At 69.9% G+C, this 53,938-nt stretch carries 65 protein-coding genes and 1 pseudogene (2 of these 66 cut by a window edge); 43 read left to right on the top strand and 23 right to left on the bottom strand.

Annotated elements, in window-relative coordinates; genetic code table 11:
* A protein-coding gene (locus I4J89_RS35820) for a PI-PLC domain-containing protein (protein WP_196418606.1) crosses the window boundary here: on the bottom strand, positions 1-206 show its start. Its footprint begins 736 nt before the window's first position; only the first 206 of its 942 coding nucleotides appear in the window; its start codon is at positions 204-206; its stop codon lies beyond the left edge, outside the window.
* A 99-nt stretch (positions 207-305) separates the two neighbouring features.
* Here I4J89_RS35820 and sigJ point away from each other — a divergent pair, with 99 nt between their 5' ends.
* On the top strand, positions 306-1,190 hold the full coding sequence (sigJ, locus tag I4J89_RS35825) for an RNA polymerase sigma factor SigJ (protein ID WP_196418607.1): 885 nt from the start codon (positions 306-308) through the stop codon (positions 1,188-1,190).
* On the opposite strand, the gene I4J89_RS35830 is transcribed toward sigJ, so the two are convergent.
* A complete protein-coding gene (locus I4J89_RS35830) occupies positions 1,173-1,679 on the bottom strand; it encodes a ribonuclease FAU-1 family protein (protein ID WP_196418608.1) in 507 nt (168 codons plus the stop codon). The two genes, sigJ and I4J89_RS35830, sit on opposite strands and share 18 nt — an antisense overlap.
* Positions 1,680-1,735: 56 nt before the next feature.
* On the opposite strand from I4J89_RS35830, the gene I4J89_RS35835 reads away from it, so the two are divergent.
* From I4J89_RS35835 to I4J89_RS35855, 5 genes are all read left to right on the top strand, one after another.
* The gene (locus I4J89_RS35835; RefSeq protein WP_196418609.1) at positions 1,736-3,742 is read left to right on the top strand and encodes an ATP-dependent DNA helicase; all 2,007 of its coding nucleotides are present in this window, start codon (positions 1,736-1,738) and stop codon (positions 3,740-3,742) included.
* A gap of 271 nt (positions 3,743-4,013) precedes the next feature.
* Positions 4,014-4,433 (top strand): NUDIX hydrolase, encoded by a 420-nt coding sequence (locus I4J89_RS35840; protein WP_196418726.1) that lies wholly within the window; start codon positions 4,014-4,016, stop codon positions 4,431-4,433.
* Between the two features lie 65 nt (positions 4,434-4,498).
* Positions 4,499-4,717, top strand: coding sequence for a hypothetical protein (locus I4J89_RS35845; protein ID WP_196418610.1), 219 nt, complete (start codon positions 4,499-4,501; stop codon positions 4,715-4,717).
* On the top strand, positions 4,714-5,016 hold the full coding sequence (locus I4J89_RS35850; RefSeq protein WP_373688184.1) for a type II toxin-antitoxin system PemK/MazF family toxin: 303 nt from the start codon (positions 4,714-4,716) through the stop codon (positions 5,014-5,016). Before I4J89_RS35845 ends, I4J89_RS35850 begins: the two co-directional genes overlap by 4 nt.
* Before the next feature lie 24 nt (positions 5,017-5,040).
* Positions 5,041-5,994 carry a hypothetical protein gene (locus I4J89_RS35855; protein WP_309238610.1) on the top strand — a complete coding sequence of 318 codons (954 nt, stop codon included), beginning with the start codon at positions 5,041-5,043 and terminating at the stop codon, positions 5,992-5,994.
* 148 nt (positions 5,995-6,142) lie between these two features.
* On the opposite strand, the gene I4J89_RS35860 is transcribed toward I4J89_RS35855, so the two are convergent.
* Positions 6,143-6,517 carry a DsrE family protein gene (locus I4J89_RS35860; protein ID WP_196418612.1) on the bottom strand — a complete coding sequence of 125 codons (375 nt, stop codon included), beginning with the start codon at positions 6,515-6,517 and terminating at the stop codon, positions 6,143-6,145.
* A gap of 12 nt (positions 6,518-6,529) precedes the next feature.
* Between I4J89_RS35860 and mtfM the strand changes: the two genes are divergently transcribed.
* Together mtfM and I4J89_RS35865 are read left to right on the top strand one after the other, a co-directional pair.
* Entirely contained in the window at positions 6,530-6,634 is a 105-nt protein-coding gene (gene mtfM / locus I4J89_RS51315; RefSeq protein ID WP_304519540.1) for a small membrane protein MtfM, read from the top strand.
* Positions 6,631-7,230, top strand: a complete 600-nt coding sequence (locus I4J89_RS35865) for a heme-binding beta-barrel domain-containing protein (protein WP_196418613.1) — start codon at positions 6,631-6,633, stop codon at positions 7,228-7,230. Before mtfM ends, I4J89_RS35865 begins: the two co-directional genes overlap by 4 nt.
* Here the strand turns inward: I4J89_RS35865 and I4J89_RS35870 are convergent.
* Entirely contained in the window at positions 7,227-7,970 is a 744-nt protein-coding gene (locus I4J89_RS35870) for an aminotransferase class IV (RefSeq protein WP_196418614.1), read from the bottom strand. The two genes, I4J89_RS35865 and I4J89_RS35870, sit on opposite strands and share 4 nt — an antisense overlap.
* Before the next feature lie 31 nt (positions 7,971-8,001).
* On the opposite strand from I4J89_RS35870, the gene I4J89_RS35875 reads away from it, so the two are divergent.
* From I4J89_RS35875 to I4J89_RS35910, 8 genes and pseudogenes are all read left to right on the top strand, one after another.
* The gene (locus tag I4J89_RS35875) at positions 8,002-8,424 is read left to right on the top strand and encodes a Fur family transcriptional regulator (protein ID WP_196418615.1); all 423 of its coding nucleotides are present in this window, start codon (positions 8,002-8,004) and stop codon (positions 8,422-8,424) included.
* An 8-nt stretch (positions 8,425-8,432) separates the two neighbouring features.
* The gene (gene ygfZ / locus I4J89_RS35880) at positions 8,433-9,461 is read left to right on the top strand and encodes a CAF17-like 4Fe-4S cluster assembly/insertion protein YgfZ (RefSeq protein WP_196418728.1); all 1,029 of its coding nucleotides are present in this window, start codon (positions 8,433-8,435) and stop codon (positions 9,459-9,461) included.
* Between the two features lie 20 nt (positions 9,462-9,481).
* On the top strand, positions 9,482-10,357 hold the full coding sequence (locus I4J89_RS35885; protein ID WP_196418616.1) for a beta-keto acid cleavage family enzyme: 876 nt from the start codon (positions 9,482-9,484) through the stop codon (positions 10,355-10,357).
* Positions 10,354-11,262 (top strand): asparaginase, encoded by a 909-nt coding sequence (locus I4J89_RS35890; RefSeq protein WP_196418617.1) that lies wholly within the window; start codon positions 10,354-10,356, stop codon positions 11,260-11,262. The genes I4J89_RS35885 and I4J89_RS35890 overlap by 4 nt, the downstream gene beginning before the upstream one ends.
* Before the next feature lie 81 nt (positions 11,263-11,343).
* Positions 11,344-11,727: pseudogene (locus tag I4J89_RS35895) on the top strand (helix-turn-helix domain-containing protein); the annotation flags it as partial.
* 2 nt (positions 11,728-11,729) lie between these two features.
* The gene (locus tag I4J89_RS35900; protein ID WP_196418619.1) at positions 11,730-12,215 is read left to right on the top strand and encodes a hypothetical protein; all 486 of its coding nucleotides are present in this window, start codon (positions 11,730-11,732) and stop codon (positions 12,213-12,215) included.
* Between the two features lie 70 nt (positions 12,216-12,285).
* Positions 12,286-12,600 (top strand): DUF2516 family protein, encoded by a 315-nt coding sequence (locus I4J89_RS35905; protein WP_196418620.1) that lies wholly within the window; start codon positions 12,286-12,288, stop codon positions 12,598-12,600.
* 4 nt (positions 12,601-12,604) lie between these two features.
* Positions 12,605-13,492 (top strand): alpha/beta fold hydrolase, encoded by an 888-nt coding sequence (locus tag I4J89_RS35910; protein ID WP_196418621.1) that lies wholly within the window; start codon positions 12,605-12,607, stop codon positions 13,490-13,492.
* A gap of 245 nt (positions 13,493-13,737) precedes the next feature.
* On the opposite strand, the gene I4J89_RS51055 is transcribed toward I4J89_RS35910, so the two are convergent.
* Positions 13,738-13,968 carry a hypothetical protein gene (locus tag I4J89_RS51055; protein WP_196418622.1) on the bottom strand — a complete coding sequence of 77 codons (231 nt, stop codon included), beginning with the start codon at positions 13,966-13,968 and terminating at the stop codon, positions 13,738-13,740.
* 60 nt (positions 13,969-14,028) lie between these two features.
* Between I4J89_RS51055 and I4J89_RS35920 the strand changes: the two genes are divergently transcribed.
* A complete protein-coding gene (locus I4J89_RS35920; RefSeq protein WP_196418623.1) occupies positions 14,029-14,814 on the top strand; it encodes an EI24 domain-containing protein in 786 nt (261 codons plus the stop codon).
* A gap of 224 nt (positions 14,815-15,038) precedes the next feature.
* Here I4J89_RS35920 and I4J89_RS35925 read toward each other — a convergent pair whose 3' ends face one another.
* The 4 genes from I4J89_RS35925 to I4J89_RS35940 all read right to left on the bottom strand — a co-directional run bounded on the left by I4J89_RS35925 (position 15,039) and on the right by I4J89_RS35940 (position 18,991).
* Complete coding sequence (locus I4J89_RS35925) at positions 15,039-15,467, bottom strand: hypothetical protein (protein WP_196418624.1); 429 nt, start codon at positions 15,465-15,467, stop codon at positions 15,039-15,041.
* Between the two features lie 238 nt (positions 15,468-15,705).
* Positions 15,706-16,719 (bottom strand): LacI family DNA-binding transcriptional regulator, encoded by a 1,014-nt coding sequence (locus I4J89_RS35930; RefSeq protein ID WP_196418625.1) that lies wholly within the window; start codon positions 16,717-16,719, stop codon positions 15,706-15,708.
* Between the two features lie 16 nt (positions 16,720-16,735).
* Complete coding sequence (locus I4J89_RS35935; RefSeq protein ID WP_196418626.1) at positions 16,736-18,139, bottom strand: GH1 family beta-glucosidase; 1,404 nt, start codon at positions 18,137-18,139, stop codon at positions 16,736-16,738.
* A 90-nt stretch (positions 18,140-18,229) separates the two neighbouring features.
* Positions 18,230-18,991, bottom strand: coding sequence for a maleylpyruvate isomerase family mycothiol-dependent enzyme (locus I4J89_RS35940; RefSeq protein ID WP_196418627.1), 762 nt, complete (start codon positions 18,989-18,991; stop codon positions 18,230-18,232).
* Positions 18,992-19,059: 68 nt separating this feature from the next.
* Here I4J89_RS35940 and I4J89_RS35945 point away from each other — a divergent pair, with 68 nt between their 5' ends.
* Positions 19,060-20,124 carry a UDP-N-acetylmuramate dehydrogenase gene (locus I4J89_RS35945; RefSeq protein ID WP_309238611.1) on the top strand — a complete coding sequence of 355 codons (1,065 nt, stop codon included), beginning with the start codon at positions 19,060-19,062 and terminating at the stop codon, positions 20,122-20,124.
* On the opposite strand, the gene I4J89_RS35950 is transcribed toward I4J89_RS35945, so the two are convergent.
* Positions 20,121-20,735 (bottom strand): CAP domain-containing protein, encoded by a 615-nt coding sequence (locus tag I4J89_RS35950; RefSeq protein ID WP_196418628.1) that lies wholly within the window; start codon positions 20,733-20,735, stop codon positions 20,121-20,123. The genes I4J89_RS35945 and I4J89_RS35950 overlap by 4 nt on opposite strands.
* A gap of 404 nt (positions 20,736-21,139) precedes the next feature.
* On the opposite strand from I4J89_RS35950, the gene I4J89_RS35955 reads away from it, so the two are divergent.
* From I4J89_RS35955 to I4J89_RS36075, 25 genes are all read left to right on the top strand, one after another.
* Positions 21,140-21,838 (top strand): response regulator transcription factor, encoded by a 699-nt coding sequence (locus tag I4J89_RS35955; RefSeq protein ID WP_196418629.1) that lies wholly within the window; start codon positions 21,140-21,142, stop codon positions 21,836-21,838.
* Positions 21,839-21,904: 66 nt separating this feature from the next.
* Positions 21,905-24,259 carry a chemotaxis protein CheA gene (locus I4J89_RS51705; protein ID WP_196418630.1) on the top strand — a complete coding sequence of 785 codons (2,355 nt, stop codon included), beginning with the start codon at positions 21,905-21,907 and terminating at the stop codon, positions 24,257-24,259.
* 1 nt (position 24,260) lies between these two features.
* Complete coding sequence (locus I4J89_RS35965) at positions 24,261-24,698, top strand: chemotaxis protein CheW (RefSeq protein ID WP_196418631.1); 438 nt, start codon at positions 24,261-24,263, stop codon at positions 24,696-24,698.
* Complete coding sequence (locus tag I4J89_RS35970; RefSeq protein ID WP_196418632.1) at positions 24,698-25,570, top strand: hypothetical protein; 873 nt, start codon at positions 24,698-24,700, stop codon at positions 25,568-25,570. The genes I4J89_RS35965 and I4J89_RS35970 overlap by 1 nt, the downstream gene beginning before the upstream one ends.
* 11 nt (positions 25,571-25,581) lie before the next feature.
* On the top strand, positions 25,582-26,736 hold the full coding sequence (locus I4J89_RS35975) for a protein-glutamate methylesterase/protein-glutamine glutaminase (RefSeq protein ID WP_196418633.1): 1,155 nt from the start codon (positions 25,582-25,584) through the stop codon (positions 26,734-26,736).
* A complete protein-coding gene (locus tag I4J89_RS35980; RefSeq protein ID WP_196418634.1) occupies positions 26,733-27,578 on the top strand; it encodes a CheR family methyltransferase in 846 nt (281 codons plus the stop codon). Before I4J89_RS35975 ends, I4J89_RS35980 begins: the two co-directional genes overlap by 4 nt.
* 5 nt (positions 27,579-27,583) lie before the next feature.
* The gene (locus tag I4J89_RS35985; protein ID WP_196418635.1) at positions 27,584-27,970 is read left to right on the top strand and encodes a response regulator; all 387 of its coding nucleotides are present in this window, start codon (positions 27,584-27,586) and stop codon (positions 27,968-27,970) included.
* Positions 27,967-28,452: a chemotaxis protein CheX gene (locus tag I4J89_RS35990; protein ID WP_196418636.1), complete on the top strand. Its 486-nt coding sequence runs from the start codon at positions 27,967-27,969 to the stop codon at positions 28,450-28,452. Before I4J89_RS35985 ends, I4J89_RS35990 begins: the two co-directional genes overlap by 4 nt.
* Positions 28,449-28,811 carry a response regulator gene (locus I4J89_RS35995; protein WP_196418637.1) on the top strand — a complete coding sequence of 121 codons (363 nt, stop codon included), beginning with the start codon at positions 28,449-28,451 and terminating at the stop codon, positions 28,809-28,811. The genes I4J89_RS35990 and I4J89_RS35995 overlap by 4 nt, the downstream gene beginning before the upstream one ends.
* A 7-nt stretch (positions 28,812-28,818) precedes the next feature.
* Positions 28,819-29,307 carry a hypothetical protein gene (locus I4J89_RS36000; RefSeq protein WP_196418638.1) on the top strand — a complete coding sequence of 163 codons (489 nt, stop codon included), beginning with the start codon at positions 28,819-28,821 and terminating at the stop codon, positions 29,305-29,307.
* A gap of 185 nt (positions 29,308-29,492) precedes the next feature.
* Positions 29,493-29,912, top strand: a complete 420-nt coding sequence (locus I4J89_RS36005; RefSeq protein ID WP_196418639.1) for a flagellar hook assembly protein FlgD — start codon at positions 29,493-29,495, stop codon at positions 29,910-29,912.
* Between the two features lie 74 nt (positions 29,913-29,986).
* On the top strand, positions 29,987-31,276 hold the full coding sequence (locus I4J89_RS36010) for a flagellar hook protein FlgE (protein WP_196418640.1): 1,290 nt from the start codon (positions 29,987-29,989) through the stop codon (positions 31,274-31,276).
* A gap of 186 nt (positions 31,277-31,462) precedes the next feature.
* The gene (locus I4J89_RS36015; RefSeq protein WP_196418641.1) at positions 31,463-31,744 is read left to right on the top strand and encodes a flagellar FlbD family protein; all 282 of its coding nucleotides are present in this window, start codon (positions 31,463-31,465) and stop codon (positions 31,742-31,744) included.
* Positions 31,744-32,535, top strand: coding sequence for a motility protein A (locus tag I4J89_RS36020; protein ID WP_196418642.1), 792 nt, complete (start codon positions 31,744-31,746; stop codon positions 32,533-32,535). The genes I4J89_RS36015 and I4J89_RS36020 overlap by 1 nt, the downstream gene beginning before the upstream one ends.
* A gap of 4 nt (positions 32,536-32,539) precedes the next feature.
* A complete protein-coding gene (locus tag I4J89_RS36025) occupies positions 32,540-33,559 on the top strand; it encodes a flagellar motor protein MotB (protein ID WP_196418643.1) in 1,020 nt (339 codons plus the stop codon).
* A 16-nt stretch (positions 33,560-33,575) separates the two neighbouring features.
* A complete protein-coding gene (locus I4J89_RS36030; protein WP_196418644.1) occupies positions 33,576-34,034 on the top strand; it encodes a flagellar basal body-associated FliL family protein in 459 nt (152 codons plus the stop codon).
* A gap of 116 nt (positions 34,035-34,150) precedes the next feature.
* Complete coding sequence (locus I4J89_RS51710) at positions 34,151-35,101, top strand: flagellar motor switch protein FliM (RefSeq protein ID WP_196418645.1); 951 nt, start codon at positions 34,151-34,153, stop codon at positions 35,099-35,101.
* On the top strand, positions 35,098-35,844 hold the full coding sequence (fliN, locus tag I4J89_RS36040; protein WP_196418646.1) for a flagellar motor switch protein FliN: 747 nt from the start codon (positions 35,098-35,100) through the stop codon (positions 35,842-35,844). The genes I4J89_RS51710 and fliN overlap by 4 nt, the downstream gene beginning before the upstream one ends.
* Before the next feature lie 11 nt (positions 35,845-35,855).
* A complete protein-coding gene (locus I4J89_RS36045; RefSeq protein WP_196418647.1) occupies positions 35,856-36,266 on the top strand; it encodes a FliO/MopB family protein in 411 nt (136 codons plus the stop codon).
* Positions 36,263-37,099: a flagellar type III secretion system pore protein FliP gene (gene fliP / locus I4J89_RS36050; protein WP_196418648.1), complete on the top strand. Its 837-nt coding sequence runs from the start codon at positions 36,263-36,265 to the stop codon at positions 37,097-37,099. Before I4J89_RS36045 ends, fliP begins: the two co-directional genes overlap by 4 nt.
* Positions 37,100-37,103: 4 nt before the next feature.
* Positions 37,104-37,868, top strand: coding sequence for a flagellar biosynthetic protein FliR (gene fliR, locus I4J89_RS36055; RefSeq protein WP_196418649.1), 765 nt, complete (start codon positions 37,104-37,106; stop codon positions 37,866-37,868).
* Between the two features lie 36 nt (positions 37,869-37,904).
* On the top strand, positions 37,905-38,996 hold the full coding sequence (locus I4J89_RS36060; RefSeq protein ID WP_196418650.1) for an EscU/YscU/HrcU family type III secretion system export apparatus switch protein: 1,092 nt from the start codon (positions 37,905-37,907) through the stop codon (positions 38,994-38,996).
* Between the two features lie 170 nt (positions 38,997-39,166).
* A complete protein-coding gene (gene flhA / locus I4J89_RS36065; RefSeq protein ID WP_196418651.1) occupies positions 39,167-41,212 on the top strand; it encodes a flagellar biosynthesis protein FlhA in 2,046 nt (681 codons plus the stop codon).
* Entirely contained in the window at positions 41,202-42,695 is a 1,494-nt protein-coding gene (locus I4J89_RS36070) for a hypothetical protein (RefSeq protein ID WP_196418652.1), read from the top strand. The genes flhA and I4J89_RS36070 overlap by 11 nt, the downstream gene beginning before the upstream one ends.
* The gene (locus I4J89_RS36075; protein ID WP_196418653.1) at positions 42,692-42,934 is read left to right on the top strand and encodes a hypothetical protein; all 243 of its coding nucleotides are present in this window, start codon (positions 42,692-42,694) and stop codon (positions 42,932-42,934) included. Before I4J89_RS36070 ends, I4J89_RS36075 begins: the two co-directional genes overlap by 4 nt.
* Before the next feature lie 51 nt (positions 42,935-42,985).
* Here the strand turns inward: I4J89_RS36075 and I4J89_RS51715 are convergent, their stop codons facing one another.
* From I4J89_RS51715 to fliS, 13 genes are all read right to left on the bottom strand, one after another.
* Complete coding sequence (locus I4J89_RS51715; protein WP_196418654.1) at positions 42,986-44,851, bottom strand: flagellar hook-length control protein FliK; 1,866 nt, start codon at positions 44,849-44,851, stop codon at positions 42,986-42,988.
* Positions 44,852-44,859: 8 nt separating this feature from the next.
* Complete coding sequence (locus I4J89_RS36085) at positions 44,860-45,132, bottom strand: hypothetical protein (protein ID WP_196418655.1); 273 nt, start codon at positions 45,130-45,132, stop codon at positions 44,860-44,862.
* A 195-nt stretch (positions 45,133-45,327) separates the two neighbouring features.
* The gene (locus I4J89_RS36090; protein WP_196418656.1) at positions 45,328-46,296 is read right to left on the bottom strand and encodes a transglycosylase SLT domain-containing protein; all 969 of its coding nucleotides are present in this window, start codon (positions 46,294-46,296) and stop codon (positions 45,328-45,330) included.
* Positions 46,293-46,751, bottom strand: a complete 459-nt coding sequence (locus I4J89_RS36095; protein WP_196418657.1) for a flagellar FliJ family protein — start codon at positions 46,749-46,751, stop codon at positions 46,293-46,295. The genes I4J89_RS36090 and I4J89_RS36095 overlap by 4 nt, the downstream gene beginning before the upstream one ends.
* Positions 46,752-47,414: 663 nt before the next feature.
* Entirely contained in the window at positions 47,415-48,722 is a 1,308-nt protein-coding gene (locus I4J89_RS36100; RefSeq protein WP_196418658.1) for a FliI/YscN family ATPase, read from the bottom strand.
* 22 nt (positions 48,723-48,744) lie between these two features.
* Entirely contained in the window at positions 48,745-49,416 is a 672-nt protein-coding gene (locus tag I4J89_RS36105) for a FliH/SctL family protein (RefSeq protein WP_230860149.1), read from the bottom strand.
* Positions 49,400-50,425 (bottom strand): flagellar motor switch protein FliG, encoded by a 1,026-nt coding sequence (gene fliG, locus I4J89_RS36110; RefSeq protein ID WP_196418659.1) that lies wholly within the window; start codon positions 50,423-50,425, stop codon positions 49,400-49,402. The genes I4J89_RS36105 and fliG overlap by 17 nt, the downstream gene beginning before the upstream one ends.
* A 49-nt stretch (positions 50,426-50,474) precedes the next feature.
* Entirely contained in the window at positions 50,475-52,088 is a 1,614-nt protein-coding gene (fliF, locus tag I4J89_RS36115; protein ID WP_196418660.1) for a flagellar basal-body MS-ring/collar protein FliF, read from the bottom strand.
* Position 52,089: 1 nt separating this feature from the next.
* Complete coding sequence (fliE, locus tag I4J89_RS36120) at positions 52,090-52,437, bottom strand: flagellar hook-basal body complex protein FliE (protein WP_196418731.1); 348 nt, start codon at positions 52,435-52,437, stop codon at positions 52,090-52,092.
* Between the two features lie 5 nt (positions 52,438-52,442).
* Entirely contained in the window at positions 52,443-52,835 is a 393-nt protein-coding gene (locus I4J89_RS36125; protein ID WP_196418661.1) for a flagellar basal body rod protein FlgC, read from the bottom strand.
* Between the two features lie 2 nt (positions 52,836-52,837).
* Complete coding sequence (flgB, locus tag I4J89_RS36130; RefSeq protein ID WP_196418662.1) at positions 52,838-53,185, bottom strand: flagellar basal body rod protein FlgB; 348 nt, start codon at positions 53,183-53,185, stop codon at positions 52,838-52,840.
* 185 nt (positions 53,186-53,370) lie between these two features.
* On the bottom strand, positions 53,371-53,706 hold the full coding sequence (locus I4J89_RS36135) for a hypothetical protein (RefSeq protein ID WP_196418663.1): 336 nt from the start codon (positions 53,704-53,706) through the stop codon (positions 53,371-53,373).
* A protein-coding gene (fliS, locus tag I4J89_RS36140) for a flagellar export chaperone FliS (protein ID WP_196418664.1) crosses the window boundary here: on the bottom strand, positions 53,703-53,938 show its 3' portion. It continues 139 nt past the right edge of the window; only the last 236 of its 375 coding nucleotides appear in the window; the start codon falls outside the window, past its right edge; it ends in the stop codon at positions 53,703-53,705. The genes I4J89_RS36135 and fliS overlap by 4 nt, the downstream gene beginning before the upstream one ends.

Consider the following 53,938-nt stretch of genomic DNA (forward strand, 5'->3'; position numbering starts at 1 on the left):
AAGAGCTCACCATGTGGTCCGGGGACCACCGGCACGGTCATCCCGCCCAGCCCGAGCCGGAGCACTCCCGGCAGCGGATCGACGATCTCGCCACCGACGAGGGCGTGACCGGCGGCAACGCACGGGCGGGAGCGGCGCAGCATCGCGACCGAGACCGCACCACCGGCCCCGGCGAGCCCGGCCAGACTGCCCGCGAGAGTCGCCATGTCCTGCACGACGCACCATCCGATTCGTACTTTATAGGTGTTTCATACTGTGGCACAGGTGATACCCGCCGCCGGGCAATCTCGCGCAGAATTCCCCCTATGCCGTCCCTGACCACAACCGAGTTCGAGGCCCAGCGTCCCTACCTGATGGCCGTGGCGTACCGGATGCTGGGCAGCCGGGCCGAGGCCGAGGACGCCGTGCAGGAAGCCTGGCTGCGCTACGCGCAGCATCGGGACGAGATCCGGGATGCGCGCGGGTGGCTCACCACGGTCACCGCGCGCATCTGCCTGGACCAGCTCAATTCGGCACGGGTACGCCGAGCCGCGTACCCGGGGCAGTGGCTGCCCGCGTACGTCGTCGACCCGGACGCCGACCCGGCCGACCACGCCGAGCGGGCCGACCAGGTCAGCGTGGCGCTGCTCGTCGTGCTCGAGCGGCTCACCCCGGAGCAGCGGGTCGCCTTCGTCCTGCACGACGCGTTCGGTGTGCCGTTCGACGAGGTGGCCGAGGTGCTCGACACCACGCCGGCCGCGGCCCGGCAGCACGCGTCCCGGGCCCGGCGTGCGGTCTCGGCCGGCGACATTAGGCACACCGCGGGGTTGGCCGAGCAGCGCAAGGTGCTGACGGCGTTTCTCAGCGCGGCACAGAGCGGGGACATGCGTACGCTCGCCGCGGTCCTCGCGCCCGACGTGGTCACCATCGGTGACGGGGGTGGTGTGGTGCGTACCGCGCTGAACCAGGTCACCGGCGCCGAAAAGGTGGCCCGGTTCTGGGTCGGTCTGCTGCGGAACAAGATGGCCGACGTCGTCGAGGCCGAGGTCGAGCCGGTGCTCGTCAACGGTTCCGCCGCGGTGATGCTGCGCGGTGTCCGCTCGGACGGGGAGCAGGTGCTCGCGGTCCTCGCCGTCGCGGTGGACGGCGGCCGGATCACCGGGCTGTTCAACCAGCAGAACCCGGAGAAGGTGTTAGTGGGTGACCTCTAGCAGGTGCTTGCGGTAGTGCGTGGCGAACGGCTCGGTGCCGTCGCCGAGCGACGCCAGCAGCTGCCGGGCCGCCGCCTGGGCGTTGCCGACCACGTCCTCCGGGTACCCGAAGGCCTTCCGGTGCTCCTCGAACTCGTCCTCGTCGCGCAGCTCGACCACCCCGGTCTCGCGGCGCCGCACCGCGTCCAGATCCAGGTCGACGATGTGCACGGTGTCGCCCTCCCAGCGGGCCGGCGTGGTGATGTCGCAGTACACCTCGCTGGTCCGCGGTGGTGGGTTGAACATCCCGGTCCACCAGGCGTGGTGCGGGATGAGCAGGACGAACGGGATCTGCTCGACCGACGGGCGGCCGTGGTAGACCGAGGCCGTTCCGCGAGTCACGCCGACCCAGATGCCGAGGTCGTCCTCGGCCAGACGGCGGGCCGGGTAGTCACGATGCGCCGAACCGTCGTACTTCGTGTAGATGACCCGGACCATCTCGCTCGGCATGAGGTGCACCCTAGCGGTGGGCCGGTTCTGTCGGTGGTGGCGGGTACGGTTCCTCCGTGCCCGCAGCTACCAAGAAGAAGGCCACCGCCGAGAAGCTCCTCGCCGCCGCAGTCGGAGCCGTCCCCGGAGGGTCCGCCCGCCCGGGTCAGCAGGCCATGGTCGAGGCCATCGAGAAGGCGATCAAGGACCGCGAGCACCTGCTCGTCCAGGCCGGGACGGGCACCGGCAAGAGCCTGGGCTACCTGACGCCGGCACTGCTCGTGGAGGGTCCGGTGGTGGTCTCCACGGCCACCCTGGCCCTGCAGAACCAGTTGGTCGAGCACGACCTGCCGCGCCTGGCCACGGCGGTCGAGCCGGTGCTCGGGCGCAAACCGACCTTCGCCGTGCTGAAAGGCCGGCACCACTACCTCTGCGTGGCGAAACTCGAGCACGCCGACGAGGAGACGCCCACCGACACGCTCTTCGACGACGCGCCCGCGCCCAAGTCCGGGCAGTGGCTGGGCGAGGCGGGCCGGCTCGGCAAGCAGATCCTGCGGATCCGCTCCTGGGCGGAGAAGACCGAGACCGGCGACCGCGACGAGCTGGACCCCGGGGTGGACGACACGGCGTGGCGGCAGGTCTCCATGCCGGCCCGGGACTGCGTCGGTGCCGGCCGCTGTCCGTACGGGCAGGAGTGCTTCGCCGATGCCTCCCGGGTCCGGGCGCGGGAGGCCGACATCGTGGTCACCAACCACAGCCTGCTCGCCGTCGACATGATCGCCGGCCGGCAGATCGTGCCGCCGCACAAACTGCTCGTCGTCGACGAGGCGCACGAGCTGGCCGACCGGGTCTCCTCGGCGTCCCAGGCCGAGATCACCCCGGAGGCCGTCGAGCGGGCCGGCCGCCGAGCACGCACCCTGATCCCGCCCTCCGCCGCCGAGGCGCTGGCCGCCGCGGCGGACGCGCTCACCGTGGGCCTCGCCGACGTTCCCGCGGGGCGGCTCACCACCGGCCTGCCGGACGGTCTGCGTCTGGCCGTGACCCAGCTGGAGTCGGCGACCCGGGCCGCGCTCACCGCCATCGGTGACGTCAAGGCCGACGACCCGGACCCGGTCGGCAAGCAGGCCGCCAAGGCCGTCCTGGACGAGCTCTCCAAGACCGCGCAGCGGCTCCTCGAGGAGGAGGAGTCCGACGTCGCCTGGGTGGAGAAATCCGACCTCGGCCACGGGCGGCGGGCCCTCGTGGTCGCACCGCTCTCGGTCGCCGGCACCCTCTCCCAAAGCCTGTACTCGGATCGCACCGTCGTGGTCACCTCGGCGACGCTGACCCTGGGCGGCCGCTTCGACACGGTGGCCCGGTCGCTCGGCCTCCCGGTGGCCGCACCCGGGCCGGACGGCGCCCCGGCCTCCGGGGACGGCTGGACCTCGCTGGACGTCGGCTCGCCGTTCGACTACGGCAAGCAGGGGATTCTGTATGTGGCGGCGCATCTGCCCCGGCCCGCCATGTCCGGGCTGCCCGACGCGGCGGGAGCGGAGCTGCTCCGGCTGGTGGAGGCGCTCGGCGGGCGTACGCTCGGGCTCTTCTCCTCCCGCAAGGCCGCCACCCAGGCGGCCGAGCTGTTGCGTGCCAAGACCGACCTGCCGATCCTGCTCCAGGGTGACGAGACGCTGCCGATCCTGGTCCGCAAGTTCCGGGAGGACAAGGCGAGCTGCCTCTTCGGGGTGATGTCGCTGTGGCAGGGCGTGGACGTGCCCGGCGACGCCTGCCAGCTCGTGGTGATCGACCGGCTGCCGTTCCCGCGCCCCGACGAGCCGCTGGCCGCGGCCCGCTCGGCCGCGGTCGACGCGAGCGGCGGCTCCGGCTTCGCGGCGGTGAGCGTGCCGATAGCGGCGGTCCGGCTGGCCCAGGGCGTCGGCCGGCTGATCCGCTCAACCGGCGACAAGGGCGTGGTGGCGGTCCTCGACTCACGCCTGGAGACCGCAAGGGGCTACGGCGCCTTCCTGCGCAAGTCACTGCCCCCGTTCTGGTACACGACACGCTCCGAGGTGGCGCTGGGTGCGCTCACCCGCTTGGCCAAGAGCTGACCGTCGTGCTGGCCCATCCACAAGGCCGCGTTGTTGCTCCGTGGCCGCCTGGCCGGGAGCCGGCGGTGTTGCCTGCGCTCGCCGTTTTGCGGACAGCCGGCCGCGTTGTTGCTCGCTCGTCGCCTGGCCGTGAGCCGGCCGCCTTGTTGCCCGCGCCTGCCGCTTTGCGGCCAGTCGTTGTTGCTCGTTCGTCGCCGCACCCGCCTGGCCGGGATCCGGCGGTGTTGCTCGCTCGTTCCATGCCCGTCCCGGCCCGGAGGCGCCCGTGCTGATGATTGCCTGCACCTTGCTCGTCGACTCGGACGGCGCGCTGCTGCTCCAGTTGCGCGACGACAAGGCGCCCTACTACCCGAATGTCTGGGGCCTGCCCGGCGGCACGGTCGAGGCCGGGGAGACCCCGGTGGAGGGCGCCGCCCGCGAGCTGTGGGAGGAGTCCCGGCTCCGTCCGGTCGCGCCGCTGCGGCTCTTCGTCCGCCAGGAGCTGCCCGAGCAGGGGCGGGTGAAGCACTACTTCCACGGCACGACGACGGCCCGGCAGGCGGACGTCGTGCTCGGTGAGGGCGCCGCCATGCTCTTCATCCCGGCGGCCGAGGTTCTGGATCGCCCGTTCACCCCGGGCAGCGCCGAAGTCATCGAGCGATTTCTCTCGTCGCCGGAGTATTCAGCGGCGCTCAGATATAGTCATGAGTAAGCTGTCGCAAGTAAACTAGTCACATGCCAAACGCAGTTGCCCGGCCATGCCCTACCGTTGGAGGCATGCCGACCGAGCGGATCACTCTCGACCTCGACGCGACCGCCCTGTATGCAGCCCGGATCGCAGCCGAGACGCGGGATGTGCCGCTGTCGGACTGGATCTCGAAAGTCTTACGTGAGCGTGCGATCGCGGAGGCGATGGAGTCCCACGTTGTACGCGAAGCTCCACCGGGCTGGGAGGAGGAGACGCTGGAGCGAATCTTCGGGATCGATGACAAGTGAGGCGCGGGGAAGTCTGGACCGTGGTTCGGCTAGGTCACGAACGCAAGGTCATCATCGTGGGACACGACGGCGTGACGGCACGGCGATCGGGCGCCTTGGTCGTGCCGATCTCCGATGTCGCGCCATCCGAGATCGTCGAGCCGGTTGTTGCCGACACCGACGGAGTCACGCTGGGCGTGGCTCAAGTGCCGAGAGTCGGCGAGGTGCACAAGGACTATCTCAAGTCGCGGGCCGGCGCTCTGGCTCCGGCGAGCGCTGAGATCGTGGACATGGCGCTTCGGGTGGCACTTGCCCTTTGAGGGCGGCATGTCACCATGGCTGCCGTGACGGGGCCGGGGTATGGGTATCCGCCGCCGGCTCGGCCGGTGCGGCGGCGACGGTGGCTGGTGTGGGCGGTCGGCGCCTGGATCGTGGTGCTGCTGGCGGCCGTGTTCTGGTCGGTGCGCAACGACGCGGCGACGGTGCAGGAGCAGCGGGACATCGGTCATGCCGTGCCGGAGCTGCGGCGAGCCACCGGGGCGCTGGTCACCGCGGCTCAGGACGAGCGGTGGGCGATCCGGTTGGGTGAGTTGCGGGTCGACGACTGCTCGCTCAACCCGGCATGGACCGGCCGGCGAGTCAGCCGCGACCTGACCGTCTACGTGCCGGAGGGCGACGCCCAGGCCGCGCTGGACGGGATCACTGCGGGGCTGCCGGACACTTACGGCGCCAGCGTGGTCGCTGCTCGTGGCGGTACTCAGCTTTCGCTGTTCGCGGACGCCGGCGGGTTCATCGCGATCGACGCCGAGGCGCGGTCGAGCGATCAGGTGCTCACCGTCCGGGTGGATTCCGGCTGCCGGCCACCGACCGGGAAGGTCGACGAGTCCGACCCGGTGGCGGGCCCGGCACCGGAACTCTTCGCCGGCACGCTGGCCGCCCTCACCGCGACCGGCGATCAGCGCGAGCCGAGCGCCGAGGGCACGCCCGGCCCGGGAGGCGAGTCCGGGGCCACGCCCGGCTCGGGAAGCGAGCCGGGTGCTGGAGGCGCGACGGGCAGTAAGGCTGGCCCCAGGGTCAGGGCGGTGACGTGCCCGACGGGTGGGACCGCGGCCACCTTCGAGGCGGACGCTGGAACGGCCGATCCGGACGATGCGCCGCGCGGGGTTCCGGACGGGCTGACTCCGGTGTGGTCAGAGCCGGGCGGGTGGGCGTACCGGATCGGGGCGGAATCGGTCGTGGTCACGAACCAGGGTGGGCGGCTTGTGGTGAGCGTCACTACCGGCTGCCGGGCCGGCTGAAAGCCGATCCGGCGAGCCGTTCCGGCCGGTCCGGCGAACGCAGCCGGCGGCTAACCCGGCTAACCCGGCTAACCCGGCTAGCCCGGCGAATGGAGCCGGCAGCAAGCCGGCGGCCGGGACCGGGACCGGCTAGTAAAGCCGGGACCAACTAGTAAACGACCGCCTGAGCGCCGTCCGACATGATCTCCTCGACGAAGACCGCGGCACCGGCGATGCGGATGCCGGGCAGGACGTCGTCAGGCCCGATGTCGCGGCGGGCGGCGCACTGCGTGCAGGCCGTCACGCGACCGGCGGCGAGCAGGGCGTCCAGCAGGTCGGGCAGCGGCGCGGCGTGCGGCAGCTCGAATTCGGCCGCCCGGCCGGGCAGGGCGAACCAGGTGGACTCCCCGGTCAGCCAGAACGACACGTCCACGCCGGACGCGACGGCCGTGCTCGCCACGGTGAAAGCCTGCGAACAACGCTCCGGAGCGTCCGCTCCGGCGGTGGCCTTGACGACCAGCAAACGTGCCATACCGGCCAGCATAAGATGGGCGCGATGGTTACCGAGATCGGGTTCGTGAGTCTGCTGGTGGCCGCCCTCGGCGGGCTGGCCGGCGGCTTCGGTTATCTGGCAGTGCGTATTTCGAGGGGGCGTTGGTGAGCAGCGAGACGGAAAACCCACTGGGACCGCCGCCGTGGCTCCACGCGCCGCCCGTCGACGCGTACCCGTATGAGGACACGCACGACCTGCGCGTCGGCCCGGATCTGCACCCGTCGCTGCTGGGTCTGCTGCCGTTCGTGGGTCTGTGGCGTGGGCGCGGGCAGGGCGGGTTCCCGCAGGAGGACGACTACAACTTCGCCCAGGAGGTCCGGATCAGCCATGACGGCCGGGCCTTCCTGCGGTACGAGTCGCGGGCCTGGCTGCTCGACGACGAGTCGGCGCCGATCGGGCAGGCGCTCGTCGAGTCCGGGTTCTGGCGGCCGGTGCTGGTCGACGGCCGGCCCGGCGACGAGATGGAAGCCACGATGATCCGGCCGGACGGGATCGCCGAGCTGTACCTCGGTAAGGCCGCGACCACCCGGCTGGAGATGGCGGCGGACGCGGTGGCGCACACGCCGTCGGGTCTGCACGTGACCGGTGGGCACCGGCTGTTCGGCATCGTCGAGGGCGCTCTGCTCTACGCCCACGAGATCGCGGTCGGCAACAGCGGGTTGAAGCCGCACATGTCGGCGCGGCTGTTGCGGGTCGGGGGTTAGAAGCCGAGAAGTTCCAGCAGGCGGGGAGTCCAGGGCGACCGGGCCCGGGACACCCCGTCGAGGCTGATCACCTCGGCCAGCCCGCGCACCGAGGACGCCAGCCAGATCGCGTCGGCCGCGGCCAGCTCCGGCAGGGTCACCATGCGTTCGACGGCGTGCAGGCCCACCGACGGCGCCACCGACAGCAGGTGTGCCGCGGTGATGCCGGGCAGGATCGCGGCAGACGACGGCGGGACTGTGCACAACGTGTCACCGGTGAGCCAGACCACGGACGCGGTGGGCGCTTCCAGGGCGTACCCCTCGGTGGAAAGCCAGATCAGGTCGTCGGCGCCCTGGCGCGCCGCCCAGCGCCGGGCCGCGAAATTGCTCGCGTAGGAGAGCGACTTGGCCGCCGAGATGTCCCACGGCGGACGCCGGCCGGCGGATACGCCGAGGCCGGCGCTGATCACCCGGATGCCGTCCCGGCGTTCGCGCAGCACAGCCGGGGGGATTGCGGAGACGCTGGCGTGCAGCAGACCGCTGCGGGTGTAGATGATCCGCATCGCACCCGTGCCGACCGCCGCCTCGGTGACGCGGTCGCGGGCGGCGACCGGTGCCGGCATCTCCAGCAGCGCGGCCGAGCGGGCGAGCCGGAGAAGGTGCGCGTCGAGCAGCCAGGGCCCGTCCGGGCGCAGGTGCATGGTCTCGAAGACGCCGTCGCCGAGCAGATCGCCCGGCGATACCGGCATGCGGTCGGTCACCCGTTCGAAACTAGCGAACTATGCTCATAGCGTGTCCGCCACTTCGCTTGCCGCCATGCTCCGTGAGCGTGGCCTGCGGCTCACCCCACAGCGTCAGCTGATCCTGGAAGCGGTGCACGAGCTCGGGCATGCGACGCCGGAGTCGGTGCACAACGCGGTCCGTGAGCGGGCCGCCGGCGTCAACATCACCACGGTGTATCGGACCTTGGAGCTTCTCGAAGAGCTCGGTCTGGTCAACCACACCCACCTGTCGCACGGTTCGCCGACCTATCACGCGGCCGGCGAGGACCAGCACGTCCACCTGGTCTGCCGGTCCTGCGGCTCGATCGACGAGATGGACCCGGCGGTGATGTCGCCGGTCACCGACCGGCTCCGCGCGGAGCGGGACTTCCGGGTCGACGTGGGCCATGTCTCACTCTTCGGCGTCTGCGGTAACTGCAAGGAGAACGAGTGACCACTGTGATGGTCGAAGACCTCGACCCGAATTCGGCTGACGCGGGCGTGCCGGCCCACTTCGGCGACCCGATGCGGGAGCAGCGCCTGCTGGAGACGGCGGTCGGCGTCGTCGACCGGTCGAACCGGGATGTGCTGGCGGTGCCGGGCGAGGAGCGGGCGAGCTGGCTGCACACGCTCACCACCCAGCACCTGTCCGGTCTGTCAGCGGGGGAGAGCACGGAACTCCTCGTCCTCTCCCCGCACGGACACGTCGAGCAGCATGCGTTCGTCACCGAGGACGGCACGACCGCCTGGCTGGACACCGAGCCCGGCGCGGGCGCCGGCCTGCTCAAATACCTGGAGATGATGCGGTTCTTCACCAAGGTGGAGCCGCGCGACGCGGGCAAGGAGCTGGCGGTGCTGTCGCTGGTCGGCCCGGGCGCGGCCGATCTCGTCTCCGGCCTGGGCGAGCCCCGGGTGGGCGAGGTGCCGGGTCCGAAGTTCGCCGCCGGGTCCGTTCCACCCGAGCCGACAAGCCTCTATTCGGTACGCGAATTCGAAGGCGGCCTAGCCCGTCGGGTGCCGCTCGGGGTGGACCTGCTGATCCCGAGGGAAGCCAAGACGGCGGTCATCGAGAAGCTGGGCGTGCCGCGGGCCGGCCTGTGGGCGTACGAGGCGATTCGGGTGGCCGCCCGGTTCCCGCGACTGGGCTGGGAGACCGACCACCGGACCATCCCGGCCGAGGCCGGCTTCCTGGCCGCCGGGGTGCACCTGGACAAGGGCTGTTACCGCGGCCAGGAGACGATCGCCCGGGTGCACCACCTGGGCCGCCCGCCGCGCCGCCTGGTCCTGCTGCACCTGGACGGGGTCGCCAGCGATCACCCGCCGGCCCGGGGCACCGCTGTCGAGCTGGACGGCCGGGCTGTCGGTTTCGTCGGCACCGCGGTACGCCATCACGAGCTGGGGATGATCGCCTTGGCCGTGGTGAAGCGCAACGTCGCCGATGACGCCAGGTTGACCGTCGGGGAGTCGGCAGCCGCCATCGACGCCGGGTGAGCCATGGCAGTATGCGAGGCATGACCGGGACCTTGATCACCGTCGCCCCGACCGGCGCGGAGAGCAGCAAGGCGGACGTGCCGGCTCTGCCAGTGACCCTGGACGAGCTCGTGGCCACCGCCAAGGAGTGCGAGGCGCTGGGCGCTTCGATAATTCACGTGCACATCCGGGACGCTGATGCCCGGCCGACCCTGGATCAGGGGCGGCTGCGGGCCACCGTCGCGGCGTTGCGCGAGTCCACCGGCCTGATCGTCCAGCTCTCCTCGGGCGGGGCGGTCACCGATCCGGAGTCGGACCGGCTCGCCGTACTGGACGCCGGCCCGGAGATGGCCTCCTGCACGATGGGCACCGTCAACTTCGGTGACGACGTGTTCCTGAACCGCTGGGAGTTCATCGTCGACCTGCACACCCGGATGCAGGAGCGCGGCATCGTGCCGGAGTACGAGATCTTCGACCTGGGCCAGCTCACCACCCTGCAGCGGCTGCTCGGCAAGTACGGGCTGCCGTTCGGCGGGCACGTCCACGTCGACCTGGTGATGGGTGTGCCGGGCGGGATGCCGGGAACCACCGCCGCCGTGGCCGCCTGCGAGCAAGCCATCCGTGACCTGCCGGAGGGCACCACCTTCTCGGCGACCGGCGTCGGCCGCAGCACCCTGCCGGTGATGCTGGCGTCGTTGAGCGCGGGCGGGCATCTGCGGGTGGGGATGGAGGACACCCTCACGTACGCGAAGGGCCGCCCGGTCGAGTCGAACATGCAGCTGGTCGCCCGCGCGGTCGGGTTCGCCCAGCTGGCGCAGCGCCCGCCGTACACGCCGGCGCAGGCCCGCGAGCTGCTCGGAGTCCCGTCCAACCACCCCGACCGCCGCCCCGAAACCGGACTAAAGGCTGCCCGATGATCGTCGCAGAGGTCGTCCGCTCGGGCTTCGTGGAGAGCGTCCACCACGGCATCGTCGCGTTCACCAGCGGCGACGGAGTGGGCGACGTGGAGAGCCCGTTCTTCCCCCGCTCGTCGAGCAAGCCGTTGCAGACGGTCGGGATGCTCAACTGTGGCCTGGTCCCGCGCGAGGAGGCCGACCTGGCCCTGATGAGCGGCAGCCACGACGGCGAGAAGTTCCACGTGGAACGGGCCCGGGAGATGCTGGCGGCGGTCGGCCTCGGTCCGGACGCGTTGCGCTGCATTCCTGACCTCCCGCTCGGTGAGTCGTCCCGGAAGGCGTGGCTGAGGTCCGGGGGCGAGCCCGAGCCGATCCTGATGAACTGCTCCGGCAAGCACGCCGGGATGCTCGCCACCTGTGTCGTGAACGGGTGGCCGCTCGACTCGTACCTCGATCCCAAGCACCCGCTGCAGGTCGCGCTCGCCGAGACGGTGGCCGAACTGGCCGGTGAGCCGGTCGCCGCGACCGGCGTGGACGGGTGCGGCGCGCCGGTCCTGGCGATCTCTCCACGAGGGCTGGCCCTCGCGTTCCGCAGGCTGGTCGAAGCGGAGCCGGGCACCCCGGAGCAGCGGGTCGCCGACGCCATGCGGGGGTTTCCGGCGCTCGTGGCGGGCACCGGCACGGACGACACCGTGCTGATGACCGCGGTTCCGGGCCTGCTGGTGAAGAAAGGCGCGGACGGTGTGGCCGCGGCCGCCATGCCGGGGGTCGGAGCCGTGGCGGTCAAGATCTCGGACGGGGCGGCGCGTGCGCGTACCCCGGTGTTGCTTGCCGCGTTGCGGCGGCTCGGCGTCGCGGTGCCGCCGATGGACGAGGTCGTGCTGGGCGGAGGCCGCCCGGTCGGCGAGGTTCGCGCGGTTCTCTGAATCGCGGGGTGACTCGGTTCACGCTAGCTGTTGCAAGCGTTTTGCTTGCAACAGCTAGCACTCCGAGCTAACTTCGAACGCATGGCCACACCCAAGGACCTGCCCGAGGACATCGGATCCTTCATCCGAGACCTCCGGCAGACCGCGAAGATCTCGCTCCGGCAACTCGCCGACAAGGCCGGGGTGAGCAACCCCTACCTCAGCCAGATCGAGCGTGGCCTGCGCAAGCCGAGCGCCGAGGTGCTGCAACAGATCGCCAGTGCCTTGCGAGTGTCGACGCCCGCGATGTACCTGCGGGCCGGACTGCTCGATGGTGAGGGCCAGCAGGGCGTACTGGCCGCCATCGCGGTCGACCCGGAGCTCACGATCGCGCAGAAGCAGTCCCTGTCGCAGATCTACGAGACGTTCCGCAACGAGAACGCGCGTAACGCGCCCTCTCCGACCACCCCGATCGCCGAGGAGAACTCATGACCGAGCAGACCAACACCAAGATTCCCGCCCCGCTCTACGCCGCCGCCGGTGCCGGTGACCTGGCGTACCAGCAGCTGCGCAAGCTCCCCGCCGTGCTGACCCAGCTCAGCGACAAGGCCGCCGCCTCGCTGAAGGTCTACAACGAGCAGGCCAACACCCGGGCCGCCGAGCTTCGCGAGAAGGCCAACACCACCGACTTCGTGGCCCTGCGGGAGAACGCCGCAAGCGTGGCCACCTCGATCGCGCAGCTCGCCCAGGACCGGGCGATCGCCGTCTACACCGAGCTGGTGGCGCGCGGCGAGCGCGTCGTGGGCACCGGTGTGATCGAGGCCGCCGACGTGGTGAACGCCGACATCGAGACCACCGAGGAGCCGAAGGCCGTCGAGGCCACGGTGACCGAGGCCAAGGCCGTCGAGGCCGCGCCCAAGGCGCCGCGCAAGCGGGCCAAGCCGGCCGCCCCTCGCAAGCCCGCCGCTGAGTAAGCGATACAGCTAGCGCGACATGATCCGCGGGCCCCGGCGTTGCCGGGGCCCGCGGCATAGACTCTGCCTCATGGCCTACTCCGCGCCGATCTTCTACACGACAGTCGTCGGCTACGTCGACCTGTTGGTCTTTCTGCTGTCGCTGGTTCTCCAGGCGGTGGCGCTGATCCATTGCCTGACCCAACGCGGCGCCGGCTTCCAGGCCCTCGGCACGCTGCCGAAGGGCGCGTGGGCAGCGATCATCGGCGTCTGCCTGGTGATCACCGTCCTGACCCTCGGATCGCTGCTGATCATCAGCATGATCGGTGTCGCCGCGGCACTCATCTACCTGCTCGACGTCCGCCCGGGCCTGAAGGATCTGACGGACGGCAAGGGCTTCTGGTGATCCGGTGAGAAACCGGTTCGGGCCGCCTCCGCCGGACGGCGGCCCGCGCCTGCAGCGCGTTGACCGGACCGGGCCGCGCACCGGTCGGCCCACGCTGCCGGGTCCACCCACCGAGCTGGTCACCCTTCCCTCCGGGGTACGCGTGGAGCAGCTCGCGACCGGCGCCGGCGAGCCGGTGACCGTCTTCGCGCACGGCCTCGCCGGCGACATCTCCGGCACTCGTCCGCTGGGCAGCGCGATCGCCGGTCGCCGGGTGTTCTTCCACTTCCGCGGTCATGGCCGCTCCGATGTGCCGCCCGGCCCGTGGTCCTTCGAGGACCTGACGAGCGAGCTGCGGGGCGTCGCCGATCTGGCGGGTGCGACGCGTGCGCTCGGCGTCAGCATGGGCGCCGCCGCGCTGTGCCGGTTGCTCGGTGAGACGCCGGACCGTTTCGAGCGCGTGGTTCTTTACCTTCCGGCGCCGCTGGACGGCAAGCGCTCGGCCGTCGCGGTGGAGCGCCTGGAACGATTGCTCGCGTCGGTCGAGTCCGGCGAGGCGGCGATGATCGCTGAGGCGGTCGAGTCGGAGCTGCCGGTGGCGGTCCGCAACACACCGGCTGGTTGGAGCTTCCTGCGGCAACGTGTGGAGCAGTTGCAGCGCGACGGGCTGGCGGCCGAGCTCGAGTCGCTGTGGGAGCGACCCGCGATGACGGACGAGTCGCGGCTCCGGGCGTACCGGGGGCGGGCTCTGGTGATCGGCTGCCTGGGGGACGAGGTGCATCCGGTCAGCTGGGCGGAGCGGCTGGCCGAGCTGCTGCCCGGTGCCGAGCTCGAGGTGTTCGACCGTCCTTCGGTGCTCTGGCACAACCGGCGCGAGCTGCGCGATCGGATCTCCGCCTTCCTCAACCAGTAACTCGGGTGGTATGTCCGCTAAGCCGTAACTTTTCGGGCAGCCGACCGGTGATTAGGCGTGGCTTTGTCCCCTAAATCCGTCTTTTTCGCTCTGGTGGTTGTCGGGTTGCCGTTCGCGATCGTGGCCGGCTGGTCCCTGGGCGCTCGCCCGACAGCCCGCCCGGCCTCGGCCGGCGCCCCGAACGGTTTCGGCGGCGACGGTGGCATCGGGGTCGCCCCGGCACCGAACGGCACGTCCTCCGACGGCTACTCGGCCCGGCCGCCCCGGTCCACGACGACTCCGTCCGCCACCCCGCCGGCGCTGACGCCGCCCGCGACGATCCCGGCCGGGACGGTGACCACCACGGTGACGGTCACGGCCGTACCGGCACCGGCCACCTCGTCGCCACCTCCGCTGCTGACGCTGCCCCCGGTGCCCACACCGACCCAGATCATCGACCCGCCCAGCCCGTCGGCGACGCCGCCGCCGAGCGCCACACCCGGTTCCTCGACCCCGCCGCCATCCGGTGTAGCGACCGGGTCCTAAGCTCCCGAAACGTGAACGCAGATCAGGGTCGGCCAGCGACGGGCGCGGCGAGACAGTTCGTCACCGGAGTCGGCCTGCTCTTCCGCGGTTTGGCACTGGTCCTGCGCAATCCCCGGCTGCTCGGGCTGGGCCTGCTGCCGGCGTTGCTCGCCGGCATCCTCTACACCGCCGCGCTGGTCACCCTGATCCGGTTCCTGCCGGACATCTCCGAGCAGGCCACCTGGTTCGCCGACGGCTGGACCGGCTGGCTGCGCGACACCGTGCGGGTCTTCGCCGGTGCCGGTGTGCTCGGCCTCTCCGTGCTGCTGGGCATCCTCACCTTCACCGCGGTCACGCTGCTGATCGGCGACCCGTTCTACGAGAAGATCTCCGAGCTGGTCGAGGACCGCTTCGGCGGCGTACCAGACGAGGTGGAGACCACCCTCTTGCGCTCGCTGCGGCGCAGCCTGGCCGACTCGCTCCGGCTGATCGGTTTCTCGATCCTGATCGCCATCCCGCTCTTCCTGCTCGGCTTCCTGCCCTTCATCGGCCAGACCGTAATCCCCGTCCTCGGCGGCGCGATCGGCGGCTGGCTGCTGGCCCTGGAGCTCACCGGCGTCCCGTTCCAGCGGCGCGGCCAGCGACTACGCCACCGCCGGGCGGTCCTCGCCGGACACAAGCCGCTCACGCTCGGCTTCGGCGTAGCCGTCTTCGCGACCTTCCTGATCCCCCTCGGCGCCATCTTCCTGATGCCCGCGGCCATAGCCGGCGCCACGCTGCTGGCGCGGCGCGCGCTGGGCAAGCCCATCGAAATCTGACGGTACGGGTCAGCCACCTCCCCGCCGATCAACGGCCGTCCCCGGCCCACCACGCGACCACCTGCAACACCGGGCCCCAGCGCGCCTGCCGGGCCCATGCAGGTGGCCATCGGCGGTCGAACCCGGCCGCGACCGCCGCCACCCACAACGCCGTCGGACACCTCGGATACGCCCCGGCGGGAAAGCACCGGCACCGAACGTTCGGCACCGGCGCTCCAGACGGATCAGGGCCAGAGGACGAGGGGACCGCAACCCTCGAGCAGCAGCTTGCCATCGTTGGGGGAGTCGTCCTCGATGCGGAAGATCCCGTTACCGAGGGTGTCCTGGTGCACCCAGCCCTTGATCTCGGTGCCGGCGATACGGCCGTACCACCAGTTGTTGCGGTAGGTGTTCGTGGTCATGCACCACAGGTAGAACTTGGTGCCCTTCGTGATCTTCCCGACGTGACCGCAAGCACCGTACGGGCCGTCCTTGACGTTGTAGTCCACCTGGGCCACGACGTAGCCCTGGCCGTTCACTTTTTCCCAGGTCGGCTTGCAGGCGACCGCGGCCTGCGCCGAACCTGTGGCACCCACGACCGCGGCGCCGGTCATGGCCACCGCCATCACCGCCGCCACGGCGCCCCGCCGGACGCGTTGCTTGATCGAGTTCATGGGCGCAGCATAGAGGTCGCTGTCGATTATGGACGTCCTCTTACGGCAGACCTCGTCACCGCCGGCCTCCCGGCCCACCGCCTGGACGCGGCGCTGCGCCGGCGCAGCCCGGAGTGTGCATGGGCCCGGCGGTCGCACTGCGGCCCGGTGTTGCAATTGGTCGCGGGCAGGGCGTTACCCGTGGATTGGGGTTGGTGAGCCGTCGGGCGTACCCAAAATGGAGGGTGACCGGAAATGCTCAGGCTGAGGCGCGGATGACCAGTTCGGTGGGCAGGACGACGGAGGGGGCCACCTCGGGGTCGCCGGCTATCAGGCGGAGCATCTGGCGGGCCATCGTGCGGCCGGCTTCGGCGATGGGCTGGCGGACCGTGGTGAGCGGTGGATCGCTGTAGCGGCTGATCTCGAAGTCGTCGAAGCCGATGACCGCGACGTCGTCGGGTACGCGGCGTCCGGCGTCTCGCAGGGCCTGTAGCGCGCCGTGTGCCATCAGGTCGGAGGCGGCGAAGACGGCGTCCAGGTCGGGGCCGCGTTCGAGCAGGTCGCGCATCGCGAGGATGCCGGATTCGCGGGTGAAGTCGCCCTGGGCGACCAGTTCCGGCAGGCCCGCGTCGCGCAGCGAGGCGTGGTAGCCGGTCAGGCGTTCGATGCCGGCGACCATGTCCTGCGGTCCGGCGATCGTCGCGATCTTGCGGCGCCCGTCGGCTACCAGGTGGCGGACCGCTGCGGCAACGCCGCCCGCGTGGTCGACGTCCACGTACGGGACCGGCGGGTCGGCGGTCATCGGCCGGCCGCTGCAGACGACCGGGATGCCGCGCCGGGCCAGGAGGCCGGGTAGCGGGTCGGCGCCGTGGATCGAGGCGAACATGACGCCGTCCACGTGGCCGGCGACCGCGTACCGCTCGACCCGGTGGTGGCCGGCCTCGGAGCCGGTCATCATCAGGACCAGCTGCTTGTCGGCGGCTTCCAGTTCGGCGCCGACGCCGCGGATGATCGCCGGGAAGAAGAGGTCGTCGGAGAAGACCCGGTTGGCGGTCTCCGGCAGGATCAGGGCGATCGAGTCGGTCCGCTGGGTGACCAGGCTCCGGGCCGCCTGGTTCGGTACGTAGCCGAGCTCCTCGACGGCCCGGTTGACGGCCTCCCGGATGGTGGCCGCGACCGTGGTGGACCCGTTGACGACGCGGGAGACGGTTGCCCGGGAAACCCCGGCGCGCCGGGCAACCGCTTCCAGAGTCGGCCGTTCCCGCGTCGTCACAAGCCGCTCCTAAGACTCACTCCAGGCCGTTACGCCGGATCACCTCGCGGTACCACTTCGCGCTGTCCTTGAGCACACGCTGCTGCGTCGTGTAGTCGACGTGCACGATACCGAAGCGCTTCGCGTACCCCTCGGCCCATTCGAAGTTGTCCATCAATGACCATGCGAAGTATCCCCGAAGGTCGACTCCGGCCGCGATGGCGTCGTGGCAGGCGCGCAGGTGGGCGTCGATGTACTCGATGCGCCGCAGGTCGTGCACCTCGCCGTTCTCGGACGGCACTTCCGGGTACGCCGCGCCGTTCTCGGTGATCAGCAGCGGGGTGCCCGGGTAGTCGCGGTGGATCCGGGTCAGCAGCCGGGTGAGCGAGGCCGGCTCGATCTGCCAGCCCATGTCGGTGACCGGGCCGACCGGCTTGCGGAACGCGATGCCGTCACTGCCCGGGTAGTCCGGCGCGCCGGGGTGGCCGGGCTTCGCCGAGACGTACGACGGGGTGTAGAAGTTGATGCCCAGCAGCTCGATCGGGGCGTTGATGATCGCCTCGTCGCCGTCCTTGATGTGCGACAGGTCGGTGAGCCGCGAGATGTGCTCCAGGACGTCCGCCGGGTACTGCCCGCGCAGCAGCGGGTCCAGGAAGATCCGGTTGGCCAGGCCGTCGATCAGCCGGGCGGCGTCGCGGTCGGCGGCGCTCTCCGGGTCGAGCGGGGAGACCTCGCACGGGTTCAGCGTGATGCTGAGGTTCTGGGCACCGGCCGAGCGCAGCGCCCGGGCCGCCAGGCCGTGGCCGAGCAGCAGGTGGTGGACGGCGGTGAGGGCGGAGGCCGGGTTCTGTACGCCGGGCGCGTGGATGCCGGAGGCGTAACCCAGGTACGCCGAGCACCACGGCTCGTTCAGCGTGGTCCAGGTGCCGACCCGGTCGCCGAGGCGGGCGTGGACGATCTGGGCGTACTCGGCGAACGCCTCGGCGGTCTCCCGGTTCGTCCAGCCGCCGCGGTCCTCCAGGGTCTGCGGCAGGTCCCAGTGGTAGAGGGTCACCACCGGGTCGATGCCCTTGCCGAGCAGCTCGTCGGTGAGCCGGTCGTAGAAGTCCAGGCCCCGGACGTTCACCGGACCGGTGCCGTCGGGCTGGATCCGCGGCCAGGCGACGGAGAACCGGTACGAGGCCAGGCCCAGGTCGGCCATGATCGCGACGTCTTCCGGGTACCGGTGGTAGTGGTCGCACGCGATGTCACCGGTGTGCCCGGCGTGGACCTTCCCCGGCGTACGGCTGAAGGTGTCCCAGATGGACGGGCCGCGACCGTCCTCCCGCGCCGCGCCCTCGATCTGGTACGACGCGGTTGCCGCGCCCCAGACGAATCCGTCGGGGAAAGAGATCCCCACGGGGGCCGGCTGCGCCGACGTGGACGTGACGGTTGCCGTCATTATTCACCGCTTCCTGCTCTTGATCAGGTGAACTTAACCGGTTCATCTTAGTCGCTTGCAGCGGTGAAACAACGTCACCCGTCGTAAAGATCAACCGGTCCGCAGCGCCTGGACAAGGCGGGGGTCTCCGGTGAGCGCGAGTTGGTCGGGGCGTTTGCGGCCCATCAGGGCCAGTTGGAGGTCGCTCGCGGTGCCGGTGGTCTTGGCCCGAGCGTGATGATCGTCGCTGTCCAGGATCGTGCCGGTGTCGAGCAGCGCGATGCCGGGGCCACGCAACCGGACGAACCACTCGTGCGCGGCGTCCGTGGCGACCAGGTGGACCACGCCGTGCAGATCGCTTGGGCCCTTCCGGCGGCCGGCCGGCAACCAGGTGTCCAGCACCTCGCTCACGCCGTCGGCGGCGAGCTTGGTCTCGATCGGGGTGGCCCGCCCGGCGGCGGACTCGGCGTCCCAGCGGTGCACCGAGACCTCATGTGCCATCCGGCGGTGCCAGAATCCGGCCCGCTTGGGCTGCGGCGCCCAGTTCCAGGCCGGGAAGTCGGGGTCGAGAGCCTCCAGGGTCTCGATCGTGCCGGTCAGCTCCCGGCGCAGTTGATCGAGCGTCTCCGGCCACTCGGGGTAGATCTCCGGCTCCTGCCGTGCCGGTGGCCGGTCGGTCACGCCGCGGGCCACCGTGGCACGCACCCAGCGCAACACCTCGGTCGTGTGATGCGCGAGGTCGGCCGTGGTCCATCCCGGGCAGGCGGCGACCTGCGCGTCCGGACCGGTCTCGGCGACGGCATCCCACAGTGCCGGCCCGTCCGCGCGCAGCGCCGCCAGCCAGAAGTCCTTCGTCGCGTGCAACCTGTTCATCGCAGTTGTCTCCCGCTCGGCCGGACCGCCGATGAAGCCTTTCCCATAGTGAGCTTAGGGTGAACGTCGTGCCCGACGCATTCGCCGATCATCTGACTGACACACCTCCGGCTCCGGAAAACTCCTTGGCGGCGTACACGACGCTACGCCTCGGCGGCCCGGCCGGCACAGTGACCACGGCGGTACATGCGGACGAAGCGGTAGCTACCGTGCGTAATGCCTCCGCGAAGGGTCTTCCGGTGCTGATTCTCGCCGGTGGGAGCAACGTGGTGGTCGGTGACGCCGGTTTCGCCGGCGAGGTCCTGTTGCTGCGGAACCGGGGGATCGAGGTGGTGGCCGAGGACGCGGCGACCGTCCTGGTCCGGGTCGCCGCCGGCGAGCCGTGGGACGCCTTCGTTCAGTACGCGGTGACGAACGGCTGGTCCGGCGTCGAGTGCCTGTCCGGCATCCCGGGGTCGGCCGGGGCCACCCCGATCCAGAACGTGGGTGCGTACGGCCAGGAGGTCGCGCACACCATCGAGGCGGTCCGGGCGTACGACCGGGTCGCCGACGAGACCCGCACCATGACGCCGGCGGAGTGCGGCTTCGGCTACCGCTCCAGCGTGTTCAAGCACAGCGACCGCTACCTGGTCCTGTCGGTCGACTTCCGCCTCGACCGGTCCACCGACTCCGCCCCGATCCGGTACGCCGAACTGGCCCGTGACCTGGGTGCCGCGGCCGGCGACCGGGTGCCCTCGCAGCAGGCCCGGGACACCGTGCTCAAGCTGCGCGCGGGCAAGGGCATGGTGCTCGACCCGGAGGACCGGGACACCTGGTCGGTCGGGTCGTTCTTCACCAACCCGGTGGTCTCCGCCGAGTTCTTCGCGACGTTGACCGGCGTGCCGCACTGGCCGGCCGCGGACGGCGCGGTGAAGATCCCGGCCGCCTGGCTGATCGAGCAGGCCGGCTTCCCGAAGGGCTTCGCCGGGGCGGGCGTGGCCATCTCCAGCAAGCACACACTGGCCCTCACCAACCGCGGCACCGGCACCACCGGCGCCCTGCTGGACCTGGCGCGCACCATCCGCGACGGGGTGCGCGACCGGTTCGGCATCGAGCTGCACCCGGAGCCGGTGCTGATCAACTGCGCGTTCTAGCTCCAGCCGAAGACCTGGGTGTAGTAAGGCGTACCGTCGGCGGCCCAGGCCACGCCGGTGCCGATCGACTTCGCGCCGCAGTTGAGGATGTTGGCCCGGTGGCCGGGGCTGTCCATCCAGGCGTCGACCACCTCGCTCGCGGTGCGGTATCCCCAGGCGATGTTCTCGCCGGCGGGCTGCCGGTAACCGGCTTCCAGGGTCCGCGTCACGAAGGTGGAGCCGTTGCGCCACACGTGGCTGAACAGGCGGGTCTTGGCCATGTATCCGCTCTGCCGCAGGGAGGCGAGCACCAGGTCGCCGTCCACCGCGAGCGCCGGGCAACCGGCTTCCCGCCGTTTCTGGTTGGTGAGGCGGACCACCTGACGCATCAGCATGCGGGACCGGAGCCGGGCCGTCGGTGAGGTGGTGGGGGCCGGCGTCTCGACCCCGGTGGGGATCCGGGGGCCGGCGTTCGGGGGCGGCGCGACCGGGGCCAATTGGACGACCGGTGGTGCTGCCTGGAACGGCCGGGGCGGGACGATCGGGCCGTGGGCCAGCGCCGGTGCGGACAGGACGAGCAGGCTCGGCGTGGCCGCGAGCATGGCGACACGTCGTACCACCAGGTCGAACACGGATGCCTCCCGGATCGGAGAACGGGCGCGGATCGCCCGTCTCGGCTATCGCACCCCGTTGTTCGCGGCGTGTCACATCTTTCGCGGAAAGGGCGAAAAGCCGTACTCGAAATGTCAGGCTGAAGGGATGGCCGGGCCTGCGTGGTTTCGGCCCGCTTGCCGACCGGCTTGACCGGATCCTGGTGGACCGCCTCTTGCACAGCTCGCCGGACGCTAAACTGTCACTGTCCGTAAATAGGCTGTGACATCACGCTATGGTGTTTTTGCGCCTTTGAATTTCCTCCGTCCGTGGTCGCGCGGACGGTGTCAAGCAAGACGCCGAGTCCCGGAACACGTTCGTGTGACCGGAGGTCGGCCGTGCCCGGACGGGCGCGAGCGCGGGTTGGGGGCAAGGTGAGCAAACGATGAGTCGCCTACTCGTGGTCGAGGACGACCCGGACATCGCACTCGCACTCCGGTTGCTGTTCAGCCGGGCCGGCTACGAGGTGGCGCACGCCGCCGACGGGCGATCCGGGCTGAAGGAGGCGTACGCCGAGCACCCCGATCTGGTGGTGCTGGACGTCGGCCTGCCGGAGATGGACGGGTGGCAGGTGCTCGAGCGGCTGCGGGACGTCTCAGACGTACCGGTGCTGGTGCTCACCGCGCACGGCCAGGAGGCCGAGAAGGTGCGCGGCCTGCGCGGCGGTGCCGACGACTACCTCACCAAGCCGTTTGCCAACAACGAACTGCTGGCCCGGGTGGAGGCCCTGTTGCGCCGCTCCTCCACCGGGCAGAACAGCTGGGCGAGCCAGGTCTACGACGACGGCCTCGTCCATCTCGACCCGACCAAGCGCCGGGTCTACGTCAAGGGCGAGGAGAAGCGGCTCACTCCGACCGAGTTCCGCCTCCTCAACGCGCTGGTCCGGCATGCCGGTGCGGTTCTCAGCCCGAACCAGTTGCTGACACAGGCCTGGGACGACCCCACCGGCATCGGTCAGGAACGGGTCAAGTTCGCGGTGCTGCGGCTGCGCCGCAAGCTCGGATGGTCGGATCCCGATGAATCACCCATCGAGTCCGTACGCGGGTTCGGATACCGCTACCGCCGACCGGGCGGAGATGCCTGAGTCTTCCTCAATTTGCGCCCTCGCGAGTCGATGAGGGCTGTGAAGCCGAGCAGGAGGTAGTAAGTCGTGGAAGACCTTGGCGAGATCGTCGGCGAATTCCTGATGGAGAGCCACGAGAACCTGGACCAGATCGACCGGGACCTCGTGAGCCTTGAGCAGGAACCGGACTCGCGTGACCTGATCTCCCGTATCTTCCGGGCGATCCACACCATCAAAGGCACCAGTGGGTTCCTGGCCTTCTCCCGTCTGGAGAAGCTCGCGCACGCCGGTGAATCCCTGTTGTCCCGGCTTCGTGACGGTGTTCAGCCGGTCACCCCGGAGACCATCACGGTCCTGCTGCTCTGCATCGACGGCGTCCGTTCGCTGCTCTCCTCCATCGAGGAGAAGGGCACCGAGGACGAGGTCGACGTCGACAGCATGATCGTCAAGATCCAGGCCCAGATGAACGTGCCCTCGGAGGCCGCTCCCGCCGCGGCTCCGGCCGCTCCGGCTGCTCCGGCCGCCGAGGCCGAGACTCCGGTGAGCGTCGAGGAGGCGCCGGCCGCCACCCGTCCGGCCCCCGAGCCGGTCGCCGATCAGCGCCAGCCGCTCGGCCAGATCCTGGTCGACGCCGGCGCGGCCCAGCCCTCCGACGTGAGCTCGGCGCTCCAACAGCAGCTCGAGGGCGACGAGCGCAAGCTCGGCACCATCCTGCTGGAGGAGGGCAAGGCACAGCCGGCCGCGGTCAACGAGGCACTCCAGTCCCAGGCGCCGAAGCGCAGCATCGCGGACAGCGCGATCCGCGTCGACGTGGACCTGCTGGACACCCTGATGAATATGGTCGGTGAGCTGGTCCTGGCCCGGAACCAGCTGGTCCGCGGCGTGATGGAGATCGGCGACACGACCCTGGTCCGCAGCGCACAGCGGCTCGGCATGATCACCAGTGAGCTGCAAGAGGGCATCATGAAGACCCGGATGCAGCCCATCGAGCACATCTGGTCCAAGCTGCCCCGAGTCATCCGGGACCTGAGCAACTCGCTCGGCAAGCAGGTCCAGCTGGTGATGGAGGGCAAGGAGACCGAGCTCGACCGGAGCCTGCTGGAGGCGGTCAAGGATCCGCTGACCCACCTGGTGCGCAACGCGGTCGACCACGGCATCGAGGACCCGGAGCGGCGGCTCGCCGCGGGCAAGGGTCCGGAGGGCACGCTCACGCTTCGCGCGTACCACGAGGGCGGCCACGTCGCGGTCGAGGTCGCGGACGACGGCGCCGGCCTGAACGTCGAGCGGATCGCGCAGAAGGCGGTCGAAAACGGGCTGCTCCGTCCGGAGCAGATCCCGAACATGGACAAGCGCGACATCATGGCGATGGTCTTCCAGCCCGGTTTCTCCACCGCGGCGAAGGTCACCAACGTCTCCGGCCGCGGCGTCGGCATGGACGTGGTGAAGACCAACATCGAGAACATCGGTGGCGCGGTGAGCGTCGACTCGACGCCGGGCGAGGGTACGGTCTGGCGCCTCACCATCCCGCTGACCCTGGCGATCATCCAGGCGCTCACCGTGGACTGCGGCGACCAGCGGTACGTCGTACCCCAGGTCGCGGTGCTCGAGCTGGTCTTCGTGGACGGCAACACCACCAAGGTCGAGTACGCCTCCGGCGCGCCGGTCTACCGGCTGCGCGGCAAGCTGCTCCCGCTGGTCCGCCTGGACCGGGCCCTCGGCCTGGAGGTCGGCGGCGACCAGGGCGTCTACATCATGGTGCTGCAGGCCGACGGCCGGCGGTTCGGCCTGGTCGTGGACCGGGTGCTGAACACCGAAGAGGTCGTGGTCAAGGCGCTGAACACCCGGTTCAAGGACATCGGCCTGTATGCCGGCGCGACCATCCTGGGCGACGGCAAGGTGGGTCTGATCCTGGACGTCTCCTCGCTGGCCCGCCGCTCGCACCTGGCCGTCGACTCGGAGCGCGAGAACGTCGCGGAGAAGCGCGGTCCGGCCGGCGGCGGCACCGAGCGCCTGCTGGTCACGGCGGTCGGCGAGCGCCGGGTGGCGATTCCGCTGGACACCGTCACGCGGCTCGAGGAGTTCCCGCGGGACCGGATCGAGCACGCCGGCTCCCGCGAGGTGGTCCAGTACCGCGGCCAGATCCTTCCGCTGGTCCGGCTGTCGCACCTGCTCGGGGCGTACGGCGAGGAGCTGGAGGGCGACACCGTCTCGGTGGTGGTCTACAGCGAGGGCGGAAAGAGCGTGGCACTCGTGGTGGACCGGATCGTCGACATCGCCGAGAACTCCACCACGGCCCGCCGGGACGCGGAGGAGGACGGCCTGGTCGGCACCGCGGTGATCCAGCAGCGGGTGACCGAGCTGCTCGACGTACGCCGGGCGATCCTCGCCGCCGACCCGAACTTCTACAGCGACGCGGCCGACGACATGCTGGTGGAGGCCTGACATGGCGAGTCGTCAGTTCGCCACCTTCGAGGTGGACGGACAGCTCTTCGGGGTCGAGGTGCACACCGTGCAGGAGGTGCTCTCGTACAACGAGTACACCCCGGTGCCGCTCGCGCCGCCGGCGGTCGGTGGCCTCTTCAACCTGCGCGGCCAGGTGATCGCCGCGGTCGACCTCCGGGTGCAGCTCGGGCTCGCCCGGCAGGCGCTCCAGGGCCCGGTCATGAACGTCATCCTGCGCGGTGACGGTGAACCGGTGAGCCTGCTGGTGGACAAGATCGGTGAGGTCGTCGACCTCGATGACGAGACGTTCGAGCCGCCGCCGGACACGCTGAGCGGGCCCACCCGGGAACTCGTGGTGGGCACGTTCAAGCTGGACGGGCGCTTGATGCTGGCGCTCGACGTCAATCAGGCCGTCGACACTTACCGCGCCACGACCTGATGTACAGCCTGGTCAGCGCCCCCGTACTGGGCTTCGACTTGACCCGCCTGGAAGGCGGGCCGGCCGCGGCCGAGGTGTTGCTGCGCGCGTTGCGCCTGCAGAGCGGGGACCTGCCGATACTCGCGGAGCGGCTCCCGGACGAGGGTGCCCGGGGCCTGCTCTGGGTGGAGGTGGAGAGCGCCGCCCGGCGGATGCCGTCGCTCAAGGGCATGTCGAAGGACGACCCGGCCGGCAACCTCGCCCTGGTGGAGCGGGCGCCGATCGGCTCGGTCGACTCGCTGCTCACCTGCCTGCGCTACGACGTGATGTCGTGGACCTGGCAGGGCGCCGGGCGGGCCGCCCGGCAGAGTGAGGAGGCGGCAGCCGCGACCGCGCTGCTCTGCGACGCCGCGGTCGCCAGCTACCTGCGTGAGGTGCTGGACGAGGAGACCCGCCGCCGGCTCGGCGCCGGCTGGGTGGCGGCGGTGCGCAAGCTGCCGGTCGGCGCGCCGATCGACATGGGTCCGCACCACTACACCGTCTCCGCACTGCTCGACCGACTGCGCACCCTGCGACCGGAGGACCGCCAGCGAGTGGTCTCGTCCGCCGACGACGCCCGCCGCAACACCGCGGGATGGTCGCCGGCCGTGCACTCGGCGTCCTGGGCGGCGTACCTCTCGGACCGGATTCGCACCGCGGCGGCCGCGCAGATGCTGCTGGTACAGGCGGTGGACACGGCCGGGATTCCGCTGGCCGACCGGGCCGGTGGGGTCTGGAACATGCTCAGTGGCGCCGTTCAGGCGCTGGTGGTTCGCGACCTGCTGGACACCGCTACGGCTCACCGGCTGCTCGCACCGGTGGTCGCGGCGCTCGGCCCGGCCTGGCTCGGTTGAAGGGAGGGTGAATGATCTCGGTTCTCGTCGTCGATGACTCCGTGGTGGTCCGTCGGCTGATCGTCGATGCTCTCGGGGAGGCTCCGGGCATCCAGGTCGTCGGCACGGCCGCGAACGGACTGCTCGCGCAGGCGAAGATCGATCAGCTCAAGCCCGACGTCGTCACCATGGACATCGAGATGCCGCAGATGGACGGCATCGAGGCGGTCCGTGAGCTGCGCAAGCGGCACGCGACGCTGCCGGTGATCATGTTCAGCACACTCTCCGCGGCCGGGGCGAACGCCACCCTGGAGGCGCTCTCCGCCGGGGCCACCGACTACGTGACCAAGCCCAGCAACGTGGGCTCGGTGCAGCAGTCCATCGCGGCGGTGCGGGAGCAACTCGTACCGAAGATCCAGGCGCTGGGCGGGCGGCGCAAGCCGGCCGGTCCGCCGGCTCGCTCGGCACCCCTGTCCGCGCGCCCCGGCGCGGCACCTCTGCGACCCGGTCTTCCGCCCTCCGCACCGGGCCGCCCGCCGGCCGCCGGCCCCGCGCCGGTCCGGCCCGCGGGCCGCCGCGTCGCCGGCGGAAAGATCGACATTTTGGCGATCGGTTCCTCCACGGGCGGGCCGGACGCGCTGACCAAGGTGCTGCTCGGGCTTCCGGCCGATCTGCCGGTTCCGATCGTGATCACGCAGCACATGCCGCCGGTCTTCACCAAGATGTTCGCCGAGCGGCTGGACCGCAGCACGCCGCTGCGCGTGGTGGAGGCGGGCGAGGGGATGGAACTCGCGCCCGGCAACGTCTACATCGCCCCGGGCGACCGCCATCTGGTCTTCCAGCGCCGGGGAACAGCGACGGTGACCCAGCTCAGCAGTGCACCACAGGAAAACTCGTGCCGGCCGGCGGTGGACGTGATGTTCCGCTCGGTAGCGGCACTGTACGGCGGATCCGCCTTCGCGGCCGTGCTCACTGGTATGGGACAAGACGGACGGAGTGGTGCGAAAGTGCTACGAGACTCGGGCGCCGAGGTGCTGGCACAGGACGAGGCGACCTCGGTGGTCTGGGGTATGCCCGGCGCCGTGGTCGGCGCGGGCCTGGCCGACGAGGTGCTGCCATTGGACCGCATCGCGGGGGCACTGCTCAACCGCGTACGGGTGGGCCGCGCGCCGGCGGTGGCCCGATGACCCTCTCCCAAGCGGAATTCGCGTTCGTCTCCAACCTGGTACGCCGGGAAGCGTCGATCGTGCTCGCGCCGGGCAAGGAATACCTGGTCGAGGCCCGGTTGATCCCGGTCGCCCGTGCGGTCGGGGCGGCCAACGTCAACGACTTCATCGGCGACCTGCAGAAGCGTCCCAACCCACAGTTCCAGCGCAAGATCATTGACGCGCTGACCACGAACGAGACGTCTTTCTTCCGGGACCGGGAGCCGTTCGCCGCGCTGACCGACGTCGTGCTGCCGGAACTGATCAAGTCCCGGGCGACGCAGCGCAAACTGCGGTTCTGGTCGGCGGCGAGCTCCAGCGGCCAGGAGGCGTACAGCCTGGCCATCACGCTTCAGGAGGCGTTGCCGGCCGGATGGTCGTACGAGATCGTCGGCACCGACATCTCCACCGCCATGGTGGAACGTGCGCAGAAGGCCGAGTACAGCCAGGTCGAGGTCAACCGCGGTCTGGCCGCCACCCAGCTGGTGCAGTACTTCGAACGGGCCGGTGCTCACTGGCGGGTCATCCCGGCGCTGCGCAAGAGCGTCGAGTTCAAGCACATGAGCCTGACCGCGCCGTTCCCGCCGATGCAGCCGTTCGACGTGATCTTCCTACGCAACGTGCTGATCTATTTCGACGTCGCCACGAAGCGCCAGGTGCTCCAGAACGCAGCACGGATCCTGCGCCCGGACGGCTGGCTCTTCCTCGGTGCCGCGGAGACCACGATCGGGATCGACGACAACTACGAGCGGGTGGCCGCCGGCCGCACCTCTGCCTACCGGACTCGCAATGCGGTGCCCGCCGGTGCCGCGAGAAGGGGATGACGCCGATGCGCGCCATGGTGATCGACGATTCGCGCGCAATGCGCATGATCCTCAAGCGCATCGTCACGAAGCTCAACTTCGAGGCGGTGGAGGCGGGGGACGGCAAGGAGGCTCTGGATCTCCTGGCTGACATGACCGAGGTGCCGGAACTGGCCCTCATCGACTGGAACATGCCCAACATGAACGGGCTCGAGTTCGTCACCAAGGTCCGGGCCGATCCGCGGCTGCGGGAGATGACGCTGGTGATGGTCACTACCGAGAGCGAACAGAGCCAGATCGTCCGGGCGCTCGCAGCGGGCGCCCATGAATACGTGATCAAGCCTTTCACCGAAGGCGCGATGATCGAAAAGCTGGCCCTGCTGGGCCTCGTCCCGACCGGAGCGAACTCATGAGTGTCGAAGTCGAGGTCAACGAGAGTGACCTCGCCGAGATGGTGGAACAGGTCTGGGAGTCGTACCTGGATCCCGAGGGCATCAGCCCGCTGATCCCCACGTACGACGAGAACCAGCCTTCGGAGGTGCATTCCTCGGTCTCCATAACCGGGTCCTGGAGCGGACACGTCGTCTACGCCTGCTCCAGAGCCGCCGCCCAGCGCGCCGCGGCCGCCTTCCTGGCGATGGAGATGGACGAGGTGAGCGAGGACGACATTTCCGACACGCTCGGCGAACTGGCGAACATCGTCGGCGGCAACGTCAAGGCGATGTTGCCGGCAGGGGCGCATCTGTCGCTCCCGCAGGTGGTGCTGGTCTCGGAATCCTCAGCCCGATACCCGAACGCCAAGCGCATCAGCGGCGTGTACGGGATGTGGGAGGGCGAACCGGTGTCCGTTTCGATGTGGCAGAGCAGCGCCGACAACAAGGAGGAGGGTGCATGAAGATCCTCATCGCCGACGACAGCCGGGTGATGCGGCAGATCGTCGTACGGACCCTGCGTCAGGCCGGATTCGGCGACCACGATCTGGTGGAGGCCGCGGACGGACAGGAAGCGTTCGACAAGGCAACGGCGGAGAAGCCGGACCTGGTGATCTCGGACTGGAACATGCCGCACATGACCGGCATCGAGGTGCTGCGTCAGTTGCGTGCCGCCGGCAACAACGTGAAGTTCGGCTTCGTGACCTCGGAGTGCACTCCGGAGATGATGACGGCCGCGGAAGGCGCCGGGGCGGAGTTCTTCATCGTCAAACCCTTCACAGCTGAGCGATTCGATGAGGTTTTCGCTCCTATCTTGGGATGATTAGGACATGTCAGACGTCTCGGTTCTTCCCGGCTCACTAGCCGTTCGTAACCTGTTCGAGGACCTGCTCGGTCGTGAGGTGGTCGTCAGCCCCGGCGACCCGCTCAGCGCGCCGGAGGTCGCCACCGCGACGGTCGCCATCTTCACCGACGCCGGCCAGAAGATCTACGCGGTCATGGGCATGCAGCTCAGCCTCGCGGCGAACGCGGGTGCCGCTCTGGGTCTGCTGCCGGCCGGCGCCGCCGAGGACAGCATCGACGAGAAGCAGCTCTTCCCCAACCTGGCGGAGAACGTCGGCGAGCTATGCAACGTGTTCACCAGCCTGCTCAACAAGGAGGGCGCACCGCACCTCAAGCTCCACCAGGTGATCTACCCGGGCATGGATCTGCCCGCCGACGCGCGCGCGGTCCTGCTCGCCCTCGGCCGGCGCCTGGACCTGATGGTCGAGGTCAGCCGGTACGGAAAGGGCAAGCTCAGCCTGTCGCTCGCACCCTGAGCGCCCTGACCCGAGGCGAAAATTGAAGAACTCATCTTGCGGGCCCGCCGATCCGGCGGGCCCGCAAATTTGTGCCTAAGCAATCCGGAGCCCGGGCCGAAACTTAGGTTGAGCTTGCTACGGACAGGGCTCGTTACGGACAGGGCTCGCTACGGACAGGGCTCGCTACGGAACAGGAGAAGTCGATGACCTCACCGATTTCCGGACCCACCGGCGCCAACCCGGCCGCCGCCTCCACCGAGGCGGCCAAGAGCAAGTCGCTCGGTGACAAGGACACGTTCATGAAGCTTCTCGTCGCCCAGCTGAAGTACCAGGACCCCACCAAACCAGCCGACTCGACCGCGTTCCTGGCGCAGACCGCCCAGTTCACGCAGGTCGAGAAGCTGGAAGACATGATCAACATGCTCCAGTCGCAGCGCATGATCGGCGCCAGTTCGCTGGTCGGCAAGACGGTCACGTACATGGACGACACCGGTGCTCAGCAGACCGGCGTGATCACTGCGGCAAAGCTCAATGGAGACAGCGAACCGACGCTCAAGGTCGGGAACACGGATGTGCAGCTGTCAAAGGTCACGGAAATCACCACCGGTTCCGCGACCGCCTGATCCCATCCGACCGCCCTACCCGCCATGCAAAAGCGGAGTAGGGCATCCCACCCCAAAGCTAAGGACATTTCTCTATGCTGCGATCCCTTTACTCCGGCATCAGTGGTCTCAACGCTCACCAGCGGATGATCGACGTCACGGGCAACAACATCGCGAACGTCAACACCACCGGCTACAAGTCGTCACAGGTCCAGTTCAACGACACGCTGAGCCAGATGATGGGTGCCGCGGGCTCCCCGCAGGAAGGTCAGGCCGGTACCAACCCGGCCCAGGTGGGCCTCGGTGTCCGGGTCGCCGGCGTAACGGCCAACTTCAGCCAGGGCTCGGCGCAGACCACCGGCAAGTCCGGCGACATGATGATCCAGGGTGACGGGTTCTTCATCACCCGCAGCGGCAACGAGAACCTCTACACCCGGGCGGGCTCGTTCTTCTTCGACGCGAACGGCGTGCTGACCAACAGCACCGGCGAGCCGGTACAGGGTTGGACGGCGGATGATGGTGTGGTCAACTCGGCCGCCAAGCCCGGCGACATCCGAATGCCGCTGGGCTCCACCATTCCGCCGGAGGCGACCACGAAGGTCACTCTCAAGGGCAACCTGAGCAGTGACGACGTTCCGGACATGAACAACCCGAGCAACAGCGGCACCTCGTACGTCACCACGATCCCGGTCAAGGTGTATGACGCGCAGGGCGGTACGAAGACAGTCACGGCGCAGTTGACCCGAGTCGCGAACACTCCCACACCTGTCCCGCCTGCTGTGGCCTCGTCGACCTGGGAGGTCGATCTGCTGGACGAGAGCGGCGCAAGCGTGCTCCCGCCGCCGGTCCCTCCGGCAACCCTGCCGAGGATCCTCTTCGAGGGCGGCAAGCCGGTTGTCGCGCCCGGTGGCGCCGCGCTGACGTCGCAGCTCATCGGCGATTACACCTTCGACCTCGGGGACATTTCGTCGTACGCGGGCAATACCGATGCCCGGGTGTTCGACACCGACGGCCAGGCGGCCGGCGCGCTGACGTCGCTCTCCTACACGGTGTCCGACAGCGGTGAGATCATCGGCGTCTACAGCAACGGCCTCAAGCAAACGCTGGGCCAGGTTGCCATGGCGACCTTCAAGAACGTCGCCGGCCTGGAAAAGGTCGGCAACTCGATGTTCCGGACCACCGTCAACTCCGGCTACGCCCAGGTCGGCGAACCCGGCAGCCCCGGCATGGGCCAGGTCATCTCCGGCGCGCTGGAGATGTCGAACGTCGACCTCGCACAGGAGTTCACCAACCTGGTCGTCGCCCAGCGCGGCTTCCAGGCGAACTCCCGCATCATCACCACCTCTGACGAGATCCTCCAGGAGCTCGTCAGCATGAAGCGGTAATCCGGTTCCTCGGCCGAACGAGGCCGGGACAGGCATTTGTGCCTGTCCCGGCCTTTTTCGTAGGCGGTGACCATCGCACCCGGATAGCCACCGGCGCGATCTCATCAGCAACCGGCTATCGACCGATGAACTAGGTGACGGGCCACGGAGGGCCCCACCAGCCAAGACGCCCCAAGGACGGAAGTCGTGATTCTCGTAACCCGCATCAACGGTGCCGTGTTCGCACTGAACCCGGATCTCGTCGAGCGTGTCGACTGCACGCCCGACACGGTCGTAACCCTGGTGGACGGCACCAAGTACATCATCGCCGAGTCCGTGCCCGAATTCATCGACTCGGTGCGCCACTACCGCGCCTCGCTGATCGCCCAGGCCAGCCGCATGGAGCCTGAGCCGGCCATGACCACCTCGTCCTCTTCCCGTGAAGATCTCGATGCCAAGGTGCTCCCGCTGCACCGGAAGGAACGCTGATGGACCTCGCAACCATCATCGGTGTAGTCGCCGGTCTGGCGATCGTATTCACCGTTCAGCTCGTTGAGGGCGGCAACCCCGCCTCCATCATGCTGTGGCCGTCGATGCTGCTGGTCTTCGGTGGAGGCTTCGCCGCCGCCATGGCGGGTGGCGTCATGAAGGACACGAAGGCCTTCGGCACCCAGCTCAAGAAGGGCTTCACCCACAAGGTCACCCCGCCCACCGAGCTGCTCGACAGCGTCGTGAAGCTGGCCGAGCGGGCTCGCCGCGAGGGCCTGCTGGCCTTGGAGGACGCGGTCAAGACCGTCGAGCACCCCTTCCTCAAGCGGGGTCTGCAGCTGGCCATCGACGGCACCGACCCGGACGAGCTGCACGACATCCTGCACGCCGAGGTCGCCGCCAAGAAGAAGTCCGACAAGGCCGGCGTGAAGTTCTTCGAGTCCTGGGGTGGCTACGCCCCGACCATCGGCATCATCGGCACGGTCATGGGTCTGGTGCTCGTGATGGAGAACCTGGACAAGCCCGAGACGCTCGGCCACTCGATCGCCGCGGCGTTCTGCGCGACCCTCTGGGGCGTGCTCAGCGCGAACATGATCCTCCTTCCGATGGGTGCTCGCCTGGCTCGGCTGAGCGCGATCGAGGCGGAGGAGATGGAGCTGGTCATCGACGGTGTCCTGGCCATCCAGGCCGGCTCGAACCCGCGTCTGGTCGCGCAGAAGCTGCGTAGCCTGCTCCCGCCGGACGAGATGAAGAAGGCCGAAATGGCATCGACGACGAAGAAGGCGGCCTGATCCGATGAGTTCCGGCGGCGGGGGCGCCAAGCGTAAGCAGAAGCACGAGGAACACGAGGAGCACGTCAACCACGAGCGCTGGCTCGTGTCGTACGCGGACATGATGACCCTGCTGTTCGTTCTCTTCGTAGTGCTCTTCGCGATGAGCAGTGTGGACCAGAAGAAGTTCGCCCAGCTGGCAGCCGGCCTCTCGGCCGGGTTCGGTGCCGACAGCGTCGCCTTCACGGGACAGTCGGCCCCGCTCGACGGCGCGGCCAACACCGCACAGGTGGTGCAGATCGACCCGGGCGCCAACCCGGGTGACGGCACCTCCGGCACCGAGGGTCTGAACATCACCCAGAAGGCGGCGGTCGACCGCGCGGTCCTGGCCGAGGACCGCAAGCGGGCGTCGGCCAACGCCGAGAAGGCGGCCAAGGAGGCCGAGGACCTCAAGGCCATCGAGCGGAAGATCGCCGACGCACTGGCGGCGCAGAAGCTGCTCAGCAGCGCCAAGTTCACGATCGACCAGCGCGGCCTGGTGGTCACCATCGTGACCAACGAGGTGGTGTTCGCGGGCAACCGCGCGGAGCTCCGGGACGGCGGCAAGAAGATCCTGGGCGCGATCGCTCCGACCCTGGACGGTCTGCCCAACAGCATCGAGGTCGACGGGCACACCAACCAGTTGAACGCGAAGACCACGTACTACCCGAGCGGCTGGGAGCTGTCCGCGGCGCGGGCCTCGACCACGGTCCGGTTCTTCACCGAGCACGGCATCCCGAAGAAGCGGCTGAGCGCGGTCGGTTTCTCCGACACCAAGCCGTTGATCGACCCGAAGGATCCGCGTTCGATCACCCAGAACCGCCGCGTGGACGTCGTCGTCCTGACGCAGCTCACAGCGGAGCAGGCAGCGCTGCTGCCGGCCGCATCCGGCGCGGACGGCAAGTTGCACACCGGCCAGACGACGGCCGCCGCCAAGGCGCAAGCCGCGGCGGAGGCGGCCACGACGGCCGCCACCACCAAGACCACGACCACGACGCACGACTGAACTGAGGGGAGTTCCGATGGCGGACGAGAAGGACACGGCGGCTGAGGCGCCGAAGAAGTCGAAGAAGATGCTGATGATCATCGTCGCCGTGGCGGTCGTCCTGCTGGGCGGTGGTGGTGCCGGAGCGTTCTTCATGCTGAAGGGCGACTCGGCCGAGGCGGTCGAGGAACCGGTGAAGGGCGACGTGGTCGCGATCGAGAACACGCTGACGGTGAACCTGGCCGACGGTCACTACCTGAAGTTCGGTTTCGCCCTGCAGATGACCGAGGCGGCCGGTCACGAGGAGGTCGACGTCAACCAGGCCCTGAACCTCGCGATCGAGACCTACACCGGCCGGGACGTCGCGGAGTTCGCCACCGAGGAAGGCCGCAACACGCTCAAGGCCGAGCTCCTCGAGAAGGTCGAGAAGGCGTACGAGAAGGAGGAGCAGCAGATGGTCATGGACATCTACTACACCTCTTTCGTGACCCAGTAACCGACACATCGCCGAGCGGGCAGGTCCTCCACCGGGGGACCTGCCCATCGGACGAAAAACTGGACTAAAACGGCGCCAAGGCTCAGCGGTTCGGTAACCGAGCCGATGAGGACGACGTGACCACCGCTTCCCGTTCCCCCGGCAGGATTTCACGTCGCGGCCAAGGCGGGGGCCCGGCGCCGTACGATTTCCGCCGTCCCATCAAGCTCTCCCGTGAGCACGTCCGCACCCTGCAGATCGCCTTCGAGACGTACGCGCGCAGCTGCGGCACCCTGCTGACCACCCGGCTCCGGGCGGTCAGCAATTGTTCGTTGATCTCCATTGAGCAGCTGAACTACGACGAGTACGTCGCCTCGCTGGCCAATCCCACGATCATCGGCGTGGTCGTCCTCGACCCGCTCCCCGGCACGGTGCTCATCGAGATCGCGCAGTCCGCCGTGATGACCGCGATCGACCACATGCTCGGCGGACCCGGCGGTGCCCAGCCGGAGCGGCCGCTGACCGAGGTCGAGATGCCCCTGCTGCGCGGCCTGATCGAGCGGATGCTGGGCGAGCTGCGCTACGGCTTCGAGACGCTCGTCGACATCTCGCCGAAGCTCAAGGAGATCGAGTACAACGCGCAGTTCCTGCGCGCGCACGCTCCCGGTGACGCCGTGGTGATCGCGTCCTTCGAGATGAAGATCGGCGCCGAGGAGTGCGTCGCCACCATCTGCCTGCCGTTCAACACGATCCTGCCGGTGCTCTCCCGGACCGAGACGATCGTGCTCAGCGCGGCCGAGCGGCAGGCCCGCGACCGGGCACTGCGCAACCTGACTGCCGGACTTTCCGCGGCTCCGATCGACGTAGCAGTGCGATTTCAGCCCATTCGGATGCGTACCGATGACATCGTGGATCTACGTCCGGGTGACGTCGTGCCGCTGGGGCATCCGACCAGCCGGCCGCTCGAGGTGACCGTCAACGACACCGTCTTCGGCCATGCCGTTCCCGGTAACCAGGGCGCTCGGCTCGCCTGTCTCGTAGTGCCGTCGCCCAACGAGAACTCGTCCAAGGAGTCTGGCCGCTCATGACCGCCCCCACCATCAACGCGCCGCAGCTGGCGCTCGCCCGGAACGCCGCGGAGGCCGCGCTGGCCGTCCTGCCCACCAGCCGGGCCCTGGTCACCGCCGATCCGGTGGCCCCCGACGCCGGGACGGTGATCGACGGTCAAGCGATCACGGCGCGGTTCACCGGAGCGGCGTCCGGCGAGGTCGTCGTGGTGGTCGGTCAGGATCTGGCGGACGCGCTGCGGGAGAGCCCGCTCGGCGAACTGGACCTGACCGCGGCGGTCCGGCCGGCGCTGGAGGCGGCCGCCCGGGTGTTCGGCCCGGTGGTGCTCGACCCGGGCCAGCTGATGGAGCCGGAGGTCGCGCTCAGCGCGCTGGCCACCAAACCCGGTGCGGTCGCGGTCCCACTGCGGGACGACGAGGCGGTACGCGCCGTGGTCGCCCTGGCGCTGAGTCAGTGGCCGGGCGACGAACCCGCCGCCGATCTGGCGCCGCAGACCGCCCGGTCGGGCGGCGGCACGCGTGGTGGCCTCGACATGCTGCACGACGTCGAGATGGAGGTCTCCGCCGAGCTGGGCCGGACCCGGATGAGCGTACGAGAGCTGCTATCCCTGACCCCCGGCGCGATCGTCGAGCTGGACCGGGCCGCGGGCAGTCCCGCCGACCTGCTGGTGAACGGCCGCCTGATCGCCCGCGGTGAGGTCGTGGTGGTCGACGAGAACTTCGGCATCCGGATCACCGAGATCGTCTCGCCCGGCGCCGAGTAGGGGTATCTGTCTTGATCGGGCTCGTCGTCCAGGTCGCCTTCTCGCTGCTGGTCGTCCTCTTCCTGATGTGGGGCCTGGCCCGGGTGATACGCCGGCCGTACGGTGGGCGGGCCTCCGGTCCACTGGCCGTGCTGCACCGGCAGCAGCTGAGCCGGAACGCGGTCCTGGCCGTGGTCAAGGTGTCCGATCGGGCGTACGTCCTGGGCGTCACGGACCAGCAGGTAAGCCTGCTGGGGGAGACCGATCTCGAGGTCTTCGAGCCGGAGCCGCCCGAGCATCGCGACCACCTCGAGGTGGACTCCGTGACGCTGCCGGACTGGCATCCGGTCGACGTCGGCGGCCGGCTGGACACCGCGCCGATGTCACCGCGGTCCCGGACGTCGCCGCTGGAGTTCCTCCGAGATCGGACCTCAAGGCAATGATGCGACGCGCGATCCTGCTGCTGATGGCGGCCGCCGGACTGGCCCTGGTACTGCTTCCCGGCGCCGCTTCCGCGGTACCCGGACCTCCGGGTGGCTCGGTGACAGCTGTTCAGGATCGCGCGCGGCTCATGCCCGTACCGCAGGCGCCCGCACCGCCGTCGCCGCCCAGCATCAACATCGACATCAACGGTACGAATCCCGACGGCAGCCGCCCGGCCTCGTCACTGGTGATCGTCCTGGGCCTGACGCTGCTCTCGGTGGCGCCGGCGTTGCTGCTGCTCTGCACGTGTTTCACCAAGGTCTTCATGGTGCTCGGCATCACCCGCAACGCGCTCGGCCTGACCAGCATGCCACCCAACCAGGTGCTCGCCGGGCTGGCGCTGTTCCTCAGCCTGTTCATCATGGGCCCGACCGTCTCGCAGGTGAACGAGCTGGGCGTGCAGCCCTATCTGTCCGGCGACAAGACCCAGTCCCAGGCGTTCCGGGACGGGGTGGAGCCGCTGCGTGAGTTCATGTACGAGGTGACCCGCGAGGACGAACTGGCCTTGATGATCAAGGTGTCCGGCGATGAGCGGCCGGAGAACATCGAGTCCGTCTCGCTCACCACGCTGGTGCCGGCCTTCATCCTCTCTGAACTGCGGGCCGCGTTCATCATCGGCTTCGTCATCTTCATCCCGTTCCTCATCATCGACCTGGTGGTATCCGCGTCGCTGATGTCCCTGGGCATGATGATGTTGCCGCCGGTGACGGTGGCACTGCCGTTCAAGCTGTTGCTGTTCGTGCTCGTCAACGGGTGGGGTCTGATCATCACGGCGTTGGTCGGCTCGTACTGAGATCATGGACTTCGACGTAGCCACCGCGGAACTGCTGGCGATCATGCTGGGAGCGGTGCGGACCGGCGCGTGGATGATGATCTGCCCACCGTTCAACTCCCGGCTCATCCCGGGACCGGTCAAGGCGCTGCTCTCGGTCGGCCTCACCCTGCCGATGGCGCCGTACCTGCGCAGCACCGTGCCGTCGCTGGAGACCGCGGACCTGATCGCCAGCGCGGCGCTCCAGGTGTTCATCGGCGCCGGGTTGGGCTTCCTCACCGCGCTGCTCTTCGCCGCGCTGCAGGCGGCCGGTGACCTGCTCGACCTGTTCGGCGGTTTCACCCTGGCGATGGCGTACGACCCGTGGTCGATGAGCCAGAGCTCGATCTTCGGCCGGTTCTACCAGCTGCTCGCGATCACCCTGCTCTTCGTCAGCGACGGGCACCAGCTGATCCTGCGCGGCTTCCTGCAGAGCTTCCGTACGCTGCCGCTGGACACCACGTTCTCGATGGAGACCTTCAGCCGGCTGCTGGTCCAGGGGATCGGCGAGATGTTCGTGGCGGCCGTCCAGATCGCCGGGCCGCTGATCGCCGTACTCTTCCTCGCCGACGTGGCGCTCGGCCTGCTGAACCGGGTGGCGCCCGCGCTCAACGCGTTCCAGCTGGGCTTCCCGGTGAAGATCTTCCTGGTGGTGACGCTCTCCGCTATCGCCATCGCGATGCTCCCGGGGGTCCTCGACTCGCTCGTCGACAAGGCGGTCACCGCGGTGGTCCGGCTCAGCGGAGGCTGACCGTACGCCGATCGGGCAGAGGAAGGGGGTGAGGAGATGTCCGGCGAGAAGACTGAGGAACCGACACAACAAAAGCTCAAGAAGGCCCGGCAGGAAGGCCAGATCGGTCGTAGCCAGGACCTCGGCGCCTGGGTCGGCATGCTGGCCGCCAGCATCATGCTGCCCCGCACCCTGAGCCAGGCCATGGACCACGCCCGTGAGCTGATGGCCAAGGTGCCGGACACGATCGCCGACCCGGATCCCGGCAAGACCCTCGCCATCTTCAAGGACGCCCTGTTCAGCGCGGCATGGGCGGTCCTGCCCCTGGCGCTCACCATGATGGCGGTCGGCGTCGTGGCCGCCGGCGCCCAGGGCGGCATCCGGGTGGCGACCAAGCTGTTCATCCCGAAGTTCAACCGGCTGAACCCGTTCTCCGGGATCAAGCGCATCCTCGGCCCGCAGGCGATCTGGGAGGGCGTCAAGGCCCTGGTGAAGACCGTGGTGCTCGGGACGGTCCTCTACTTCACGATGAAGGACATCGTGCCGGTGCTGATGACGGCCGGTCAGCTTCCGCTTCCGGCGCTGCTCGGTACGGTCAAGGACGCCTCACTCCAGCTGATCCGGGCGGCCGCGGTGGCCGGCATCGTGATGGCGGCGGCCGACTACTTCGTGGTGCGCCGGCGCACCAAGAAGCAGCTGCGGATGAGCAAGGAAGAGGTCAAGCAGGAGCACAAGAACACCGAGGGCGATCCGCTGCTCAAGGGCCAGATCCGGGCCCGGCAGATGGCGATGGCCCGCAACCGGCAGATGGCGGACGTGCCGACGGCGGACGTGGTGGTGGTCAACCCGGTGCACGTCGCCGTCGCCCTGCGGTACGACCCGGAGAAGGGCGCTCCGCGCGTGGTGGCGAAGGGCAAGGGCCCGCTGGCGGCGAAGATCCGCCAGCTCGCCACCGACAACCGGGTGCCGATGGTGCAGGACGTGGCTCTGGCCCGGGCACTCAACTCCAGTTGCGAGATCGGCCAGGAGATTCCGGCGGAGTTCTTCGCGGCGGTGGCGAAGGTGCTGGCGTTCGTGATGAGCCTGAAGGCACGTGGTGCGGCGGCCGGTCTGCACCGCAACCCGAACCCCACACCAGCTATGGCATAACCGAAAATTCAGGAGATTTCCTCACATCGCGGTGCAAGAGCAGGGAAGATCGGTGCGTGGCGGTGCCACAGCGGCCCCAGTGACGGCGGAAGTTCGCCGCACTGAACCGTCGTCCCACGGCGACGGGTGGGCCCGGATGGTCATCGGACTGCCCATGCTCGGAAGGTGCCGTGAAGAACCGGAATCTAGGCAGGTTAGCCGTACCCATCGGGGTCATCGGCATCATCATCATGATGGTCGTCCCCCTGCCGACCTTCCTGCTGGACCTGCTGATCGCCGTGAACATCACGGCGGCGCTGCTCATCCTGCTCATCTCGATGTTCGTGCAGCGGCCCCTCGATTTCGCGGTCTTCCCCGCGCTGTTGCTGGTCATGACGCTGTTCCGGCTGGCGCTCAACATCAGCGCGACCCGGCTGGTGCTGCGCGACGGTGACGCCGGCAAGGTGATCCACGCCTTCGGCAGCTTCGTCGTCGGTGGCAACCTGGTGATCGGTCTGGTGATCTTCTCGATCCTGGTCATCGTCCAGATGATCGTGGTGACCAAGGGCGCCGAGCGGGTCGCCGAGGTCGGTGCCCGGTTCACCCTCGACGCGATGCCCGGTAAGCAGATGGCGATCGACGCCGACCTGAACGCCGGCCTGATCGACGAGGCGGAGGCGAAGAAGCGCCGCGCCGACATCTCCGCCGAGGCCGACTTCTACGGTGCCATGGACGGCGGGTCCAAGTTCGTCAAGGGCGACGCCATCGCGGCCATCATCATCACGCTGATCAACCTGATCGGTGGCTTCGCGGTCGGCATCCTGCAGGCCGGTATGGCGCCGGTCGACGCGATGAACCACTACAGCCTGCTGAGCATCGGCGACGGCCTGGTCTCCCAGATCCCCGCGCTGCTGCTGTCGGTGGCCACCGGTCTCATCGTGACCCGCTCGGCCACCTCCGGCGACATGGGTCAGAGCGTCACCACTCAGCTCAGCCAGAACAAGCTCGCCATGCGGATCGGCGGGGGCGCGTCGCTCGCCCTGTGCATCATCCCGGGCCTGCCGAAGCTGCCCTTCCTGCTGGTCGGCGCGGGTGTGCTGTTCATGGCACAGCGGGTGAAGGAGCCGGTGCCCGAGGCGGTCGAGGCGGCCGCCGCGGAGGCGGTCGAGATGCCGCCCGCCGACTCGCCCGAACAGCTGCTCGGCGAGATGCGGATCGACCCGCTCGAACTCGCGCTCGCCCCGGACCTGGTCGACCTGGTCGACGCCAGCAGCGGGGACCTGCTCGACCGGGTACGCGCCCTGCGCCGCAAGATGGCGATGGAACTCGGGGTGATCATGCCGCCGGTCCGTACCCGGGACGACCTGGATCTGCCGCTGTCGTCGTACGCGATCCGGATCTCCGGTGTCGACGCCGGCGCCGGCCAGGCGCCGCCGGGCACCGTGCTGGCGATCGGCGAAGGGCTCCAGGCGTTGCCCGGCCGGGCCGGGGTGGAGCCGGTCTTCGGCCTCAACGGCAAGTGGGTTCCGGCCGAGCTGCACTACCAGGCCGAGCTCTCCGGTGCGACGGTGGTGGACCGCGCTTCGGTGATCATCACGCATCTCGCCGAGATCGTCCGGACCAACGCGAGCCGCCTGCTCGGCCGGGAGGACGTCCGGGCGCTGAGCGAGATGGTCAAGCGGACCCACCCGGTGGTGGTCGAGGAGCTGACCCCGTCGCTGCTCAGCCTCGGCCAGATCCAGAAGGTGCTCCAGGCGTTGCTGGACGAGGGTGTGCCGATCCGGGACCTGGTCCGGATCTTCGAGGCACTCTCGCTGCGCGCCAAGCTCTCGATGGACCACGACAGCCTGGTCGAGGCGGCCCGGGGTGCGCTCGGCCCGGCCATCGCCGCCCAGTACACGACCGCCGGGCGGCTCACCGTGATCACGCTCGACCCGATGCTCGAGCAGGGCCTGCTCGAATCCTTGCGACCCAGCGACACCGGCGCCTTCATGGCGATCGACGGCATGCGTGCCGAGGCGATCGTCAGCGAGGCGAGCCGGCTCGCCGAGGCCGCGGAGCAGCAGGGACTCAACCCGGTCCTGGCCTGCTCACCACAACTGCGGCTGCCACTGATGCGACTGCTGCGGGCCGGCTCACGTCGCCTGCAGGTGCTGTCGTACAGCGAAATCTCTGGTTCCACCGCACAGATCGAGACGATAGGGGTGGTGAACGGTGCCTACGCGGGTGCTGCTTGAGGGACCGGCCATCGAGCCGCTGCTGGCTCAGGTACGTGACGAGTACGGCTCGAGCGTGCGGATCATTTCCGCCGACAAGGTACGAAGCGGTGGTATCGGCGGCTTCTTCGCGAAGCAGCACTACGAGCTCTCCGTCGAGGTACCGGATCCCAATGAGGAGAGTGAAGACATGGCGCAACAAACCGTCGCCCAGAACGGCGCAACAAACTTCGAGCGCCTGCTTGAACAGGCGGAGTCACAGGATCGGGTGACCACCGAGGGTCCACCTCCCGCCCGGGCCCGGCAGGACAGCCGGGAAGCGGGTATGGGCGACACCGGGGCCGCCTTCGCCGAGCTGATGGCGGGGCTGGACGTGGCCACGCACATGGGTGGGACCGCTGCGCACCGTACGCCGGCGCGGGCCCGTCAGCATGAGGACCGTGAGGAAACGCCCACGGTGCGCCCGTTCCGGCCGGCCGCGGCGACCGGTTCGGCGGTCAACGCCGGTCAGCGGCCGCTACCGGCCGCGCTGCCGGTGGGGCCGAGCTTCCCGGAACGGGTCGCAACGGCCGCGGCGGAGCGCGAAGCGTCCCGTGAGCCGGCCGTGCCCATCCGTGCCGCGACCCGGCCCGCGACACCCGCCCATATCCGGACCGCCGAACCCACCCCGGCGCCACCGCGCGTGGCGACGGCGTTCAGCCCGCCTCCGGGCCGGTCCGCCGCCGAGGTGTACGGCCTCGACGAGTCGACACCGGTCTCACCCGCCGCCCCGCCGCCGGCCACGCCGACGCTGCGCTCCGCCGAGCTCGATCCGGTCCAGCGGAACCTCATCTCGGTGGGTATGCCCGAGCCGATGGCTCGCAAGATCACCGGCGGGGACACGTACGCCGGAGTGCTCAGCGTGCTCGCGGCCCGTCCCGCGGCGCCCGGCATCCCGGACGGACCCGGTGAGATCCTGGTCCTGGCCGGCGAGGTGCACACCGCCGTGCCGATCGCCAAGCTGCTGCTGGAGCAGATCCACGTCGACCACAACCACCTGCTGCTGGCCGCACCCTCCACGGCGGGGACCGGGCTGCACTCGTCCCGGCTCATCTCCAGCCGGAGCGCCGCCGAGTCCCGTGCCGAGAAGCTGCAGAGCTCGGAGCATCCCTGGATCGTGGTGATCGACGCCCCGGTCGGCGGCACCGACCCGTTCTGGGTCAACGACATGAGCGACGCGCTGGGCGCCACCGCGCTCTGGGCCGTGGTCGACGCCACCCGCAAGACCGCGGACACCGCCCGTCACCTGCGCAGCCTCGGCGACGTGGAGTCCCTCGTGGTGCACAGCGTGGAGCTCACCTCCGACCCGGCGTCGGTGCTCGGGCTGGACGTACCGATCTTCTCGCTGGACGGCAAACCGGCCACTCCGCACGCCTGGGCCGCGATGCTCTGCGCCCGGATCGCGGCAGAGGTCATGCCCTCCGCCGCCACACCTCGCCGGGCCACCCGTAACACCCGCCGATGATCAGACCGTCGGTCCTGCTGTTCGCGCTGCTGATGAGCGCGCCGGCCTGGTACCGCCTGGTGCTCGACGAGATCGACATCTTTCAGGTGCTGATCCGGTTCCTCGTCGCGGTGCCGATCGCCGCGGTGCTCCTGGCCGGGCTGCGCTTCATCTTGAGCGGGTACCGGTCCTCGGCCGAACCGGCGACCTCGGTGAAACCGGAACCGTTCGACTCGGCGGAACCGGGGAAGTCACCCTGACGGAAACCGGCGCCGGTCCGCGTTCGCGGGCCGGCGCCGACTCGTTCCTGCTCAGGCGTGGATGTCCAGGCGGCCGTCCGGGACGGCCCGCCGGGTCGCGGACGGGGCCGGCTCCTCCGGAACGTCGTTCGCACCGGGTCGGCCATCGGTACGGCGTCCAGGCGCCCCCGCCTCACCGAACTGCTGCCGCGCCTGCTGCTGGGCGGTGCCCTGACGCAGGTCGAGCGAACAGTTCTGGAAGCCGGAGTCCTCCAGCTCGCGGCGCAGTTCGTCGAGGGACGAGCGCAGCGCCTCGGTGCCCGCCTCGGTGCCGCCGGAGAGCTGGACGCTGATGTCCCCGTTCCGGATCTCCGCCACCACCTGGACCGGACCGAGGTCCAGCGGGTGCAGCTGAACGGTGAGCCGGTGGATGCCGTCGGCGTCCAGCCGCAGCGGAGCGATCCGCATGGCCACCTGAGCGGCCGGCGGCGTCGGCACCGCGGGCGCGGGCGGCGGGGGCTCCGGCGTCTCCGCGGTCGCGGCGGTGGGCGCCGTGGCCTGCGGGCCGGTCACGCCGGCCGGCGCCGGGGTGCCCGGAGCCGTGGACGCCCCGGCCTCGGCCGGCACGGTCGTCGGAACGCCGGTGGGCAGCACGGTCGGTGCGGGAGCCTCCGGGGTGGTCTCGGCGGTACGGAAGGCCTCGGCACCGCCACCACCGGCGGACTCACCGCCACCGCCACCGCCACCGCCGGCGCCGGTGTCCGGTGCCGTCGTGTCGGTGGTCGTTGCCGGTGCCGCGACATCCTCGGCCGGGACCGGGTTGGTGACGGACTCCGGGCCGGTCGGTGCGGGCGTCGCCGGGTCGGCCGGAGCGCCGGCCGCGGTCTGCAAGGTGAGACCGGCCGGCCGGACGGTGATGCCGGTGATCGGGGCCGTGGTGCCGGTGGCACCGGTTGCCGGCGCCGCCGTACCGGTCTGGCCGGCGATGCCGGCTGCCGCGGCCGCGGTGCCGGTCGGGCCGGTTGCCGGGACCGCCGTGCCGACCTGACCCGCGCCGGCCTGGCCGGTGACGGCCTGGCCTGTGACGGCCTGGCCCGCGCCGGTCTGGCCTGTGACGGCCTGACCCGTGCCGGTCTGGCCAGTGACGGCCTGATCCGTGACGCCGGCCGCCTGACCCGTGACCCCGGCTGCCTGAGCCGCGTCGCCGGTCACCTGAGCCGCGCTGGCCTGGTCCGTCACGCCGGCCAGATTCGTCATGCCGGCCTGGTTCGCCGGGCCGGAGCCGGTGGCCGCGTTCCCGACGCCGGGCATCGTCCCGGTGGCCTCCGGGCCCGGAACGGGCGCGCCCTCGGCGGCTACCGGAGCGGCACTCGGGGCCGCCGGAGCGGCGACCTCGCCCGGCCCGGCAGCGTTCACGCCCGGACCGGCGTCGGTCACGCTCGCCGCGGCGGAAACGGCCGCGGTTGGTTCGGTCGCCGGCGCGGCGGTCGCGGCAGCGCCCTCGGCGCTGGTGGCGGCCGGGTCGGCGGTTGCCGTGGCGGCCACCATGCCGGTCTGTGCGGCGGTCGCGAGAACGGCTGCCGCCTCGGTGGCCGGAGCCTCGTCGCCGGCCGGGCGGGAACGTTCGCCGCGCGGCTTGACCGTGGTGTCCTGGTCCTTGGCGGAGTCCTCGGCCGCCGCGGGGCCGCGTGCCTCGTCGCGCCGGACAACCGGCCGCTCGGCCGGGCGCGTCCCGGCCGCCTTGTCGGCCCGCCGGTCCACCATCCCGCGCTGCTCGGCGGGAGGCCGCTCGTTGGTGACCCGCTGTCCGGCGGGCCGCCCGGCGGACCGCTCGGCGGCCGCCCGTTCGGCCTGCCGGGTCACGGCGATGCGCTGCTCGGTGGTGCGCAGCGCGGCACGGCGGTCCGCTCCGCGCTCCGCCGCAGCCCGGTCCGCCACGCGATCCGTCACACGATCGGCCGAAGCAGCCCGGCCGGCCGAAGCCGACCGCTCAGCGGTAACAGCGCGATCGGCCGAAGCCGCCCGCTCAGCGGAAACAGCCCGGCCGTGCGCGGTCCGGTCAACAGCGGCCCGGCTGGCGAAAGCCCGATCGGCGAGCGCCCGGTCAGCAGCGGCCCGGTCAGCAGTGGGCCGGTCAGTAGTAGCAGGCCGGTCGGCAGCAGGCCGGTCGGCGGCAGGCCGATCCGTCCCCGCCCGGGCCGGTGCGTCCCGGTCCTCATCGCTCGCCGGGCGGCCCAGCTCGGCCGACAGCGCCGAGCCGAAGTCCGGAGCGCCTTCCTCGCGTCGCCCACCCGGGCGGCGGGTGGTGTCGGCCACTGGCCGGCGGTCGGGACCCGTCACAGAACTCGGCGTGGTCATGCGGTCTCCCTGCTGCTATCGGCGATGGACTGGGCTGGCGGTCGAGGATGTGCGTCTCAGCCGCCGAGCGCGGCCAGGGCCTTCTGAACCTTCGGGACGTACGCCTGGGTCTCGGCGAACGGCGGGATTCCGTCGTACTTGTGCACCGCTCCACCGCCCGCGTTGTACGCGGCCAGCGCCAGCGGCAGCGACTTGAACTCCTTCAGATGCTGGGAGAGCAGCTTCGCCGCGCCGTTGACGGCCTGGGCCGGGTCGAAGGAGTCCTGCACGCCCAGACCGCGGGCGGTACCCGGCATGAGCTGCATGAGACCCTGCGCGCCGGCCTTGCTGACCGCGCGCGGGTCGTAGCCGGACTCCACCTTCGCCACCGCGGCCAGCAGCTTCGGCGAGACGCCGTGGCGGGCGCCGGCGGCCTCGAACAGACCGGCGTACGGCACACCGCTCAACCCACCGGACGAACGCAACCCGGCCGGCCGGAGCGCGGACATGTCCTGCACCGCGGCGGTGGGCACGCTGTCCAGGACACGGCGGATGGCGGTCGGCTTCTCGTACACGGTCTGGATCTTGACGTGGTCGCCGGGCTTCGGCGCCGCGATCATCTTGTTGTCGCCGAGGTAGATGGCGACGTGGTCGACCGGCGAGTTGAACGCGAGGATGTCACCCGGCTTCGCCTCGGCCATGTTCGCCACCGGCCGTCCGGCCCGGGCCTGCTGCCACGAGTTGCGCGGCACCTCGACGCCGAGATCCTGGTAGGCCCGCTGAACCAGAGCGGAGCAGTCCATGCCCTTGCCGGGGTCGCTGCCGCCGAACACGTACGGGGTGCCGAGGTACTTCTTGGCCGCGGCCACCACGTCGTCCCCGCTCGGGCCGGCGACACCGGAGCGCGCCGGGCCGGTCCGGGTCGCGTCGGCCAGCGCCGAAGCGAACTTGCTGCCCGACGCCGCGGTCGTGGCGGCCGGGGCGAGGCCGAGCTGGTCCTGCAACTCCGAGATGCGGGACATGACCCCGCTGACACCCAACGTCATACTTCACTCCCGTTCGGCTCGGCGATATTTCCAGCGGACCGGCGTGCCTTCGCGGTAATCGCAAGTTCGTCGAGGTTGGCCTGGTCGACGCGCAGATCGTGAGCGCGGACCGTGGCGGCGTGCCGCTCGGCCATCAACTCCACCGCCCGCCGGCGCTTGGCGGCGTCGGTCAGCGCGGCGACCCTCTCCCGCTCCACCTCTTCGGCATCGGTGACCATGCGCTGAGCCCCGAACAGCCCGGCGGCGAGTGATTGACGGGCCACCAGCGAGGCCACCATCGCGCGGGCGGTCCCCTCGTTCGGCGCCTGCGCACCGACCAGGTCCAGCTGACGGCGCTTCACCAGAGCTTGGGCTTCACGGATCTCGGCTCGGGTCTGGATCACCGCGCCGCGAGCGGCGTCCTCCTGTGCCTTGCGGGCACGAAGCACGGGTCCGAGTCGGAACAGGCGATTCAACGTTGGCCTCCTAGCGGGGCGGTGGGCCCTCACATGACCGCTTCGGCCCGCCACCGGATCGGCTGAGCCTCTGCACCCGGCTTGCTACTGGGCTTGCTGGCCTTCGCTGTCGCTCGGCGGGCATTGCGCCCTTGGACGCTGACGTCGAGGGCGCCGAAATCACCTACGGCTGTGTTTGCTGGCCTTCGCTGTCGCTCGGCGGGCATTGCGCCCTTGGACGCTGACGTCGAGGACACCGAAATCACCTACGGCTGTGTTTGCTGGCCTTCGCTGTCGCTCGGCGGGCATTGCGCCCTTGGACGCTGACGTCGAGGACACCGAAATCACCTACGGCTTCGCCTGGCTGATTTCGGCGCCCTCGACGTCAGCGGGCGCAATGCGTTGTGGGTGCGGTCCTACGCGGGGCGGTGGGTGGTTGCGGTGGGCGCCGCGGATTGGGCCTTGTGCGTCGTCAGAATCGTGCGGGGTACGCGCTGTTGCGTTCTGCCTCGGGTGAGACGCGGCCGGGGTGCGACCTTGCGGCCGTGGCGCGGGTGCCGGGAAAGGGCACGACCTTGCGCGGAGCGCGTGCCGCCTGGTGTTTCCCGGCGGGCGCGGTGGGGCCTGGGGTGTGCTTGGTCGCGGTGTAGTTGGGGACTTTGCGGTGGCGTACGCCGGAAGGTTTTAGGTTGTTGCTATCAGCGCGCGCAGCGCTGCCCAGGCGTCGTCGGCGGTTATGCGTTCGTCCAGGTCCTGGCGGAGGAAAGCGCTGATCTGCGGCCAGGCGGCGTTGGCGCGGTCGGCGTCCGGGTTGGTGCCGGGGACGTAGGCGCCGATCTCGACCAGTTCGCGGACCTCGCGGTGTGCGGCCATCAGGCGGCGCAGTTCGGCGGCGTCGGCGCGCTGCTCCCGGCTAGTGATCTTGTTGGCTACCCGGGAGATCGAGTCGAGGGCCTGGATGCTCGGGAAGTGGCCGGCGGTGGCCAGTTTGCGATCGAGGACGATGTGGCCGTCGAGGATCGAGCGGGCCGCGTCGGCGATCGGCTCGTTGTGGTCGTCGCCTTCGACCAGCACCGTGTACAGGCCGGTGATGCTGCCCCGCGCGCCCGGCCCGGCCCGTTCCAGCAGCGAGGCGAGCATCGCGAAGACCGACGGTGGATAACCGCGGGTGGCCGGTGGCTCGCCGACCGACAGGCCGACCTCGCGCTGCGCCATCGCCGCACGGGTCACGCTATCCATCATCAGCAACACGTCGGCACCCTCGTCCCGGTAGTACTCGGCGATCCGGGTGGCGACCGCCCCGGCTCGCAGCCGGACCAGCGGCGGCGTGTCCGACGTGGCGATCACCACGACCGACCGGGCAAGTCCCTCCGGGCCCAGGTCGTGCTCGATGAACTCCCGCACCTCACGTCCCCGCTCGCCCACCAGCGCCACCACGTTCAGCTCGGCCGACGTGCCGCGGGTGATCATGCTCATCAGGGTGGACTTGCCGACACCGGAGCCGGCGAAGATGCCGATGCGCTGGCCACGGCCGCACGGGACCAGTGTGTCGAGGACGCGTACGCCGAGGGACATCGGCTGGTCGACCAGCTGGCGTTCCATCGCCGAGGGCGGAGCCGCGTCGATCCCCACCAGCCCGCCACGCAGCGGCGGTCCGCCGTCCATCGGCCGGCCCAGGCCGTCCAGGATGCGCCCGCGCAGGTCCGGGCCGACCGCGATGCGCAGCGGCCCGCCGGTGCTCACCACCGGTGTCCCGGCGCCGATCCCGGCGATCGGGCCGAGCGGCAGGCAGGACAGTCGATCGCCGTCGAGGGCCGCCACCTCGGCGTACACGGCCTCCGGCCCCTGGCCGATCCGTAGCAGGTCACCGACGTGTGCCTCGAGGCCGCTGACCGTCACCCGGAGCCCGACGGCGCCGGTCACCCGGCCGCTGACCAGCGGACGCGCGGCGACGATCGCGCTCTGCAGACGGTGCTGAAAGACGTCGGTCATGGTCGTGCCTCCCGGCCGCGCGTTACAGGCGCAGCGCTTCCCGAGCCCGGTTCATCGCCGCGGCGATTGTCGCGTCCACGGTTGCCGTGCCGGTCTCGGCGACGGCGTCACCGGGCCGCAGTCCTGGGTCGGGCCGCAGAGTGATCCGCCGGCCCCCGTAGTCGAAATCGTCACCCGGCCCGTCGCCCACCAGCGTCTGATAGTCGTCCGGGTGCAGGCTCACCGTCACGCCGCCGTGTTCCGGCGTGGCGCTCATCGCGCGGCGCAGCGCGCCCGCGCCCCGGTTCGGGTCGTCCCGCAGTGCACCACCGACGATCGCCTCGGCCAACTCGAAGGCGCTCGCCAGCACCACCTCCTGCAACTCGGTGAAGGTCGGCATGAGCTGGTTCTCCAGCTCGGTGACGGCCCGGCCGAGGGCGTTGACCGCGCTGGCCAGGGCGGTCGCGCGGCGATGGTCGTACGCCTCCTCGGCCGCGAGCGCACGTGCCGCGGCGGCCTCGGCGGCCGCCACGGCATCCCGCTTTCCCTGCGCCCACCCCTCGGCGTAGCCCGTCGTACGGGCCTGCTGTTTCACGCGCTCGGAGACCTCGCTGTCGACCGCGTCGGGGGTGCGCAGGTCGATGGCGAACCGTGCGGCGGCGGCGTTGTCCGCCACCGCACCGCGGATCACCGGACCGTCAGGCGATGAGCTCATCGGCCTCGCCGCCGCGCTGGATCTCGATCTGGCCGGAGTCCTCCAGCGTGCGGATGACACCGACGATCTTGGCCTGGGACTCCTCGACCATCTTGACCTTGACCGGGCCGAGCAGGTCCATCTCCTCGAGCAGGTTCTCCCGGCCACGTTCGGAGAGGTTCTTGGTGACCTTGTCCCGTACGTTCTCGGACACGCCCTTGAGCGCGGTGGCCAGGTCGGCCGGCTCCACCTGGCGCAGGATCAGCTGCACCGCGCGTTCTTCCAGGTTGACGATGTCCTCGAACATGAACATCCGCCGGCGGATCTCCTCGGCCAGCTCCGGGCTGCGCGCGTCCAGAGCCTCCAGGATGAGCCGCTCGGTGGTGCGGTCCGCCCGGTTGATGATGTCCACCAGCGGCTGGAGACCGCCGACCGTGGAGAGCTCGTCGGGCTGGAGCACGCTGGAGAGCTTGCGCTGCAGGGCGCTCTCCACCTGCCGGATGATGTCCGGCGAGGTGCGGTCCATGATCGCGATGCGGTGCGCCACCTCGGTCTGCACCTCCAGCGGCAGACCGGCCAGGATCGAGGAGGCCAGTCCGGACGGGATGTGCGCCAGTACCAGCGCGATGGTCTGCGGGTGCTCGTACTGCACGTACGAGAGGAGCTGGCGGGGGTCGGCGTTGCTGAGGAAATTGAACGGGATGTCGTTCATCGACGCCTCGAGCCGGTCCAGGATGAGCGCCGCCCGGTCCTTGCCGAGCGACGCCTCCAACAGCTCCCGGGCGTAGTCCATGCCGCCGGACCCGGCGTACCGGGTGGTAGCCATGGCGTAGAACTCGTCCATCACGTCGTCGACCTGGGCCGGGTCGAGCTTGCCCAGCCGAGCCACCTCGGCGGACAACATCTCGACCTCTTTCTCGGTCATGTTGGCCAGAACCTGCGCGGATTGTTCCCTGCCGAACTGGACCAGCATTATCGCGGCCTTGCGTACGCCCGTCATCGACATTGTGGTGAGCGCGGGTGTGGTCAACGGATACTCCTCAAACCGTCGTGCGTTTCTCCGGGGACGGATCGCTCGATCAGCGCGTCGAGTCCGCGGACATCCAGCTGCGGATCAGGGCGGCGGTCTCGTCGGGCTTGTCCCGGACCAGCTCCTCGATCTCCCGGTGCCGCTCCTGGCGGGCCTCGTCGTCACGTCCCGCGAACTCGGCGCTCTCCAGCATGTGCGCGCCGGTGATCGCCGTGGTGGCCTCGAGCTCCGCCTGCCGCTGGGCCTCCAGCGCGGCCTGCATCTCCTCCAGGTGCCGGCGCTCCTGATCGGTGAGCTGCTGGCGCTTCTTGGCGCGCCGGTTCGCCCGCCAGGCCAGGAAGACCAGGGCGAGGACCACGAAGAGCAGGGCGCCGGTCTTGATCAGCGTGAGCTGCTTGGTCTCTTTCTCGGCCGCTGCCGCGGCGGCGAGCTCGTCCTTGGCGGCGTCGGCCGCACTGGTGTCGAACGGCATGGAGGCGACCGCGATGGTGTCACCCCGGGTGGCGTCGACACCGGCCGCCGCGCTGATCAGCTGCTGGACCTGGGCGGAGTCGACCGCCCCTGCGGTGGTGCTGTTGAGCAGGACCGAGACGTTGAGCCGCTGGATACCGCCCGGCGCGTTCCGGCGAACCTCCTGCACCTCGTTGAGCTGCCGGTTGCGTACCTCGTTCTTGTTCGAGTACTGGCCGGAGCCGGTGCCGCTCGGAACCTGGATGTTGTCCGGACCGAGCACTCCGCCGTTGCCGGAGCCGCTGCCGGTGTACGTCTCGGTGTTGATGCTCTCCGACTCCGCCGGCACGGCCGGGTCGGCGCTGTACGTCTTGCTGCGCGTCTCGGTCTGGTCGAAGTCCAGCTCGGCCGTGGTGGTGACCACCGCGTTGCCCGGGCCGACCAGGTTGTCCAGCATCCGTTGAAGCGAGGCGTTCAATCGGTTCTGGAACGAGACGGTCTGCTGCTCGGCGCTGTTGCCTCCGCCGGTCGCGATCGTCGCGCCACCGCCGGTGGACAGCATCCGGCCCTCCGAGTCGGCCACCGTGACCTGGGTCGGGTCGAGGCCCTCGACGCTCGACGCGACGAGGTGCACGATCGACTGGACCTGCTGCTCCTCGAGCGAGTTGTTGGCCTTCGAGGCGACCAGTACCGACGCGGTCGGCTTGCTCTGGTCGTCGGTGAAGACGTCCTCTTTCGGCATGACGAGGTGCACGGTGGCGGCCTCGACGCCGTCGATCGACTTGATCGTCTTGGCGAGCTCGCCCTCCAGCGCCCGCTGGTAGTTCGCGTGCTGCATGAAGTCGCTCGTGGTGATGCCCTGCTGGTCGAGCAGTGAGTAGCCGGTGCCCTCGTCGTTCGGCAGGCCCTCGCCGGACATCTGGAGTCGCAGGGCGTTCACCTGGTCGCGCGGTACGAGAATGGTCTGGCCGTCATTGGCCAGCTCGTACGACGTGCCCGACTTCTGGAGCGACTCGACGATCGCGCTCGCGTCCTTCGTCGAGAGGTTGTTGAACAGGATCTGATACGACGGCTTCGCGGCCCAGGTGGCGAAGAAGTAGCCGCCGACGAGGATGGCAATGATCGCGAAAACGGTGACGGCCTTCTGTCCCGGTGTGAAGGACTTGAAGGCGTCCGTAACGCGGCGAACCGGAGCGGGAAGGCGGTCGGTCATATCAGGCCTGCATCCTCATGATCTCTTGGAAGGCCTCGACGGCCTTGTTGCGGATAGCCATGGTCATCTGCAGTCCGAGTGAGGCCTCGGTGGCAGCCATCGTGTACTGCGCCGGGTCTTTCAGCGTGCCGTCGGCTACCTGAACCGCCAGGTCGCTGGCCTTGGTCTGGGCCTGCTGGACGTTCTCGATGCCCTTCGCGAGCATCCCGGCGAAGTCGGTGTTCGGACCGCTGGGTGCGGCGGTGCTCTCGGTGTTGTCCGAGAGCCCGCCGATCCCCTTGAAGCCGCCCAGCCCGCCGACGCCCTCGATGCCGGAGAAACCGCCGACAGGACCGATCGGTGACGACACGTTGATCACTTCCCGAGGTTGATCGCCGCGGTGTAGGAGTCCCGCGCACGGTCGACGACGGCGAGGTTCGCCTGGTACGACCGCTGGGCCATCATCATCTGGGCCATCTGGCTGCCCATGTCGATGTCCGGCCGGCGGACGTAGCCCTCGGCGTCGGCGAGCGGGTTGTCCGGCTCGTACGCCAGGATGCCCTCGGCGCTGCCGTACTGGATGCCGGCCACCTCGGCGCCGTTGCCGTCCTGGGCCGCACGGGCCTGGACGAACCGCGCCTGGAAGGCGTTCTCGCTGGTCCGGCTCGTGGTGTTGACGTTGGCGATGTTGTCGGCCACCGCGTCGAGCCACTTGCGGTAAACGGTGACACCGGTGCCGGCTACGCCGATCGCGTTGAAGGTACTCATCGTCAGGCTCCCTTGATGGCTTCGCGCAGCGAGTTGTACTTGCCGTCCAGCGCACGGATGGTGAGCTGGTAGCGCATCGTGGTGTCGATGTGCTGCAGCGTCTCGTGGTCGAGGTTGACGTTGTTGCCGTTGAGCTTGGTCGGCTCCAACGACTCCTGCACGCTCGGTGTCACCCCGGCCGGCGAGTCGCCACGGGCAACGGCGCTGCTCAGCGCCTCTTCGAACTTGACCTTACGCGCCCGGTAGCCGGGGGTTTCGATGTTCGCGATGTTGTTGGCGATGGCGGTCTGCCGGGCCGCGAGACCCGAGACAGCGACGCGCAGTGCGGACGACGAGCGGTCGTCGAACAAGGTTGCTCCCTTAGTCGATCCGTCATGTCGCCGATCCTTGGCTTCGTTACCTGAGCAATCCGTGCTCGTACCATGCAGTTCGGCGTGACCGGCGATCCGCTGAGGCTCAATCGGTTGCCGCGAGGTTGCACACGAAAACGTCCCGGACCCCCGCGTGGGGGTCCGGGACGTACTCCGTTTCCTGCTCACATGGCGCAGTCCAGGTAGACGGGGCGCTTGACCGCCTCGCCGGTCTCGATCCGTGCCGTCACCGCGGACTGCTGGCGGTTGGCGGTGAGTCGCCGGGCCAGCTCCTCCGCGGCGGCGAGCTGGCGGGTCAGGATCGCGTCCGCCCGGGGTCGCAGCTCCAGCGGCAGGGCGCCCAGCTCGGTCGGCGGGCGCCACTGGTCGGCCGGCGGCGTCTCGGCGATCCGGCGCTCGTCGACGAGCATCGCCTCGACCGCCTCGACGTCCATCTCCAGCTCGTCGAGGGCGGCGGTCCAGGCCTGCCGCCAGTCCACGGCCGGTGTCGCGGTGCTCATGTCCCGGCCGAGGCAGCCTCGCGCCACGCGTCGCGCAGCGGTTCCAGCAGCTTCCGGCACCCGGCGACGCGGTCGGCGTCGCGCTTGATGTTCGCGCCGATCAGCTCGGTCAGGATGAAGCCGTAGAGGTTCGCCAGTCCGGGCGCACCGTCCCACGCCTCGATGTCGAGGCTGCAGCGCAGCTCGATGACGATCTCCTGGGCGTGGCTGAGCTTTTCGTTCGCCACGTCCC

This window comes from Actinoplanes aureus, from assembly GCF_015704865.1.
GTDB lineage: Bacteria > Actinomycetota > Actinomycetes > Mycobacteriales > Micromonosporaceae > Actinoplanes > Actinoplanes aureus.

Excerpts from the sequence above, each read along its gene's own strand:
- sigJ (WP_196418607.1), top strand. The coding sequence starts at position 306 with ATGCCGTCCCTGACCACAACCGAGTTCGAGGCCCAGCGTCCCTACCTG.
- I4J89_RS35830 (WP_196418608.1), bottom strand. The coding sequence starts at position 1,679 with ATGCCGAGCGAGATGGTCCGGGTCATCTACACGAAGTACGACGGTTCG.
- I4J89_RS35840 (WP_196418726.1), top strand. The coding sequence starts at position 4,014 with ATGATTGCCTGCACCTTGCTCGTCGACTCGGACGGCGCGCTGCTGCTC.
- I4J89_RS35845 (WP_196418610.1), top strand. The coding sequence starts at position 4,499 with ATGCCGACCGAGCGGATCACTCTCGACCTCGACGCGACCGCCCTGTAT.
- I4J89_RS35860 (WP_196418612.1), bottom strand. The coding sequence starts at position 6,517 with ATGCTGGCCGGTATGGCACGTTTGCTGGTCGTCAAGGCCACCGCCGGA.
- mtfM (WP_304519540.1), top strand. The coding sequence starts at position 6,530 with ATGGTTACCGAGATCGGGTTCGTGAGTCTGCTGGTGGCCGCCCTCGGC.
- ygfZ (WP_196418728.1), top strand. The coding sequence starts at position 8,433 with ATGGTCGAAGACCTCGACCCGAATTCGGCTGACGCGGGCGTGCCGGCC.
- I4J89_RS35885 (WP_196418616.1), top strand. The coding sequence starts at position 9,482 with ATGACCGGGACCTTGATCACCGTCGCCCCGACCGGCGCGGAGAGCAGC.
- I4J89_RS35890 (WP_196418617.1), top strand. The coding sequence starts at position 10,354 with ATGATCGTCGCAGAGGTCGTCCGCTCGGGCTTCGTGGAGAGCGTCCAC.
- I4J89_RS35900 (WP_196418619.1), top strand. The coding sequence starts at position 11,730 with ATGACCGAGCAGACCAACACCAAGATTCCCGCCCCGCTCTACGCCGCC.
- I4J89_RS35905 (WP_196418620.1), top strand. The coding sequence starts at position 12,286 with ATGGCCTACTCCGCGCCGATCTTCTACACGACAGTCGTCGGCTACGTC.
- I4J89_RS35925 (WP_196418624.1), bottom strand. The coding sequence starts at position 15,467 with ATGAACTCGATCAAGCAACGCGTCCGGCGGGGCGCCGTGGCGGCGGTG.
- I4J89_RS35935 (WP_196418626.1), bottom strand. The coding sequence starts at position 18,139 with ATGACGGCAACCGTCACGTCCACGTCGGCGCAGCCGGCCCCCGTGGGG.
- I4J89_RS35940 (WP_196418627.1), bottom strand. The coding sequence starts at position 18,991 with ATGAACAGGTTGCACGCGACGAAGGACTTCTGGCTGGCGGCGCTGCGC.
- I4J89_RS35955 (WP_196418629.1), top strand. The coding sequence starts at position 21,140 with ATGAGTCGCCTACTCGTGGTCGAGGACGACCCGGACATCGCACTCGCA.
- I4J89_RS35965 (WP_196418631.1), top strand. The coding sequence starts at position 24,261 with ATGGCGAGTCGTCAGTTCGCCACCTTCGAGGTGGACGGACAGCTCTTC.
- I4J89_RS35970 (WP_196418632.1), top strand. The coding sequence starts at position 24,698 with ATGTACAGCCTGGTCAGCGCCCCCGTACTGGGCTTCGACTTGACCCGC.
- I4J89_RS35975 (WP_196418633.1), top strand. The coding sequence starts at position 25,582 with ATGATCTCGGTTCTCGTCGTCGATGACTCCGTGGTGGTCCGTCGGCTG.
- I4J89_RS35980 (WP_196418634.1), top strand. The coding sequence starts at position 26,733 with ATGACCCTCTCCCAAGCGGAATTCGCGTTCGTCTCCAACCTGGTACGC.
- I4J89_RS35985 (WP_196418635.1), top strand. The coding sequence starts at position 27,584 with ATGCGCGCCATGGTGATCGACGATTCGCGCGCAATGCGCATGATCCTC.
- I4J89_RS35990 (WP_196418636.1), top strand. The coding sequence starts at position 27,967 with ATGAGTGTCGAAGTCGAGGTCAACGAGAGTGACCTCGCCGAGATGGTG.
- I4J89_RS35995 (WP_196418637.1), top strand. The coding sequence starts at position 28,449 with ATGAAGATCCTCATCGCCGACGACAGCCGGGTGATGCGGCAGATCGTC.
- I4J89_RS36000 (WP_196418638.1), top strand. The coding sequence starts at position 28,819 with ATGTCAGACGTCTCGGTTCTTCCCGGCTCACTAGCCGTTCGTAACCTG.
- I4J89_RS36005 (WP_196418639.1), top strand. The coding sequence starts at position 29,493 with ATGACCTCACCGATTTCCGGACCCACCGGCGCCAACCCGGCCGCCGCC.
- I4J89_RS36010 (WP_196418640.1), top strand. The coding sequence starts at position 29,987 with ATGCTGCGATCCCTTTACTCCGGCATCAGTGGTCTCAACGCTCACCAG.
- I4J89_RS36020 (WP_196418642.1), top strand. The coding sequence starts at position 31,744 with ATGGACCTCGCAACCATCATCGGTGTAGTCGCCGGTCTGGCGATCGTA.
- I4J89_RS36025 (WP_196418643.1), top strand. The coding sequence starts at position 32,540 with ATGAGTTCCGGCGGCGGGGGCGCCAAGCGTAAGCAGAAGCACGAGGAA.
- I4J89_RS36030 (WP_196418644.1), top strand. The coding sequence starts at position 33,576 with ATGGCGGACGAGAAGGACACGGCGGCTGAGGCGCCGAAGAAGTCGAAG.
- fliN (WP_196418646.1), top strand. The coding sequence starts at position 35,098 with ATGACCGCCCCCACCATCAACGCGCCGCAGCTGGCGCTCGCCCGGAAC.
- fliP (WP_196418648.1), top strand. The coding sequence starts at position 36,263 with ATGATGCGACGCGCGATCCTGCTGCTGATGGCGGCCGCCGGACTGGCC.
- fliR (WP_196418649.1), top strand. The coding sequence starts at position 37,104 with ATGGACTTCGACGTAGCCACCGCGGAACTGCTGGCGATCATGCTGGGA.
- I4J89_RS36060 (WP_196418650.1), top strand. The coding sequence starts at position 37,905 with ATGTCCGGCGAGAAGACTGAGGAACCGACACAACAAAAGCTCAAGAAG.
- I4J89_RS36075 (WP_196418653.1), top strand. The coding sequence starts at position 42,692 with ATGATCAGACCGTCGGTCCTGCTGTTCGCGCTGCTGATGAGCGCGCCG.
- I4J89_RS36085 (WP_196418655.1), bottom strand. The coding sequence starts at position 45,132 with ATGAGGACCGGGACGCACCGGCCCGGGCGGGGACGGATCGGCCTGCCG.
- I4J89_RS36090 (WP_196418656.1), bottom strand. The coding sequence starts at position 46,296 with ATGACGTTGGGTGTCAGCGGGGTCATGTCCCGCATCTCGGAGTTGCAG.
- I4J89_RS36100 (WP_196418658.1), bottom strand. The coding sequence starts at position 48,722 with ATGACCGACGTCTTTCAGCACCGTCTGCAGAGCGCGATCGTCGCCGCG.
- I4J89_RS36105 (WP_230860149.1), bottom strand. The coding sequence starts at position 49,416 with ATGAGCTCATCGCCTGACGGTCCGGTGATCCGCGGTGCGGTGGCGGAC.
- fliF (WP_196418660.1), bottom strand. The coding sequence starts at position 52,088 with ATGACCGACCGCCTTCCCGCTCCGGTTCGCCGCGTTACGGACGCCTTC.
- I4J89_RS36125 (WP_196418661.1), bottom strand. The coding sequence starts at position 52,835 with ATGAGTACCTTCAACGCGATCGGCGTAGCCGGCACCGGTGTCACCGTT.
- I4J89_RS36135 (WP_196418663.1), bottom strand. The coding sequence starts at position 53,706 with ATGAGCACCGCGACACCGGCCGTGGACTGGCGGCAGGCCTGGACCGCC.